At 55.7% G+C, this 57,671-nt stretch carries 47 protein-coding genes (2 of these 47 running past the window's edge); 25 read left to right on the forward strand and 22 right to left on the reverse strand.

What is annotated here, in order from left to right; translation table 11 throughout:
- The 3 genes from AAER43_RS22495 to AAER43_RS22505 all read right to left on the reverse strand — a co-directional run.
- Positions 1 to 1,498, reverse strand: partial view of an alpha-galactosidase gene (locus AAER43_RS22495; protein WP_050862890.1) — the 5' portion only. 626 nt of this gene lie to the left of the window's left edge; the window shows 1,498 of its 2,124 coding nt (coding positions 1-1,498); its start codon is at positions 1,496 to 1,498; its stop codon lies off the left edge, out of view.
- 103 nt (positions 1,499 to 1,601) lie between these two features.
- Positions 1,602 to 2,597, reverse strand: coding sequence for a LacI family DNA-binding transcriptional regulator (locus AAER43_RS22500; protein WP_050862889.1), 996 nt, complete (start codon positions 2,595 to 2,597; stop codon positions 1,602 to 1,604).
- A gap of 17 nt (positions 2,598 to 2,614) precedes the next feature.
- Positions 2,615 to 3,163 (reverse strand): XRE family transcriptional regulator, encoded by a 549-nt coding sequence (locus AAER43_RS22505; protein ID WP_014885730.1) that lies wholly within the window; start codon positions 3,161 to 3,163, stop codon positions 2,615 to 2,617.
- A gap of 104 nt (positions 3,164 to 3,267) precedes the next feature.
- On the opposite strand from AAER43_RS22505, the gene AAER43_RS22510 reads away from it, so the two are divergent.
- Positions 3,268 to 3,927, forward strand: coding sequence for an AzlC family ABC transporter permease (locus AAER43_RS22510; protein WP_014885731.1), 660 nt, complete (start codon positions 3,268 to 3,270; stop codon positions 3,925 to 3,927).
- Complete coding sequence (locus tag AAER43_RS22515) at positions 3,927 to 4,250, forward strand: AzlD domain-containing protein (RefSeq protein WP_050862888.1); 324 nt, start codon at positions 3,927 to 3,929, stop codon at positions 4,248 to 4,250. Before AAER43_RS22510 ends, AAER43_RS22515 begins: the two co-directional genes overlap by 1 nt.
- Positions 4,251 to 4,291: 41 nt before the next feature.
- On the opposite strand, the gene AAER43_RS22520 is transcribed toward AAER43_RS22515, so the two are convergent.
- Both AAER43_RS22520 and fdhD read right to left on the reverse strand, forming a co-directional pair.
- Complete coding sequence (locus tag AAER43_RS22520; RefSeq protein WP_014885733.1) at positions 4,292 to 4,504, reverse strand: DUF1471 domain-containing protein; 213 nt, start codon at positions 4,502 to 4,504, stop codon at positions 4,292 to 4,294.
- 114 nt (positions 4,505 to 4,618) lie between these two features.
- Entirely contained in the window at positions 4,619 to 5,455 is an 837-nt protein-coding gene (gene fdhD, locus AAER43_RS22525) for a formate dehydrogenase accessory sulfurtransferase FdhD (RefSeq protein WP_050862887.1), read from the reverse strand.
- Positions 5,456 to 5,826: 371 nt separating this feature from the next.
- Here fdhD and fdnG point away from each other — a divergent pair, with 371 nt between their 5' ends.
- From fdnG to AAER43_RS22570, 9 genes are all read left to right on the forward strand, one after another.
- On the forward strand, positions 5,827 to 8,877 hold the full coding sequence (gene fdnG, locus AAER43_RS22530) for a formate dehydrogenase-N subunit alpha (protein WP_342702023.1): 3,051 nt from the start codon (positions 5,827 to 5,829) through the stop codon (positions 8,875 to 8,877).
- A gap of 12 nt (positions 8,878 to 8,889) precedes the next feature.
- A complete protein-coding gene (gene fdxH / locus AAER43_RS22535; protein ID WP_008501831.1) occupies positions 8,890 to 9,792 on the forward strand; it encodes a formate dehydrogenase subunit beta in 903 nt (300 codons plus the stop codon).
- The gene (fdoI, locus tag AAER43_RS22540; RefSeq protein ID WP_008501832.1) at positions 9,789 to 10,424 is read left to right on the forward strand and encodes a formate dehydrogenase cytochrome b556 subunit; all 636 of its coding nucleotides are present in this window, start codon (positions 9,789 to 9,791) and stop codon (positions 10,422 to 10,424) included. Before fdxH ends, fdoI begins: the two co-directional genes overlap by 4 nt.
- Positions 10,421 to 11,350: a formate dehydrogenase accessory protein FdhE gene (fdhE, locus tag AAER43_RS22545; RefSeq protein ID WP_045281578.1), complete on the forward strand. Its 930-nt coding sequence runs from the start codon at positions 10,421 to 10,423 to the stop codon at positions 11,348 to 11,350. The genes fdoI and fdhE overlap by 4 nt, the downstream gene beginning before the upstream one ends.
- Before the next feature lie 171 nt (positions 11,351 to 11,521).
- Positions 11,522 to 13,216, forward strand: a complete 1,695-nt coding sequence (locus AAER43_RS22550) for a ShlB/FhaC/HecB family hemolysin secretion/activation protein (RefSeq protein WP_050862886.1) — start codon at positions 11,522 to 11,524, stop codon at positions 13,214 to 13,216.
- A 2-nt stretch (positions 13,217 to 13,218) separates the two neighbouring features.
- On the forward strand, positions 13,219 to 13,737 hold the full coding sequence (locus AAER43_RS22555; protein ID WP_023331620.1) for a toxin-activating lysine-acyltransferase: 519 nt from the start codon (positions 13,219 to 13,221) through the stop codon (positions 13,735 to 13,737).
- Between the two features lie 13 nt (positions 13,738 to 13,750).
- On the forward strand, positions 13,751 to 22,480 hold the full coding sequence (locus tag AAER43_RS22560) for a hemagglutinin repeat-containing protein (RefSeq protein WP_231069902.1): 8,730 nt from the start codon (positions 13,751 to 13,753) through the stop codon (positions 22,478 to 22,480).
- Positions 22,481 to 22,482: 2 nt separating this feature from the next.
- A complete protein-coding gene (locus AAER43_RS22565) occupies positions 22,483 to 23,028 on the forward strand; it encodes an immunity 42 family protein (protein ID WP_023338886.1) in 546 nt (181 codons plus the stop codon).
- Positions 23,029 to 23,183: 155 nt separating this feature from the next.
- A complete protein-coding gene (locus AAER43_RS22570; RefSeq protein ID WP_231069901.1) occupies positions 23,184 to 24,692 on the forward strand; it encodes a VENN motif pre-toxin domain-containing protein in 1,509 nt (502 codons plus the stop codon).
- Positions 24,693 to 24,987: 295 nt separating this feature from the next.
- Here the strand turns inward: AAER43_RS22570 and AAER43_RS22575 are convergent, their stop codons facing one another.
- From AAER43_RS22575 to AAER43_RS22610, 8 genes are all read right to left on the reverse strand, one after another.
- Positions 24,988 to 25,149, reverse strand: coding sequence for a SymE family type I addiction module toxin (locus tag AAER43_RS22575; RefSeq protein ID WP_307857210.1), 162 nt, complete (start codon positions 25,147 to 25,149; stop codon positions 24,988 to 24,990).
- A gap of 41 nt (positions 25,150 to 25,190) precedes the next feature.
- Positions 25,191 to 25,637, reverse strand: a complete 447-nt coding sequence (locus AAER43_RS22580; RefSeq protein ID WP_196480535.1) for a hypothetical protein — start codon at positions 25,635 to 25,637, stop codon at positions 25,191 to 25,193.
- 422 nt (positions 25,638 to 26,059) lie between these two features.
- Positions 26,060 to 27,001 (reverse strand): fatty acid biosynthesis protein FabY, encoded by a 942-nt coding sequence (gene fabY / locus AAER43_RS22585; RefSeq protein WP_023331628.1) that lies wholly within the window; start codon positions 26,999 to 27,001, stop codon positions 26,060 to 26,062.
- Positions 27,002 to 27,045: 44 nt separating this feature from the next.
- Positions 27,046 to 27,483, reverse strand: coding sequence for a D-aminoacyl-tRNA deacylase (dtd, locus tag AAER43_RS22590; RefSeq protein ID WP_014885747.1), 438 nt, complete (start codon positions 27,481 to 27,483; stop codon positions 27,046 to 27,048).
- Positions 27,480 to 28,361: a virulence factor BrkB family protein gene (locus AAER43_RS22595; RefSeq protein ID WP_014885748.1), complete on the reverse strand. Its 882-nt coding sequence runs from the start codon at positions 28,359 to 28,361 to the stop codon at positions 27,480 to 27,482. Before AAER43_RS22595 ends, dtd begins: the two co-directional genes overlap by 4 nt.
- Positions 28,355 to 28,954: a glucose-1-phosphatase gene (yihX, locus tag AAER43_RS22600; protein ID WP_045268693.1), complete on the reverse strand. Its 600-nt coding sequence runs from the start codon at positions 28,952 to 28,954 to the stop codon at positions 28,355 to 28,357. The genes AAER43_RS22595 and yihX overlap by 7 nt, the downstream gene beginning before the upstream one ends.
- A 119-nt stretch (positions 28,955 to 29,073) precedes the next feature.
- Positions 29,074 to 29,874: a DeoR/GlpR family DNA-binding transcription regulator gene (locus tag AAER43_RS22605; protein ID WP_014885750.1), complete on the reverse strand. Its 801-nt coding sequence runs from the start codon at positions 29,872 to 29,874 to the stop codon at positions 29,074 to 29,076.
- A gap of 34 nt (positions 29,875 to 29,908) precedes the next feature.
- On the reverse strand, positions 29,909 to 30,805 hold the full coding sequence (locus AAER43_RS22610) for a sugar kinase (protein ID WP_045268692.1): 897 nt from the start codon (positions 30,803 to 30,805) through the stop codon (positions 29,909 to 29,911).
- Positions 30,806 to 30,960: 155 nt separating this feature from the next.
- On the opposite strand from AAER43_RS22610, the gene yihU reads away from it, so the two are divergent.
- Genes yihU through AAER43_RS22640 form a run of 6 tightly spaced genes read left to right on the forward strand, consistent with a single transcriptional unit; the run spans position 30,961 to position 38,911 of the window.
- The gene (gene yihU, locus AAER43_RS22615) at positions 30,961 to 31,851 is read left to right on the forward strand and encodes a sulfolactaldehyde 3-reductase (protein WP_050863114.1); all 891 of its coding nucleotides are present in this window, start codon (positions 30,961 to 30,963) and stop codon (positions 31,849 to 31,851) included.
- A 17-nt stretch (positions 31,852 to 31,868) separates the two neighbouring features.
- Positions 31,869 to 32,744 carry a sulfofructosephosphate aldolase gene (gene yihT / locus AAER43_RS22620; RefSeq protein ID WP_014885753.1) on the forward strand — a complete coding sequence of 292 codons (876 nt, stop codon included), beginning with the start codon at positions 31,869 to 31,871 and terminating at the stop codon, positions 32,742 to 32,744.
- A 14-nt stretch (positions 32,745 to 32,758) separates the two neighbouring features.
- Positions 32,759 to 34,000: a sulfoquinovose isomerase gene (gene yihS / locus AAER43_RS22625; protein ID WP_014885754.1), complete on the forward strand. Its 1,242-nt coding sequence runs from the start codon at positions 32,759 to 32,761 to the stop codon at positions 33,998 to 34,000.
- A gap of 17 nt (positions 34,001 to 34,017) precedes the next feature.
- On the forward strand, positions 34,018 to 36,042 hold the full coding sequence (locus AAER43_RS22630; protein WP_050863113.1) for an alpha-glucosidase: 2,025 nt from the start codon (positions 34,018 to 34,020) through the stop codon (positions 36,040 to 36,042).
- A gap of 45 nt (positions 36,043 to 36,087) precedes the next feature.
- Positions 36,088 to 37,470, forward strand: coding sequence for an MFS transporter (locus AAER43_RS22635; RefSeq protein WP_014885756.1), 1,383 nt, complete (start codon positions 36,088 to 36,090; stop codon positions 37,468 to 37,470).
- A 43-nt stretch (positions 37,471 to 37,513) separates the two neighbouring features.
- Entirely contained in the window at positions 37,514 to 38,911 is a 1,398-nt protein-coding gene (locus AAER43_RS22640) for an MFS transporter (protein WP_057057731.1), read from the forward strand.
- A 218-nt stretch (positions 38,912 to 39,129) separates the two neighbouring features.
- Here AAER43_RS22640 and AAER43_RS22645 read toward each other — a convergent pair whose 3' ends face one another.
- On the reverse strand, positions 39,130 to 40,134 hold the full coding sequence (locus AAER43_RS22645; protein ID WP_000427620.1) for an IS110-like element IS4321 family transposase: 1,005 nt from the start codon (positions 40,132 to 40,134) through the stop codon (positions 39,130 to 39,132).
- A gap of 205 nt (positions 40,135 to 40,339) precedes the next feature.
- Here AAER43_RS22645 and ompL point away from each other — a divergent pair, with 205 nt between their 5' ends.
- Positions 40,340 to 41,026: a porin OmpL gene (gene ompL / locus AAER43_RS22650; RefSeq protein ID WP_014885758.1), complete on the forward strand. Its 687-nt coding sequence runs from the start codon at positions 40,340 to 40,342 to the stop codon at positions 41,024 to 41,026.
- A gap of 50 nt (positions 41,027 to 41,076) precedes the next feature.
- Here the strand turns inward: ompL and typA are convergent, their stop codons facing one another.
- Positions 41,077 to 42,900: a ribosome-dependent GTPase TypA gene (typA, locus tag AAER43_RS22655; RefSeq protein ID WP_014885759.1), complete on the reverse strand. Its 1,824-nt coding sequence runs from the start codon at positions 42,898 to 42,900 to the stop codon at positions 41,077 to 41,079.
- 378 nt (positions 42,901 to 43,278) lie between these two features.
- On the opposite strand from typA, the gene glnA reads away from it, so the two are divergent.
- From glnA to AAER43_RS22675, 4 genes are all read left to right on the forward strand, one after another.
- Positions 43,279 to 44,688, forward strand: a complete 1,410-nt coding sequence (gene glnA, locus AAER43_RS22660) for a glutamate--ammonia ligase (RefSeq protein WP_008501856.1) — start codon at positions 43,279 to 43,281, stop codon at positions 44,686 to 44,688.
- Between the two features lie 169 nt (positions 44,689 to 44,857).
- Complete coding sequence (gene glnL, locus AAER43_RS22665) at positions 44,858 to 45,907, forward strand: nitrogen regulation protein NR(II) (RefSeq protein ID WP_050863112.1); 1,050 nt, start codon at positions 44,858 to 44,860, stop codon at positions 45,905 to 45,907.
- An 11-nt stretch (positions 45,908 to 45,918) separates the two neighbouring features.
- Positions 45,919 to 47,331: a nitrogen regulation protein NR(I) gene (gene glnG, locus AAER43_RS22670; RefSeq protein ID WP_014885761.1), complete on the forward strand. Its 1,413-nt coding sequence runs from the start codon at positions 45,919 to 45,921 to the stop codon at positions 47,329 to 47,331.
- 110 nt (positions 47,332 to 47,441) lie between these two features.
- Positions 47,442 to 47,552, forward strand: a complete 111-nt coding sequence (locus AAER43_RS22675; RefSeq protein WP_023331639.1) for a YshB family small membrane protein — start codon at positions 47,442 to 47,444, stop codon at positions 47,550 to 47,552.
- A gap of 65 nt (positions 47,553 to 47,617) precedes the next feature.
- Here the strand turns inward: AAER43_RS22675 and hemN are convergent, their stop codons facing one another.
- Both hemN and yihI read right to left on the reverse strand, forming a co-directional pair.
- The gene (gene hemN, locus AAER43_RS22680) at positions 47,618 to 48,991 is read right to left on the reverse strand and encodes an oxygen-independent coproporphyrinogen III oxidase (protein WP_050863111.1); all 1,374 of its coding nucleotides are present in this window, start codon (positions 48,989 to 48,991) and stop codon (positions 47,618 to 47,620) included.
- 188 nt (positions 48,992 to 49,179) lie between these two features.
- A complete protein-coding gene (yihI, locus tag AAER43_RS22685) occupies positions 49,180 to 49,695 on the reverse strand; it encodes a Der GTPase-activating protein YihI (RefSeq protein WP_014885763.1) in 516 nt (171 codons plus the stop codon).
- A gap of 577 nt (positions 49,696 to 50,272) precedes the next feature.
- Between yihI and yihA the strand changes: the two genes are divergently transcribed.
- Entirely contained in the window at positions 50,273 to 50,902 is a 630-nt protein-coding gene (gene yihA, locus AAER43_RS22690; RefSeq protein WP_014885764.1) for a ribosome biogenesis GTP-binding protein YihA/YsxC, read from the forward strand.
- Positions 50,903 to 51,214: 312 nt separating this feature from the next.
- Here yihA and polA read toward each other — a convergent pair whose 3' ends face one another.
- Positions 51,215 to 54,007: a DNA polymerase I gene (gene polA / locus AAER43_RS22695; RefSeq protein WP_032635200.1), complete on the reverse strand. Its 2,793-nt coding sequence runs from the start codon at positions 54,005 to 54,007 to the stop codon at positions 51,215 to 51,217.
- A gap of 283 nt (positions 54,008 to 54,290) precedes the next feature.
- Complete coding sequence (locus AAER43_RS22700) at positions 54,291 to 54,608, reverse strand: hypothetical protein (protein WP_224955194.1); 318 nt, start codon at positions 54,606 to 54,608, stop codon at positions 54,291 to 54,293.
- On the opposite strand from AAER43_RS22700, the gene AAER43_RS22705 reads away from it, so the two are divergent.
- The gene (locus AAER43_RS22705; RefSeq protein WP_230622100.1) at positions 54,505 to 55,356 is read left to right on the forward strand and encodes an acyltransferase; all 852 of its coding nucleotides are present in this window, start codon (positions 54,505 to 54,507) and stop codon (positions 55,354 to 55,356) included. The two genes, AAER43_RS22700 and AAER43_RS22705, sit on opposite strands and share 104 nt — an antisense overlap.
- Positions 55,357 to 55,379: 23 nt before the next feature.
- Here the strand turns inward: AAER43_RS22705 and dsbA are convergent, their stop codons facing one another.
- The 3 genes from dsbA to AAER43_RS22720 form a co-directional block, all read right to left on the reverse strand.
- A complete protein-coding gene (gene dsbA / locus AAER43_RS22710; RefSeq protein WP_014885768.1) occupies positions 55,380 to 56,003 on the reverse strand; it encodes a thiol:disulfide interchange protein DsbA in 624 nt (207 codons plus the stop codon).
- Positions 56,004 to 56,030: 27 nt separating this feature from the next.
- Complete coding sequence (locus tag AAER43_RS22715; RefSeq protein ID WP_014885769.1) at positions 56,031 to 57,017, reverse strand: serine/threonine protein kinase; 987 nt, start codon at positions 57,015 to 57,017, stop codon at positions 56,031 to 56,033.
- 75 nt (positions 57,018 to 57,092) lie between these two features.
- The gene (locus AAER43_RS22720) at positions 57,093 to 57,362 is read right to left on the reverse strand and encodes a YihD family protein (RefSeq protein ID WP_003861904.1); all 270 of its coding nucleotides are present in this window, start codon (positions 57,360 to 57,362) and stop codon (positions 57,093 to 57,095) included.
- A 68-nt stretch (positions 57,363 to 57,430) separates the two neighbouring features.
- Here AAER43_RS22720 and mobA point away from each other — a divergent pair, with 68 nt between their 5' ends.
- A protein-coding gene (mobA, locus tag AAER43_RS22725) for a molybdenum cofactor guanylyltransferase MobA (RefSeq protein ID WP_023331643.1) crosses the window boundary here: on the forward strand, positions 57,431 to 57,671 show its 5' portion. 344 nt of this gene lie beyond the right edge of the window; the window shows 241 of its 585 coding nt (coding positions 1-241); its start codon is at positions 57,431 to 57,433; its stop codon lies off the right edge, out of view.

Genomic DNA, 57,671 nt, shown 5'->3' on the forward strand with positions numbered 1-57,671 from the left:
GATGGCTCCGGCTCAGCACTTCGTAATCAATGCGCCCGCCGCCGGAAGAGCAGGATTCGAATTCAATATGCGGGAAGCGCTCGCCCAGCACGTCCAGCAGCCGGTAAAACTGACGGGTCTGGGCGTCGGCGGCGGCTTTACCGTTGTGTCCCGGCTGCACCAGCTCGCGGTTCATGTCCCATTTCACGTAGTCGATCGCATGCTCGCCCAGCAGCCAGCTCATGCGTTCCACAAGATAATCAAAAGCCTGCGGAATGTTGAGGTTGAGCACCAGCTGATGACGCCCGGTCGCCTGGGCATAGCCCGGCAGCGCCAGCACCCAGTCAGGATGCGCGCGATACAGATCGGAGTCCGGGTTGATCATCTCCGGCTCAACCCAGATGCCAAACTCCATGCCGAGCCGTTTGACGTGGTCAATCACCGGCGTCAGGCCATTCGGATATTTTTTCTCATCCAGATACCAGTCGCCCAGCGCGGCGTGGTCGTCATTGCGGCCTTTGAACCAGCCGTCGTCAATAATAAAGCGCTCCACGCCCAGCGTGGCGGCCTCGTCGGCCATGCGCATGATGTAATCCGGATCGTGGTTGAAGTAGATCCCCTCCCAGGTATTGAGGTGTACCGGACGCGGTTTATTTTCCGGGAAGCGGATGACGTTGTCGCGCAGGTAGCGATGGAAAGACTGGCTCATGCCGTTCAGGCCCCGCGGGGAGTAGCTGGCATACAGGCGCGGTGTCCAGAGCGTATCGCCCTCTTCTATCGCCATTTCCCCCGACAGGTAGAGCGCTTCGGCCTGAATATAACGGCGACCGTCGGTTTTCGCTTCCGCGCGCAGGCGATGGTTCCCGCTCCAGCCCAGATGCACGCCCCAGACGTCACCCTGCATTTCGCTGAACGATGGCGTACCGGCTATCAGTGCAGGAAAGTGTTCGTGGGAGGTTTTACCCCGGCGGTTTTCAATCACAACGCTGTCGTGCTCAAGGTTTACGCGGTGCGGCTGGAACTCTCTGATCCAGCGTCCGTGGAAGGCCATCACCTCCCGGGCGCGCTCGGCCACCGGCAGCGTGACGGCAAAGCGGTCAACCTGCCAGGGACGTGCTTTCAGGTTCGTTAAACCGTGACGAACCACCAGCACGCCGCTGTCGTCCAGCACCAGCTCGCTGATAAGACGTAGGCCCGCATAGTCATCTTCAGCGGTAATCGTCAGGGTGTTTAATTCCTGCTGTACCCGCGTAGTTCTGAATACCGGGGAACCGTCCAGCCCCTCTCGGTGCCCCTCAATACCCGGCGAGCCAAACAGGCCGTGCCCGAGTTCAGCCATCAGCGTAACCGGAGAATCGACATCCAGCCTGCCGTTAGCAACGGGCCGGGAAAGGGTTTCAGCATTTTGCGGCGAAAAGTACTGAAGATGCGGCCCCCAGTAAATAATTTCGGCGAACGGGCGCGTTTTTATCACCACATCTACCGTCGCGCTTTCAAGTCGTAAAATAGAATCTTGCATCAGACATCTCCTGTCATGGGATGCCTTGAGTTTTGATCCGAAACGTTTCGGATACAAACCAAAACGTTTCGGATTTGTGATCGGGTTTAGAAAATGGAGATATTCAGGCCGTCTGGCCGGGGGAGAATTCCGGTTGCCAGAGCACCTGAAGCTGCGCAATATCGTCGCCGTTAATAAGCCGGCGGACCATGTCGGCAATCTGTTTTCCGACACCCTGACGGGTGGACTGGATCACCGACGCCACGTCGGTATCGACGATACTGTCCTGCGGCAATCCGTCGTAGACCACCAGCGACACGGGGTTGTCGCCGGATAAACGCCCCAGCTGTTCAAGCGCCATCGCCGCCCCGTCGCCGTGGGTGTTGCAGTCAGTAATGATCGCCGTGGGCGGTTGCGGCAGGGCAAGCAGTTCTTTCGTGGTGGCATATCCCACGCGGCGCGACGGCGGCATGGCGCGCAGCCATTCGCTGGAAAGCCCGGCTTCCCGCAGAGCGTCCAGATAGCCCTGACGGCGCTGGGTGATAAATGCCTGATTATTGCTTTCGCCGAGCAGCGAAATACGCTGATGGCCTTTCTCAATCAGCCAGCGGGTAGCATTGTACGTACCGGCATAGTTATCGAAATCAAACCACGCGTAAGGCTGCGGCAGCTGGCTGCGCCCAAGCGCCAGGAAAGGGAACCCGGCGGCCTGCAGCTGCTCAAGCCGCGGATCGCGATCCAGCGTATGCGCCACAATCAGCGCGTCGACGCGCCGGCTCTGTACCATGCGCATATAGCTGTGCTTATCCGCCAGATCGTCATCGGCAATGAGCAGTAAGTCGATTTCATGTCGCGCCAGTTCGTGGCTAATTTCGCCGACCATGTCCATAAATACGCTGTTATTGAGCGGAACAGGATGGACGGGAAACACCAGCCCGACCGCGTCAATTTTGCCCATCTTCAGGCGGCGGGCGAAGGTGTTAGGTCGGTAACCACGGCGCTGAGCCTCGGCTTCCACGCGGGCGCGCGTCTCAGCAGAGACGTCGTCATAGCCGTTGAGGGCGCGGCTGACGGTCGTAATGGAGAGTCCCAGCTCTTTGGCAATGGCTTTAAGCGACATGATTTTCCGTATCTACGTTAATTTTGTTCCGCCACCAGCAACGCATGCGTGTCTGGCTCCAGCGCCTTAAAAATGTGCGGCTGGTCGGCGGGGTAACAGATGTAATCCCCGGCGGCGAGCTCTTCTGCCGCATCGAGCAGGCCGACCAGGGCCCTTCCCTGCATGACGATAATATGTTCTACCGAGCCAGGCGAATGCGGCTGAGAAATGCGGTCTGCACCCGGCTGGGTCATCAGGAGATAGACATCCCGTCGCGCGCCTGGCGGGCACGCCGCCAGCAGTATGGCTTCATAGTTTGCCTGTCCGGCAACCACTTTCGTTCCTTCACCACGGCGGATCACCTGCGTGCTCGGCAACTGCGGCTCCAGCAAACGGGCGAAGGGAATATCCAGCGCCACGCAGAGCGACCACAGCGTCTCCAGGCTGGGGTTGCCGTTGCCGGATTCCAGCTGGGAAAGCGTGGATTTAGCGATCCCGGCACGGCGGGCAATTTCCGCCAGTGAAAGCCCGGTTCGCAGGCGCTCTCGCACCAGGCTTTTGGCGATTACGCTAATTGGCTGCGTCATATAACGGCCCTTTTTGTTCTATAAATCGAACGAATCGTTCGCCTTGAAAAACAGTTCTGTTGCGTTCATTATAATGGATACACGTTCGATATGGCTAAAATTGTATGAAGCATCATCTCTCCTGCCTTAAAGGCGACACGATAAAAGCAATCATCCTGGTTTGCCTCGCGGTCGGCGTGGTCGGGATGTCTTACGGCTCACTGGCGATGGCCTACGGTTTCCCGCTTTGGGTGCCGTTTGTTCTCTCGCTCACCGTCCTCGCGGGCGCATCGGAATTTATGTTTATCGGCATTGTGGCCAGCGGCGGTAACCCTCTGGCGGCGGCGGCAGCCGGTTTGCTGGTCAACGCACGCCATGTGCCGTTTGGCGTGACGGTGCGTGAACTGGTAGGCAAGCGCGGCCTTAGCCTGTTGGGCTGCCACATTATGAATGACGAAAGCGTGGTGTTTGGCCTGTCGCAAAAAACACCCGAGCAGCGTAAGGCGGCGTACTGGTTATGTGGTTTAGGCGTGGCAATTATCTGGCCGGTGGGCGCCTTGCTGGGTGCCATGGTCGGTAAGCTGCTCCCGGCCCCGGAAACCATCGGGCTGGATGCGGTCTTTCCGGCCATTCTGCTGGCATTAGTGGTTCCCGCGTTTAAAAACCGTACCACGCTAATCCGCGCCTGTAGCGGTGCCGTGCTATCCCTGGCTGCAGTACCGTTTGCCCCGGTGGGATTACCGGTGCTGCTCTCTTTACTCGGTCTCGCTGCGAGGAAGAAATAATGGAAAATATGACGATTTTTATTCTCGGCATCGCCATTTTGTCTGCGGGAACCTATTTGATGCGTCTCGGCGGAGCAAAACTCGGCAACCGACTGGCACTCTCTGAACGATCTCAGGCGCTGCTGTCAGATGCGGCAACGGTGTTGCTGTTTTCTGTGGCGCTGGCGTCCACATTTTATGAAGGGGAACATTTCGCCGGGATGGCGCGCGTGCTGGGCGTGGCGTTTGCGGTATTTCTGGCGTGGCGAAAAATGCCATTGATTGTGGTGATCATCGCGGCGGCAGTAGTGACGGCGCTACTGCGCGTGGCGGGTATAAACTAAAAAAAGCGCCCCGGGGGCGCTCTTTCGACGGTGTGACTGGCTTATTTATTCAGTTCAGCAGTCATGTGTACGCGGTTACCCGTGAATGCCTGGGTAATTTTGTAGGATGATGCACCCGCTTCCTGAGCCTGCGCCGCGATTTTAGCTTCTGCCCCGTCAATGGTAGAGGCGGTTGCGGTCACAGTCTGTGCAGCGAAAGAACCGAAAGAAGCAGCCAGAGCGATTACAGCGACAAAAGTTTTGATGCTTTTCATGATATAAACCCTTTCGTTAAGTTGTTTTGATAAGGCACCGTGCCTTGATGAGATAAATACTAGACCTCATCCTGAACAACTAAAAGCGGAAGGTTTTGCCTGAAACATTCAAAATTATTGATCAACTATTAATCGCTGTGGATGGGTATAGATTGTTGCCCTTCCCGGCTTGCAGAACCCGACCAGCGTCAGGTTGCAGCGCTCCGCCACTTCCACCGCCAGCGTTGTGGCCGCCGATACCGCAAACAGGATTTCCACACCGCACATTGCGGACTTTTGCACCATCTCATAACTTGCACGGCTGGAAACGAGCGCCGCGCCCTGTTGCCAGACCTCGCTTTCTCGCGCCCGGCGTCCCAGCAGCTTATCCAGCGCGACATGGCGGCCCACGTCTTCATGCCCTCCGGCAATATCGCCCGACGGCAACACCCACGCCGCCGCATGCGTACAACCGCTCAACTGGCCGATGGGCTGTACGTCATTGAGATGCTCAAGCGCATGATCAAGGTGTGCCAGATTGAAGGTCTGGATAAACGGCAATGGCGCAACGGGCTTGCCGATATCATTGAGCTGCTCAACGCCACACACGCCGCAGCCGGTGCGTCCGGCCAGCGCGCGGCGGCGCTCTTTCAACCCCATAAAGCGACGGCTGGAGAGTTCGATTTGCACTTCAAGACCGTTACACGCCTTCACCACGTCCATCCCGTAGATCTCCTGCGGATGCGCAATAATGCCTTCCGAGAGAGAAAAGCCAATGGCGAACAGGTCGAGATCTTTCGGCGAAGCCATCATCACCACATGCGAAATACCGTTGTAAACAAGCGCAACAGGCACTTCTTCCGCCAGCAAATCGGGCGTGGCGTGGGTAATGTGGGGCGGTCTGCGTACCGACAGTTCCACAATGCCTGCAGGCAGTGGCGACGAGTGGGTAGCACGGTTTTGTTTAGACACAGCGGTATTCCTGAACAACCACGGAGGTGAGCCTGCTATTGCAGCATAAACAACAGGCCTTACGCATAGTATGGATCAACTTTTCGACAATCATTCTCCTACTCATTTAGAAGGGGTGCAACCCGGCCAGCGCTACACCGCTTTAACATGCAGAAGCAATAGTGTGATCTGTATCACACTTTATAATCAACATGGTGATAATACGTTCACTTTGTATTAACGCCATTAGAACAGGTGTACCGACATTGTGGTATTCTGATGATATCCCTCGGAGAAATGAGGGATTAACGCAAATTTTTTCCTTTGCGGTCATTCTTCAACCGCGAAGTCAAAACTACATATGTAAGCAATGTCGAAACAAGGAGTGACCCATGCAGGTCAGCAGAAGGCAGTTCTTTAAGATCTGCGCTGGCGGTATGGCAGGCACAACGGCAGCAGCACTGGGCTTTGCGCCCGGCGTCGCGCTGGCGGAAACACGGCAGTATAAACTGCTGCGCACCCGTGAAACCCGTAATACCTGTACGTACTGCTCTGTCGGTTGCGGGCTGTTAATGTATAGCCTCGGCGACGGTGCTAAAAACGCCAAAGCGTCTATTTTCCATATCGAAGGTGACCCGGATCACCCGGTCAACCGCGGCGCGCTGTGTCCGAAAGGGGCCGGTCTGGTGGACTTTATCCACTCTGAAAGCCGCCTGAAGTTCCCTGAATATCGTGCGCCTGGCTCCGACAAATGGCAGCAAATCAGCTGGGAAGAGGCGTTTGACCGCATCGCTAAACATATTAAAGAAGACCGTGATGCGAACTTCATTGAGAAGAACGCCGACGGCGTGACGGTCAACCGCTGGCTCTCCACCGGGATGCTGTGTGCTTCAGCGTCCAGTAATGAAACCGGCTATTTAACCCAGAAATTTACGCGCGCACTCGGTATGCTCGCGGTCGACAACCAGGCGCGTGTCTGACACGGACCAACGGTAGCAAGTCTTGCTCCAACATTTGGTCGCGGTGCGATGACCAACCACTGGGTCGACATCAAGAACGCCAACCTTATTGTGGTGATGGGCGGTAACGCCGCTGAAGCGCACCCTGTCGGGTTCCGCTGGGCGATGGAAGCCAAAATCCACAACGGTGCGAAACTGATTGTGATCGATCCCCGCTTCACGCGTACAGCGTCAGTGGCGGATTTCTACACCCCTATTCGTTCAGGTACTGACATCACTTTCCTGTCAGGCGTATTGCTGTACCTGATGACCAACGAAAAATACAACCGCGAATACACCGAAGCCTATACCAACGCCAGCCTGATCGTGCGTGAGGATTACCACTTCGAAGATGGCCTGTTCAGCGGTTACGACGCCGAAAAACGCAAGTACGACAAAACCAGCTGGAACTACGAGCTGGATGAGAAAGGCTTTGCGAAACGCGATACCACCCTGCAACACCCGCGCTGCGTGTGGAACCTGCTGAAAGAGCACGTCTCCCGCTACACGCCGGAGGTGGTCGAAAACATCTGTGGTACGCCGAAGGCGGACTTCCTGAAGGTCTGCGAGCTGATCGCCGAAACCAGCGCGAAAGATAAAACCGCGTCGTTCCTCTACGCCCTCGGCTGGACGCAACACTCCATCGGTGCGCAGAACATCCGTACCATGGCGATGGTTCAGCTCCTGCTCGGCAACATGGGCATGGCAGGCGGCGGCGTGAACGCCCTGCGCGGTCACTCCAACATTCAGGGTCTGACCGACCTCGGCCTGCTGTCTCAAAGCCTGACAGGTTATATGAACCTGCCAAGCGAGAAACAAACCGACCTGCAAACCTACCTGACGGCCAGCACGCCAAAACCGCTGCTCGAAGGCCAGGTGAACTACTGGGGCAACTATCCGAAGTTCTTCGTCTCGCTGATGAAAGCCTTCTACGGCGACAAGGCGACGGCGGAAAACAGCTGGGGCTTTGACTGGCTGCCGAAGTGGGACAAAGGCTACGACGTGCTTCAGTACTTCGAGATGATGCATCAGGGCCAGGTCAACGGCTATATCTGCCAGGGCTTTAACCCGGTGGCCTCGTTCCCGAACAAGAACAAGGTTGTTGAGTCCCTGTCGAAACTGAAGTTCCTGGTGACGATTGACCCGCTCAATACTGAAACCTCGACCTTCTGGCAGAACCACGGCGAATCGAACGACGTCGATCCGTCGAAGATTCAGACCGAAGTGTTCCGTCTGCCATCCACCTGCTTCGCGGAAGAGAACGGGTCTATTGTCAACTCCGGCCGCTGGCTGCAGTGGCACTGGAAAGGTGCGGACGCCCCGGGCATCGCCATGAACGACGGCGAGATCCTGGCCGGTATTTTCTTACGCCTGCGCAAGATGTACGCGGCTGAAGGTGGCGCGAACCCGGAACCGGTGTTGAACATGACCTGGAACTACTCGACGCCTGAAAATCCTGCGCCGGAAGAAGTGGCGATGGAGAGCAACGGCAAGGCACTGGCGGATGTTATCGACCCGGCCACCGGCACCGTGCTGGCGAAGAAAGGCGATCAGCTCAGTACCTTCGCCCATCTGCGCGATGACGGTACAACGTCAAGCGGCTGTTGGATCTTCGCTGGTAGCTGGACGCCGAAAGGCAACCAGATGGCCAACCGCGACAACGCCGACCCGTCGGGCCTCGGCAATACGCTGGGCTGGGCGTGGGCGTGGCCGCTTAACCGTCGCATCCTCTATAACCGTGCCTCCGCTGACCCGCAGGGCAACCCGTGGGATCCGAAGCGTCAGCTTCTGAAGTGGGACGGCGCGAAATGGGGCGGCGTAGATATTCCGGACTACAGCACTGCCGCACCAGGCAGCGATGTCGGACCGTTTATCATGCAGCCTGAAGGGATGGGACGTCTGTTTGCCATTGATAAGATGGCAGAAGGGCCGTTCCCGGAACACTACGAGCCGTTTGAGACGCCGCTGGGCACTAACCCGCTGCACCCGAACGTGGTCTCTAACCCGGCAGCGCGTATCTTCAAGGGCGACTTTGAAGCGCTGGGTAAAAAAGACAAGTTCTCGTACGTGGGCACCACCTATCGTCTGACCGAGCACTTCCACTACTGGACCAAGCACGCGCTGCTTAACGCCATCGCGCAGCCGGAGCAGTTTGTGGAGATCGGCGAGAAGCTGGCGAACAAGCTCGGCATCGCTCATGGCGATACCGTGAAGGTCTCCTCTAACCGCGGCTACATTAAAGCCAAGGCGGTGGTGACCAAGCGTATTCGCACGCTGAACGTTCATGGTCAGCAGGTGGATACCATCGGTATCCCAATTCACTGGGGCTATGAGGGCGTGGCGAAAAAAGGGTTCATTGCGAACACCCTGACGCCGTTCGTCGGTGATGCGAACACGCAGACGCCGGAATTTAAGGCCTTCCTCGTGAACGTGGAAAAGGTGTAACGGAGACGACTTATGGCTTATCAATCTCAAGACATTATCCGTCGTTCCGCGACTAACGGTTTCACGCCCGCGCCTCAGGCGCGGGACCACCAGCAGGAAGTGGCGAAACTTATCGACGTGACCACCTGTATCGGCTGTAAAGCCTGTCAGGTGGCCTGCTCTGAGTGGAACGATCTGCGTGACGAAGTGGGTCACAACGTTGGGGTGTACGACAACCCTGCGGACCTGACCGCCAAGTCCTGGACGGTGATGCGTTTCTCGGAAGTGGAGCAGAACGACAAACTGGAATGGCTTATCCGCAAAGATGGCTGTATGCACTGCGCGGATCCGGGCTGCCTGAAGGCATGTCCGTCAGAAGGGGCTATCATTCAGTATGCCAACGGCATCGTCGACTTCCAGTCCGAGCAGTGCATCGGCTGCGGCTACTGCATTGCGGGCTGTCCGTTCGACGTACCGCGCCTGAACCCGGAAGACAACCGCGTCTACAAATGCACGCTGTGCGTTGACCGCGTCACTGTCGGCCAGGAGCCCGCGTGCGTGAAGACCTGCCCAACCGGCGCTATCCACTTTGGCTCTAAAGAGGATATGAAAACGCTGGCGGCAGAGCGCGTGGGCGAGCTGAAAACCCGTGGTTACGACAATGCGGGCCTGTACGATCCGGCCGGTGTTGGTGGTACGCATGTGATGTATGTGCTGCACCATGCCGACAAGCCGAATCTGTATCACGGCCTGCCGGAGAACCCGGAAATCAGCGCCACCGTTAAGTTCTGGAAAGGCATCTGGAAACCGCTGGCCGCGGTAGGTTTTGCTGCCACCTTCGCAGCGAGCATCTTCCACTACGTCGGCGTCGGTCCGAACCGTGCGGAAGAGGAAGACGACAACCTGCATGAAGAGAAAGACGAGGTGCGCAAATGAGAAAACGTGACACCATCGTGCGCTACACCGCGCCGGAACGCATCAACCACTGGGTCACCGCCTTCTGCTTCATGCTGGCGGCGATAAGCGGGCTGGGGTTCTTCTTCCCCTCCTTCAACTGGCTGATGCAGATAATGGGGACACCACAACTGGCGCGTATACTGCACCCGTTTGTTGGCGTCATCATGTTCGCGTCGTTCATCATCATGTTTTTCCGCTACTGGCACCATAACCTAATCAATCGGGATGATATCTTTTGGGCGAAGAATATTCGTAAGATCGTCGTCAACGAGGAAGTAGGTGATACCGGGCGTTATAACTTCGGTCAGAAATGCGTATTCTGGGCGGCGATTATCTTCCTGGTCCTGTTGCTGGTCAGCGGCGTGATCATCTGGCGTCCGTATTTTGCGCCTGCTTTCTCAATCCCGGTGATCCGATTCGCGCTGATGCTGCATTCATTTGCCGCAGTGGCGCTAATTGTGGTTATCATGGTGCATATTTACGCCGCCCTCTGGGTGAAAGGCACCATTACCGCGATGGTGGAAGGCTGGGTAACCAGTACGTGGGCGAAGAAACATCACCCGCGCTGGTACCGTGAAGTCCGCCAGAAACAGGAAAAGTCATCTGAATGAGTATTCGCATAATCCCGCAAGATGAGCTGGGGTCGAGCGAGAAACGTACGGCGGAGTATATTCCGCCGTTGTTATTCCCCAGACTCAAGAACCTCTACAACCGCCGCGCAGAGCGTCTGCGCGAGCTGGCAGAGAACAACCCGCTGGGCGATTTTCTGCGTTTTGCTGCGCTTGTCGCCCACGCGCAGGAAGTGGTGCTGTACGACCACCCACTGCAAATGGACCTGACTGCGCGCATCAAAGAAGCCAATGAGCAGGGCAAGCCGCCGCTGGATATTCACGTCCTGCCGCGCGACAAGCACTGGCACAAGCTGCTGCATTCGCTGATTGCCGAGCTGAAGCCCGAAATGAGCGGTACTGCGCTAGCGGTCATTGAGAACCTGGAAAAAGCGTCCGAACAGGAGCTGGAAGAGATGGCGAGTGCGCTGTTTGCTTCCGACTTCTCGCAGGTCAGCAGTGATAAAGCGCCGTTTATCTGGGCGGCACTGTCGCTCTACTGGGCGCAGATGGCAAGCCTGATCCCCGGCAAAGCCCGCGCCGAGTACGGTGAAGCGCGCCAGTTCTGCCCGGTGTGCGGTTCCATGCCGGTCTCCAGCATGGTACAGATTGGCACCACCCAGGGGCTGCGCTACCTGCACTGCAACCTGTGCGAAACCGAATGGCACGTCGTGCGCGTGAAGTGCAGCAACTGCGAGCAGACCCGCGATCTCAACTACTGGTCGCTGGAAAATGAAGAAGCGGCAGTGAAAGCTGAAAGCTGCGGCGACTGTGGGACCTACCTGAAGATTCTGTATCAGGAAAAAGACCCGAAAGTCGAAGCGGTAGCCGACGATCTCGCCTCGCTGATTCTGGATGCCAAAATGGAGCAGGAGGGCTTCGCCCGCAGCTCAATCAACCCGTTCCTGTTCCCGGGTGAAGGGGAGTAATCTCCCGCAACCGTGCCGGGCGGCGCAAGCTTGCCCGGCCAGTCATACCCGCTTTAATCCGCTTTCGTACTTTCCCCCACTTTCAGATTTTATTTAGCCGCTACGCGTAGAAAAGTCGCTGTGACTTCGTCACGATCCCTTGCAAGAAAACATTACATTTTGTAAGGGAAAATGTTGAAAAGGGAATTTCGACCAGTCGCAACGAAGCGCACCGGCTTTTTTATCTGTGCTGTTCTCAGCCTTTCATCGGGTGCCAGCGCCGCACCGGGTGATGAACCGTTTATCCTGCAACAGCAGCGTCAGCAGGCGCTGGAAACCCAACTGACGCCCCAGGCGCCTAACGTTCGGCTGCAATCTCCGGCAACACGTAACGAAAGCGGCGAATTTGCCGCCGAAACGCCCTGCTTCACCATCCATGACGTGACGCTGACGGGGCATAACGCCCTCCCGCACTGGGTACCGCTGCAGCGCATCGCGAATCAGGCCGTCGGGAAGTGCCTCGGCGCACGGGGTATCAACCACGTGATGAGCCTGCTGCAAAACCGGCTGATCGCCCACGGCTGGACAACCGCACGCGTGCTGGCTCCCGCTCAGGATTTAAAAAGCGGCCATTTAACACTGGCCGTTATTCCGGGGAAAATACGCCACGTCACATTGACCGATAACAGCCGTCGCGGGTTATGGCTTTACAGCGCCTTCCCGGCACATGACGGTAATCTGCTCGACCTGCGGGATATCGAGCAGGGTCTGGAGAACCTCCAGCGCCTGCCCACCGTCCAGGTTGAGATGGATATCGTTCCGGCTGAACAGCCGGGTGAGAGCGATATCGTGATAACCCGCCAGCAGAGCAAATTCTGGCGGCTTGGCCTGTCGCTTGATGATTCTGGCTCGTCGTCAACGGGCCGCTATCAGGGTGGGCTAACGCTGTCGCTGGATAACCCGCTGGCGCTGAGCGATCTCTTCTGGTTTTCCATGAACCATGACCTGCAAACCGGGCCGGAAAAAGGCAACCAAAACCTCAGCGCCCACTGGTCTGTTCCCGTGGGCTGGTGGGCATTTTCCGTTACCGGCAGCGATTACCACTATCACCAGACCGTGGCGGGGCTAAACGGCGACATTCGTTACAGCGGCAAAAGCCAGAGTCTGGTGGCGCAGGCCAGCCGGGTTCTGCATCGCAGCAGCGCCCAAAAAACCACGTTCACCTGGGACGTGGAGAGCCGGACAACGAAAAACTACATCAACGACACGGAAGTGGAAGTTCAACGCCGCCACGTCTCCTCCTGGAAGGCCGGGCTTCAGCATCGCCACTATATCGGCCCGGCAACGCTTGATGCAGGCATCAACTATCAGCGCGGCACGCGATGGTTTGGCGCCCAGCCAGCCCCCGAAGAAACGTTCGATGAAGCCACGGCGCTGGGCCGAATTCTTCGCACCAACGCACGCCTGAGCCTGCCGTTCGCACTCAGCACGCAGCACTTGCGTTATGACGTGGCCTGGCAGCGTCAGACCAGCAACACGCCACTCACTTCACAGGATCAGTTCGCCATCGGCGGGCGCTGGACGGTGCGCGGCTTCGACGGTGAACGCACGCTCAACGCCAATCGCGGCTGGCTGGTTCGAAACGATCTCTCCTGGCAGACCCCGCTTGCCGGAACCGAGCTCTATCTGGCTGCCGACTATGGCGAGGTCGCTGGCAACGGTACGGAATACCTGGCGGGCAACCATCTTGCGGGTGGCGCGGCGGGCTTGCGCGGTGCGCTCTGGAAAGTGGGATACGACGCCTTCGCGGGCGTGCCGTTCTCCCACCCGGACGGTTTTAAAACCAGCCCGGCAACCTTCGGCTTCAACCTCAACATGGATTTCTGAGTATGCGCTATGGCGAATTGACGGTTCATTGTCCGCAGCTCGAGGACGTCGCGCTAAGTGAAGCCGAAGTGCTGGGCGCGTCGGTCTGGCTCTGGATGCATTCCCTCAACCACCGTGACGCGCCGCTGCACGTCCTGCCCGTGGTGCTCTTGCCCATCATTAAACGCCAGCAGTACGTGCTGATAGAGGAGAAAGGACGCCCGATCTTTTTCCTGAGCTGGGCATGGATGAGCGAAGAAGCCGAACGCCGCTATCTCACCCAGGAGACGGTCGTCCTGCCGGAAGAAGACTGGTGTAACGGCGATCGGATGTGGTTTCGCGATTTTATTGCCCCCTTTGGGCACGCGGAAGCCCTGTTTCGCCTGGTACGCGAGGAGATTTTTCCGCATCACGTTGCGCGCTTTCTGTGGCATCGCGGCAATGAGAAAGGCCGTCGTATCAAAACGTTTTATGGCAGGCAGGTCACGCGCGAAGCGCTGCTGAACTGGAAACACACGCACCCGTTGCACGGACAAAAATAAAAAGGATTTCACCATGAATAAACGTCTGTACCGTATCGTCTTTAATAAAGCCCGCGGCATGCTGATGGTCGTTTCCGAGCTGGCGCGCGGCTGTTCGGGCGGATCGTCTTCCTCCGGGATCGGGCACGCGCTTCAGCGTCTTGTCTGCCGCGTCGGCGCACTCAGCCTTGCGCTGTGGCTGGCCTCTGGTGCCGTCACGGTGCAGGCCGCCGGGATTGTGGCGGACGCCTCCGCACCCGGTAAACAGCAGCCCACCGTGATCAGCACCGCTAACGGCACGACGCAGGTGAATATCCAGACCCCGTCTGCAGGCGGCGTGTCCCGCAACACCTACAGCCAGTTCGACGTTGGCCGGGACGGGGCCATCCTCAATAACGCCCATAAAAATACCTCAACCGAACTCGGCGGAATGGTGACAGCCAACCCGTGGCTGGCGAAAGGCGAGGCTAAAGTCATCCTCAACGAGGTGAACGCACGCAACCCGAGCCAGCTCAACGGCTACATTGAGGTGGCTGGACAAAAGGCCGACGTGATCATTGCCAGCCCGTCGGGCATTACCTGTGACGGCTGCGGCTTTATCAACGCCGGGCGCGCCACGCTGACGACCGGTACCGCGCAGATGCAGGATGGCCGGATAACCGGGTATCAGGTGGAGCGCGGTGAGATTACCGTGAACGGCAACGGGCTGGATACCTCCGGGCAGGCGCACACCGATATCATCGCCCGGGCGGTTCAGGTGAATGCGGCGATTCACGCGCAGGATTTACGCGTCACTACCGGGCGCAACACGGTGGATGCGGCGCATGAAAAGGTGACCGCCCTTGCGGATAACGGTGCGGCAAAACCCGTCATGGCGCTGGATGTCTCCCAGGTCGGCGGCATGTACGCCGGGAAAATCCGTCTGATCGGGACGGAAAAAGGCGTCGGCGTGCGCAACGCGGGCAATATTGGCGCAGAAGCCGGAACAGTCACCCTCTCCGCCGACGGGCGTATTGAGAATAGCGGCACGGTCTGGTCTTCCGCTGACGTCGCCCTTTCTGGCACCGACGCCATACAAAACAGCGGCTCCCTCGCTGCACAGCGCAACGTCAGCCTGACGGGCAAAACGATTGCCAGCACCGGCACGCTGGCAGCAGGCGTGCAGCCCGATGGCACCACAGGCCGCGACGGCGATCTGACGCTCAACGCCAGCGGCAAACTTGAGATGCATGGACTGAATGTGGCGGGTGGCAACATCAGGTCCACGGGACAGGGGGTGGATGCATCAGGCAGCGTGACGCAGGCCAACACCATTACCCTTAACGCCGGACAAGGCGACCTCAGCACCGCCGGTGCGGAAGTCATCGCGAATGACGCCCTCAGCGTCACGGCAACCGGCACGCTGGATAACAGCAGCGGCCTGCTCGCCGCCGACCAGCTCACGCTCACGGCAAAACGCCTGCAAAATCATAAAGGCCAGATAAGCCAGAGCGGCACGCGGGGTCTGACGCTGAACCATCAGGACGGCATCGATAACCGCGAAGGCGTGATTGCCGCCAACGCCACGGTAAACGTCAACGCCGCGTCGCTGGATAACCGTAAAGGCCAGATCGTTGCCGCCGATACCGACAGCGCCCTGACGATAAAAACGGCTGGCCTGACGGACAACCGCGAGGGTGAACTGGCAGCAGCAGGCAGCATCAGCATGAGCGCCGACACTCTCAACAACAGCAGCGGCTTTATCAGCGCGGAACACGGCCGCGTCGCGCTAACCAGCCGCAACGCGCTGGCTAACGTCGGCGGGACAATAGCCGCCCACGATAACCTGACGCTCGACAGCGCCGGGTTGAACAACGACGAAGGGTTAATTCAGTCCGGGGCGGACATGATCGTCGACACTCACGGGAACCGCCTGTCAAACAACACGACCCTGACGACCGGCGGCATCGTCAGCTTCGGCACCCTGAACGTCAACGCCGGCAGCATCAGCAATCAGCACGGCATGCTGGCCAGCGCGAAAGAAACCGTCGTAACGGCCGCGGACGTGGACAACCGCAACGGTACCCTGAGCGCCACAGGTTCGCTGAATCTGCATGTGGGGTCGCTGGAGAATACGCAAGGCACGCTGGTATCCGGCGGCGATGCGCGGATAGACGCATCCCGGATAGACAACCAGAAAGGGATGATTGTCGCCCAGGGCGATCTTGCCGTCACGGCACAGCGTCTGGATAACGACAGCAGCGGGCTGGTCCAGAGCGGAGGGGATCTCACGCTGGCCGTTGACGGTATCAGCAACCGCTACAGCGGGGACAAGGGCGGCATCGTTAGCCAGGGAAACCTGAGCATAACCACGACCGATCTGCAAAATGATGCGGGCGTACTGCTCGCCGAAAAACGGGCCACGCTGGACGCCGCGCGCTTTAGCAACATCGCCGGGACGCTGTATGCACTGGATACGCTGACGCTTGCCACGCGCAGCGATACCGACAACCGTCAGGGGGTCATTCAGGGAAGCGGGCTCGTTCTTGATACGCACGGCTGGCAGCTGGATAACCGCGAGGGGACGATTTACAGCCTGGCGGAAATGCAGCTCGCCACCGCCGCGCTGAACAACCAGAACGGCACGCTGGGCGCAAAAGGGGAGATCACGCTGCGGGCAACCTCGCTGGATAACCGTTCCGGCGGGCGTCTGGTGGGTGAGCAGGAGATGACCCTCAACCTCGAGCGTCTTGATAACCAGGACGGGCAGATCCAGTCTCTCGGTGAACTGGCGGTGAACGCCGTAACGGGGGCGATCGACAACACGCTGGGCCTGATACGCAGTGGCGCAACGGTGACGCTCAACGCAGCCTCGCTGATCAATCGCAATACGCAGGCTGAAGATAAGGGCATTGAAGGGCTGGATGTGAAAATCAACAGCCAGCAGTTCGATAATGCTCTGGGAACAACGCGAGCAGGCAATACGTTATCGGTCGCCAATGCCGGAACCCTGGATAACACGCAGGGTGAGCTGTCCGCCGAGGGGGCGCTGTCGCTGAGCGGCGCGGCTTTGTGGCTTCTCAACGCTGACGGGGTCGTTATTGGCGGGGAGAACGTCACGCTTGAAGCCGACGCGCTAACCGGAGACGGTCAGCTTCTGTCGCTCGGCGATATGACGATTCACACGCAGCAGAGTTTTAACAACGCGGGTGATGTGATTGCCAACGGCAGCATGACCTTCACCACGCCGGGCGGCGTGACCAATAGCGGTAACCTGCTGGCGGGTGCAAAACTGGATCTCAGCGCCGCCAGCCTGTTCAACGCCGCGTCCGGCGAGATTGCCGCCGGCGCGACCTGCCTGACCCTCTCCTCAAGCCTGAGTAATTACGGTCTTATCGACGGCAGCCAGACGTGGCTGCGTGCCGAAACCTTAACGAACGCGGGTACCGGCCGCATCTACGGCGATCATCTGTCGATTCAGGCGACAACGCTCAATAACCTCGCCCAGGACGGAACGGCAGCGACCCTCGCCGGACGCCAGCGCGTGGACATCGGGGCACAGACAATCAACAACCGCGACCACGCGCTGATCTACAGCGACGGGGCGATGGCCATCGGCGGGCGCGTGGACGACAACGGCTTTGCCATCGGGCAGGCGCAAACCCTCAACAACCACAGCGCGACCATTGAATCCGCGGGCGACATGGCGCTCTCCGTCGGCCAGCTCAACAACATCAACGACCATTTCAGCACCGAAGTGGCGCTCATCTCCACGGAGCAGATCCACGAGTATCAGCAAAAGGGATCGCCCACCCGCTGGGATGCGGATGCTGACGGCGTGTTCGTCGACCACAACTCGGCCGACCACCTGCTTAACCTCAACACCCCGGACGATACCGGGGCCAACAACGACAACTTTTACGAGTACACCTACACCCGCACCATTGAAGAAGAGGTGATTGCCGAAAGTGACCCGGGCAAAATCCTCGCCGGCGGCAATATGCTGATTACGGCAAATCAGGTTCTGAACGATAAAAGCCAGATTGTGGCGGGGGGAACGCTCGGGATCTTCGCCGATTCGGTGGATAACGTGATGCCGGAAGGCAGCCGATGGATCACCGATGCAGGCTCGGTCACACACTACAGCCGTAAATCCAGAAAGGGTGGCGACTCGCAGGGAAAAAGCACCTCGGACTACGCCCCGCCTGTGGTTATCCAGTCGATCACCCTGTCGCCGGGCAAAATGGAAGGCAACAGCCAGGCCGATGGCAGCGGCATGACCCTTTCCCCCGCCAGCGCCCACAAAACAGATACCACGCTTAGCGGGACGGGTAGCCTGGCGGTAGGTGTGGACACCACCTCACCGGGTTCCGCTGCCCTGCCCTCCGGCAATGCGCCTGGCAAATGGATTGAAACGCCCGCCAGCGATGCGCAGGGCGTGGTGGTACGTGCCGCAGGGCCGGACATCCGTCTGCCGGACAGCAGCCTGTTTAACACCCTGCCCGATCCGAATGCGCACTACCTGATCGAAACCGATCCACGCTTCACCAACAACAAGACGTGGCTCGGCAGTGATTATATGCAGAATGCGTTCATGACGGATCCGGATAACGTGCACAAGCGCCTTGGCGACGGCTATTACGAGCAGCGCCTGGTACGCGAGCAGATCATCGCGCTCACCGGCGGCCGCTACCTGGGCGACTACCGCGACGATGAGACCCAGTTCAGGGCATTGATGGATGCGGGCATTGCTTTCGGGCAGACGCATCAGCTTGTCCCTGGCGTGGCGCTCACCGCCGAACAGATGAGCCTGCTGACGGAGGACATGGTCTGGCTGGTCAACACCCGCGTTCAGCTTGCCGACGGCAGCTGGCAGACGGTGATGGTGCCGCAGGTGTATGTGCGCGTACAGCCTGGCGACATCGACGGCTCCGGCGCGCTGATGGGGGGCCAGAATCTGGTGATGAACCTGAACCGCGACCTGGTCAACAGCGGCACCCTGCACGGGCGTGACGCGGTGCAGCTCAGTGCCGACAACATCACCAACAAAGCAGGAACGATACAGGGGGCTGACGTCAGCCTGTTCGCCCGCACGGACATCAACAACACCGGCGGCACGATTTCCGGCAAAAATGCCGTGCTGGCCACGGCCGGGCGCGACATCAGCCTCACCACCACCACCCGCAGCGCACAGAGCAGCAGCGGGAAAAACAGTTTTGAGCGCACCACCGTAGAGCGCGTGGCGGGGATCTACGTCCAGGGCGATGACGGTAAGCTGGTGCTGAACGCCGGGCGCGATCTCACCCTGACCGGCGCGCAGGTCGTTAACAGCGGCAGTGGAAGCCAGACGGTGCTCAGTGCCGGGCGGGATCTGAACCTCACCACCGTCACTACCTCCGCCAGCGATAACCTGACGTGGGATAAAAATAACTGGCTGAAGCAGTCCACCACTCAACAGGTTGGCAGTGAGGTGGCCAGCGGAGGCGATATCCTGATGATGGCCGGACGCGACGTGAATACGCAGGCCGCAACAGTGGAGGCGGACAGCAGCCTCGCCGTCAGCGCGGGACGCGACATCTCCGTCACCGCCGCCACCGACAGCAGCACATTTGAGTCGCACCATCAGTCCACCGGCAGCAGCGGCGCGTTGTCGAAAAAAACCGTGACCACGCACGATGTGGTGAACCGCGAGACCGCCCAGGGCGCCCTGTTCAGCGGCGACAGCGTCACCCTGCAGGCGGGCAATAACCTGCGGGTGCAGGGCAGCGATATCGTGGGCGATAACGATGTCCGGCTGGCGGCAGGCAACAGCCTGACCGTGACCACGGCGGAGGAGCACAGCCAGGAGAGCCATCAGCGCCAGGAGAAAAAATCCGGCTTCTCCGGCACGGGCGGCATCGGCGTCAGCTACGGCAGCCAGAGTCTGAAGGTCACCGACACCGCGCAGGACACCACCCATCGCGGCAGCACCATTGGCTCCGTGAACGGCAGCGTCACGCTGAGCGCGGGCAATGACCTGAGCGTCCACGGTTCGGATCTGATTGCCGCGCAGGACATGACGCTCGCCGGGAAAAACGTCAGCATCACCGCCGCCACGGAGAGCGGCACACAGACCCACACCGTGGAGCAAAAATCTTCCGGCCTGACCCTTGCGCTCTCCGGCGCGGCGGGTGGTGCTCTCGACAGCAGCGTCCACACCCTGAAGCAGGCCAGAGAGACCGATAACGACCGCCTCGCCGCGCTGCAGGCGGTGAAAGGCGCACTGACCCTCGGACAGGGCGCGCAGTCCGTCATGCTCGACCAGGCCACCGGCAACCAGAAGGGCAACGACAACACCGTCGGCATCAGCCTCTCTTACGGCAGCCAGTCGTCAAAATCCACCCAGACCAGCACGCAGGCCACCGCAAAAGGCAGCAGCCTCACCGCCGGGAATAACCTCACCGTGGTGGCAACCGACGGCGACCTGCTGGTTCACGGCAGCCAGCTTGATGCGCAGAACGACCTGTGGCTACAGGCCAGCCGGGACGTGAACCTGATTTCCGCACTGAACACCTCCACGCTCGACGGCCAAAACGAGAGCCACGGCGGCAGCGCGGGCGTCGGTATCGGCTACGGCTCCGGTGGCGCGGGCATCTCCGTCTCCGCCAGCGTGAACAGCGGCAAAGGAACCGAGCGCGGCAACGGCACCACCCGCACCGAAACCACGGTTAACGCAGGGGATACGCTCACAATCGTCAGCGGCCGCGATGCGAATCTAACCGGGGCGCAGGTCAGCGGGGAGAGCGTGCTGGCCGATATCGGGCGTAACCTGACCATTACCAGTGAACAGGACACCGACCGTTACGACAGCAAACAGCAAAACGCCAGCGCGGGCGGCAGCTTTACCTTCGGCACCATGAGCGGCTCGGCCAGCGTTAACTACAGCCGCGACAGCATGAACAGCGACTACGTCTCCGTGAAGGAGCAGAGCGGTATCTTCGCAGGCTCCGGCGGGTTCGACATCAACGTCGGCGGCCACACGCAGCTCGACGGCGCGGTTATCGCCTCCACCGCCACGGCGGATAACAACCGCCTCGACACCGGGACGCTCGGCTGGCGGGATATCCATAACACCGCTGAATACGACGTGGAGCACCAGAGCGCGGGCATCAGCACCGGGGGCAGCACCGGCGGCAGCATCGCGGGGCAGTTCGCCGGGAATATGGCGAGCAACCTGCTGGTCGGGGCGGACAGCAGCGGCAGCGCGGAGGGCACCACGCGTGCGGCCATTGAAAACGGCACGGTGGTGGTTCGCGATAAGGAGCATCAGACGCAGGACGTGGCGGACCTGAGCCGCGACACGGCGAATGCCAACGGCAGCATCGACGCCATCTTCGATAAGGAGAAAGAGCAGCGCAGGATGGAGGAGGCGCAGCTTATCGGGGAAATCGGCAGCAAGGTGGCGGATATCGCCCGCACGCAGGGTGAAATCGCGAAACAGGAGGCCATGAACGACCCGGCAGCGCTCCGCGCCGCAGAGGAGAAGCTGAGGGCTGAAGGCAAGAGCAACCCTACCCCTCAGGAGATAGCCGACCAGGCCGGACGCACGGCAATTGAACAGTACGGCACGGGCAGCGACATGCAGCGCGCCATCCAGGCGGCTACCGCTGCCGCTCAGGGTCTGGCGGGCGGCGACATGACCGCCGCACTGGCCGGAGCCGCCGCACCGTACGTGGCGGAGGTTATCGGGCACCGGATGGGGCTGGACGACGGGATGGAAAAAGCCGCCGCCCACGCGGTGGCGAATGCGGTGCTGGCCGCGATGCAGGGGAAAGACGCGCTTGCGGGTGCAGCGGGTGCCGCCGCCGGGGAGCTGGCAGGTGGTATTGCGCTGGAGATGTATGATAAAGACCTCAGCGACCTGAGTGAAACGGAGAGGCAGACCATCAGCGCACTGGCAACCCTTGCCGCAGGGATAGCGGGCGGTGTCGCGGGCGACGGCACGGCATCCGCCATCGCCGGGGCGCAGTCCGGGAAGACGGTGGTTGAGAATAACTATCTGAGCAGTAAGCATATAGATGCCTGGTCCGCCGAAATGAAGTCCTGTCAGGCCAGCGGTGGCGACTGCAGCGGCATTATCAAAAAGTACGAAGAGTTGAGTACGGCACAGCAGAAGCAACTGATAAGTGACTGTGCAGCCCACCCGTCGACCTGCCAGCAGAAATACGGTGATGTACTGACTGACAGTCTGGCGGTGAAACAGGCAATAGATCGTGCTCTGGGTGAAGATATCCCGATCAAGATGGTCTACGATCTGACGGCGACTTTTGCGCAGCAAATGCAGGCGGAAGGGGTTGTCGCGACCAACAAAGTCTCGGAAGCACTCCAGAAAGAATACGGTCTGGATGAAGTTCAGGCGGGAATAGTCGCGAGCGCTGCGGCATCAGCATTTGGTGGAATTAGTAAAGCAGGTAAAAGTAGCCCGCTACCAACGCCCTCGGCAACTTCAGCAAAAAATGGTTTGAGTTATCAGTCCAACCCTAAACATACTCCGGGGCAACAAGGCTATAGTTTCAATGCCGGGACTGAACCTAAAAATTCTATAGATCTATTTGGAGTATCTATAGTTGGTGGTAAAAAACGGTATGCAATGGATGCCGAAGGAAATGTTCATCAATTTACTAATACAAATGATGGGACATGGCATTGGTCTGGTAGTACAGGAGACAAAACCGTTCCAATGAAAAAAAGCGATGTACCGAACAGTGTAAAAAAAGAATTCGGCCTACCAGGAAAATGGAGATAAATATGATTTTTGGTAACCCATATCGATTTGCCATTTGGACGGACTATATCCCTCAGTGGGGAGAATCCTATAAGAATGGTTTGTTTCATCTAATAATTAATGGGAATTTATACCCACATAATATTAGAACATCAACGTTGTCTTCTGATCTCTTAGAGATTACAGATAATGACTGTGCTCTGATATCACATCCTCAAAACGAGGATATATTCTCCTTATCTACTGAACATGCTTTTAAGGAACTGCTAAATTTAGCCTATCCAGAACCATCTCAAGAGGACGAATACCCGGAGCAAACATTTGATTATATTATCACTTCATCAAACATCAGTGAATCAGGCGGACGTTTTTTTGCTATCGCAGATGGTAAATCATTGAGAATCATTGGGGGCGTAACAGAACGCCTAGTAGAAGATAGATCTGGCAATGGAAATAGATGGGAGTATATTAACAAACCATTTATAGAAGATATCACGCTATCTAAAAAAGAGGTTGATATTATTATGGCTGATGTTAAAAAATATGCCGAGGCTTTTTTAAATGAATAAGTATACATGTTGACGACCGGGATTTAAAATTTTAACTATCACCTACTGCGTATCAGCATTAGGAATATATACATTCTAGCAACCTGCTGGTCGGGGCGGACAGCAGCGGCAGCGCAGAGGGCACCACGCGTGCGGCCATTGAAAACGGCACGGTGGTGGTTCGCGATAAGGAGCATCAGACGCAGGACGTGGCGGACCTGAGCCGCGACACGGCGAATGCAAACGGCAGCATCGACGCCATCTTCGATAAGGAGAAAGAGCAGCGCAGGATGGAGGAGGCGCAGCTCATCGGGGAAATCGGCAGCCAGGTGGCGGATATCGCCCGCACGCAGGGTGAAATCGCGAAACAGGAGGCCATGAACGACCCGGCAGCGCTCCGCGCCGCAGAGGAGAAGCTGAGGGCTGAAGGCAAGAGCAACCCTACCCCTCAGGAGATAGCCGACCAGGCCGGACGCACGGCAATTGAACAGTACGGCACGGGCAGCGACATGCAGCGCGCCATCCAGGCGGCTACCGCTGCCGCTCAGGGTCTGGCGGGCGGTGACATGACCGCCGCACTGGCCGGAGCCGCCGCACCGTACGTGGCGGAGATTATCGGCCACCGTTCCGGGCTGAACGACGGGATGGAAAAAGCCGCCGCCCACGCGGTGGCGAATGCGGTGCTGGCGGCAATGCAGGGGAAAGACGCGCTTGCGGGTGCGGCTGGAGCGGCGGTCGGGGAGCTGGCGGGCGGAATTGCGCTGGAGATGTACGGGAAGGATGTTGCTGCGCTGAGCGAAAGTGAAAAGCAGACCATCAGCGCCCTGGCAACTCTTGCCGCAGGGATAGCGGGCGGCGTTGCGGGAGACGGCACGGCAAGTGCCATTGCGGGGGCGCAGTCCGGGAAGACAACGGTGGAGAATAACACGCTGAGTCTGCCGAAAGGGATGATGGACTATGGCATGGCAGCAACGTCCTGGAATCAGTATGCAGAGGACAACGGGCTATCAGCAGAAGAGAAACAGGCGGGGCTGGATAAACTGTCGAAAGGGGATTTACCTGAAGAGGCTAATATCACTAAAGCGATAGTGGAAGGTTATCAGGATGGGGTATTTATGGCTGGAGCCATTTATCTTGGCCCGACAGTCGCAGTGGGAAAAGGTGTTACCGGTGCGGTTATTGGTGGTGGTGCTAACTCTTTATTCCAATACATGAGTATGTCGCCAGGCAGTGAGTTTAGTTACTACAGCGCTGCCGTAGCGGCAGGTGCTGGTTATCTGGCGCCAGGATATAAGATTGGTGGTAACACTCTTATTAATATGGGTGGTGCATTTATGACTGATGGACCCAGCTTAACTGGTCAGGGTGGCGCCATTGCGGGGTCGCTGGCCGGGGGTTATTTTGGGAAGTATGCTCCAAAGCTGATTGCGCCATACGTGGGGGCGTTTTCCGGTGTGATAGGAGATATTGGTTCTGCTTCTGTCTTTGAAATATCCAATGATACAGTTAAAGAATTAATAAAAACAAGGATAAAAAACAATGAAAAAGAAAATGACACTTCATATATTTATTCTTATTTTTATCTATATGACTACCGCTTTTTTTGCACTGGGTGTAGTTACCAGGATTGTAACGGCAGTTATTTATACTGGGGAGGTTTATTTATCGTTATCCGGTGTTATTAAAGTCGTCAAGATGAGTGTTGTTGCAGGAATATTTATTGCAGTGGGATGTTTAATATTCAACAAAATAGACGAGTACAATGCTCGTAAAAAGCTACCCACCGACCCCGATAAGTGATCCTCAGCGACTAAAATCCCCGCCTTCTAAAGCGGGGAATTTTGCTATTTAGTCATCTTCACAGCGGATCAGGCAGTCGTAGCGATCACGCCTGATCGTCGGAATATCGCCGGTATCGTTAACCCCATCAGAAAACCCTTGATCGGCTGGGCATCTTCTTTTTATTGAAGTGGACGACGCTTAAACCTTCGGCACAACCCCACAGCTCGCGGGTGCTCTGGGGGGGATCACAATGCAATCCTTCATCACGCGGATTTTAACCAGCATACAATCAATAAAACCTGCATTCGACAACCATTTCCCGTTGAGAGATGTTTTTCTCTCCTTTAATTTAACGTGGATTTATTATTTCAGAGTGAATATATGGAGTTGTGGTTTCTTAATTAACTCTTGGATTTTATGAAGTTGTAATCAATTATATAAGACCCTATTTCATTTGAATGAGCACTAACCCTTACAGCATCTGCTCCTGGTTCACCCGCTGCTTGAAGTGCTTTTTTATTTGTACACAATTGAATCCAACGCTTTGTGTTATAGTCCTTAAACCACAACCCTGCTTCACAATGACCAAACCGCCCCTTTCTTGGGCCAGGATATGTTATTTCATAAGCCGCTTCGTATGTAATAACGTTTCCCTTCGACATAAACACGAAAACATCATAAATCCCTAATGAAAGAATAAAGCCACAACTAAACCCCACCCAAAAACGTTCAATGACATAATTTGATGTTTTACCAATAGGTCTATAATAGGTAGCTCTCCCGGAGAATATGAGACCAAAAATAGAGCCTATCGTTATATACGTTAACCATTCTGGAACAGAGTTCATTAGAACAGTTCTCATTGAAATCATGCTCACCCAAATGATATAGGCAAGAAAACAACCCAAAAGCAAAAAACTCAATAATAATATAATTACGAGCCCGGATTTGTTTCGTTCAAAGCTGTAGTATTTATTCATTTTATTATAAATTCATAACGAGTCATTTGTACATAAATGTTGCAATAATAATTGATGCAATAGCTAAACACCATTTAGCTTTCCTTAATTACAATTTGGGTTTTATTTGAAAAGTAGAGAATTAAAAATGCAATTGGCAACACATCTTTTATTACGACAACAAGGATTAACTATACGCTCGTCTATGAAGGTTCGAACGCCGATCTGGATGGCAATTACGCCATCAATAGATTTATTTTTAATACAACATGAGAGTTATCTTCTAAAAAGATAACTCTCTTTTAACTGCGCTACTCCTCTTCATTTCCCCCCTCTTCATACGCGCCATACGGCTTCGCAGGGAGAACGATGTAAGTTCCTTCAAACACCGCGCCCGGGGTTTCATCACCAAACAGCTCAACCTGCATCTGCACGCGCGCTTTGCGGCCACGCGCCAGACGATCAAGGTCGCCGCCCAGTGCGCCAAGGTCAGCCACCGCGCTCGGTTTGCCGCTGATCGGCGCGCTGTAACGGATATGGGCATCGGCCAGAATGATGGTGCCGCCAAGATGGCGCTCGCGCAGCATCAGCCAGATCAGCCCCCAGCCGGTGAGCGTTGCCAGAGAAAACAGGCTGCCAGCAAACAGGGTGTGGTGAGGGTTCTGGTTGCCGATTTCCGGCATGGTGGTAATGAATTTTTGCCCGGTGTACTGCTGGATGCGCACGCCCATCTTTTCACTCAGAGGGATATGTTCATACCAGGCTTGCTGTAACTGACCGCACCAGTCTGCGCGATGCAGAATGTCGTCCAGAGTGGCAATGGGTTTGATCATCAAAAAATGACGAATCGGCGTGGTTTGCGGGGCGGTGATTTCCCCCTGATTTACAAAACCGAGTTTGGCAAAGAACTCCACGGCATCTTCGCGGGCGCTACAGGTGACGCGCTTAACGCCCTCCTGCCGGGCGACGGACTCCAGGGTCATTGCCATTAGCGTCCCCAGCCCTTTGTCCTGTACGGAAGGGTGAACCGCCATAAAGCGAATAGATGCTTCGTTATCGGCATTGATATACAGACGCCCGACGGCGACGAGATTGCCCTCCTCGTCCATCACCATCTGGTGATGGGCCATTGCGTCCCAGGCGTCGCGCTCAGAGCCTTTCGGTTGATGTAATGGCTTGCGCAGCATTTCCCAGCGGAACTGGTAATAGGCTTCTAACTCTTCTTCCGTTTGCGGTACTCGAAGGTGATACATAGCTGTACTCTCTCTTGTTACCCGCGGCCACGCCGCCAGTTGGCTCATACCTGGAGCCAGAATGTGACGGGGCCATCGTTCACCAGCGAAACCTGCATATCTGCAGCGAATCGTCCGGTTTGCGTATGCATTTCCTGCTGGCGACAACGCTCAACAAAGTATTCGTAAAGTGCTTCTGCACGATCGGGCGCGGCGCCTTTCGAGAAACTCGGGCGCATGCCGCGCTCGGTATCCGCTGCCAGCGTAAACTGGGACACCACCAGCACGCTGCCGCCCGCCTGCTGGACGTTCAGGTTCATCTTGCCTTCCGCATCGCTGAAAATGCGGTAACCCAGCACCCGCTCGCATAAGCGGTTAGCTTTTTGTTCGTCATCATCCTTTTCGACACCTAACAACACCAAAAGTCCTGGGCCAATTTCACCCGTCACCTCTCCCTCCACGGTGACGCTGGCACGGGTTACGCGCTGTATCAATGCAATCATGGTTGGTCTGCTTCTTGTTGTTTTTCAGCTGCTGCTGCTTTTTTAAGTTCGCGGTATACGCCGAGAGTGACAGTTATTTCGGCACCAAGCAAGACGATACACCAGGTCCAGTAGACCCAGACAAACAAAATGGGGATCACCGCCAGCACGCCGTAAATCAGCTGATAGGACGGAAACATGGTGATGTAAAGGGCAAACCCTTTTTTACCCAGCTCAAAAAGCACGGCCGCCACCAGCGCCCCCACTACCGCATCGCGGTTTGGTACGCGCGTGGTCGGTACGACGCTATAGAGCAGCCAGAACGAAAGCCATGACAGGATCAGCGGAAAGATGCGAAGCACATTATCAATAACGCCGTTTAAATCACTCGCCCAGCGCAATGACAGAAGGTAAGAGCTGATGGCAAGGCTCGCCCCGGCCAGCAGCGGGCCGAGCGTGAGGATCATCCAGTACACGGCAAAAGAGTAGACTTTTGGCCGCGCTTTTTTACTCCGCCAGATTGTGTTCAGTGCGCTATCAATGGCATACATCAGCAGCAGCGCAGTGACAATCAGCCCGCATGCCCCCACCGCCGTCATCTTGTTGGAGTTGGCAACGAACTGCTCGATGTAGTTCTGGATAACATCCCCGGTGGCAGGAATGAAATTCGCAAACACGAAATGGCGAAGCTGCAGGCTGACGTCCGCAAACATCGGAAAGGCGGAAAATAGCGCAAAGATCACCGCCACCAGCGGCACTAATGAGAGCAACGACACGTACGCGAGGTTTCCCGCCAGCGTGGTCATGTTGTCCTCATCAATGCGGTGCCAGAGCAGTTTTAGCCAGGCTCTCAGCGGGCGCGTATGATGCGTGGCTTTTTGATGAACGGTTTTTAACATAACTGCTTCGCAAAGTAGTTGGGTATCGTCTCTTTTCCGGTCACCAGAATTGACGTGATACCTAACTGGTTAGCTCCCTCTATATTATCGGCATTGTCGTCGAAAAAGACGGCATCGGCGGCAGTGAAACCTTCTGCCTGCAAAACGGCCTGATATATCCGCGCTTCGGGCTTGCGCATACCCATCTCCTGCGAGAGATAGATTTTATCTGCCGCTGCCTTAACTTCAGGGTATTCTTCAGGCCAGAACGTGGTGTGCAGGCGGTTAGTATTCGACAGGACAACCACACGGTGCCCCTGCTCACGCAGTTTGTGCATGATGTCGATCACTTCCGGGCGGATGGCGACAAATACCGCCTGCCAGCCGTGCGAAAACTGCTCATAGCTTAATGACAGCCCCATGTCCTGGCAGAAACGCTCTGCGAATTCTTCGTCACTTATTTCACCGCGCTCATGCTGATGAAAGGTTTCGCCCATCGCGAAATTCTGCTTTAACGTCGCCAGCGGAACACGGCTAAAGTCGCTCCATGCGCCCAGCACGCGATTAAAATCGATATCGACGATTACATTTCCTAAATCAAAGATATAAAGCATTTTTATCTCCTGCTCGCCGTGGAAAAATAACTGTAGCGGGAAAGAGAAGGTTTGGCTATGTGCGAGATTCAGCTTAAAGAAAGGAATGGCCCGAAGAGAGATATCGGGCCAAAAAAAGGTCAGCCAGCCTGCTGTTCTTCTCCTGAACTGACTTCGACCACTTCCACTTTGCTGGATTTGAGGAGATTTTGCAGCGCCGAGCCGGGAAGCTCATCCGTGAATAGCGCCGTGGCCTGCGCCACGTTGCCAATTTCTACGGCGGCGGAAGCGCTGTATTTCGTATGATCGGCTGCCAGTAAAATATGGCGCGAGTGAGCCATCATGGTTTTCACCACGCTGGCTTCATTGACGTCAAACTCCATCATCGCACCGTCGTGCTCAATCGCCCCTACGCTGGTCACGAGATAGTCCGCCCGGAAGCCAGACACAAACGCCGTCGCCGCCGGGCCGATAATGCCGCCGTTATGCGGGCGCAGCGTGCCGCCGGGGACCATCACTTCAAAGCGCGGGTTTTTATAGAGAATGTGCGCCACCCGCAGGCTGTTGGTGATAATGCGCAAATGGTTGTGATTGAGCAGCGCCCGGGCAACATGCTCCACCGTCGTCCCGATGGTGATAAAGATGGTTGAGCCATCGGGAATGTAGTCCGCAATCGCCTCGGCAATCGCCCGCTTCTCTTCGGTGAGCGAAACTTCACGCTGCTCGAACGCCGTGTTCACCACGCTGGACGCCCTGCCCGCACCGCCATGATGACGCGTTATGAGTCCCTGCTCGCTGAGCTTACGGATATCCCGTCGTACCGTTTGTGTGGACACATCCAGCAGCTGCGCCAGTTCATCAATATTCATATAGCCGCGATCGGCAATCAGCGTCAGCAGCTGATCGTGACGCGGGTTGCCGGTCAGTTCGGTAAGACTCATGGGCTGTCCTCTGAAAACCATCACGCCCCGCATTTTATACAAAAAGTGACAAAAAAGAGCGGGTTTGATCACAGTCGGGTATACCCGCACGCCCGCCGGGCCTGGTGCATTTCAGGGCGGCGACGGCGCTGGCAAAACGCACGGCGTCAGCGGCGGACGCTTGCTGCGCCAGACTGACCGCCAGCGCACCGTGGAAAACGTCGCCCGCCCCCGTGGTATCAACCACCTCGACCTCAAAGCCAGGCTGATGACATAACCTGCCGCTTTCCAGCCAGAAGCAACCGTCTCGCCCCTGCGTAACGTACACATGTCCATTTGTGAGCATTTGTGCTTTTTTCAGCGCGTCTTCAGCTCCATCCAGCTGCGTTAAACGCCGCAGTCCCGGCGCGGAGAAGGCGGCATGATCGCTTAGGGCGATCAGTTCCGCGATGTCCTGCGGAGTGACATCCGCATCAAGTAAGGTGGGTACGCCCTGCTGGCGAGCACGGATAAACGCCTGTTTTGCCCCGTCATGCCAGCGCACGTCTGCTAATACGATATCCCATTGTGAGAAGTCGACGTCTTGCAGCCAGTCAGCCTCAGCGGGAAGATCGGGGCTGGGGTAGTTCGCAATCACGCGCTCCCCGCTGGCGTCCACCAGCACTGCGGATTGTGACGATCGGGCCCCTTTAAACACGCGCGTGTAGCGGGTATTCACCCCCAGGGATTCCAGCTCCGCGAGCAGGCGTCTTCCGGTCTCGTCGTCACCCACGCGGCCAATAAAGTCCACCTCAGCCCCCAGTTTCGCTGCCGCCACCGCCGCAGTTGCCGCCGGGCCACCGCCCACTTCCGTATAATCTTTTGCGACATATTTCCCACCTTCCCTTGGTAAATCATCGAGATACCAGATGCGATCCAGCACGGTAATGCCGACACAAACGATGCGAGTCATGGTGATTCCTTGTGCGATTTCTGATGCTGCCATTTTAATTTCATCAAATGTTTAAAAAGTGACCCCTGTCAATTTTTTGACTATAAATTACAAATACGATCAAAAACAGACAACACAAACGCGCAAAAATTGACACGATGTGACAGGAGAAAGGCATGTCAGCAATCGCATTTATCGGTTTAGGGCAGATGGGCGCGCCAATGGCGAAGAATCTGCTGAAACAAGGTCACCGGCTTCAGGTCTTTGATGTGAACCCGCAGGCCGTTCAGACGCTGGTGGAGAGCGGCGCACAGGCAGTGGCGACGCCAGCGCAGGCCGCTGCGGATGCCGAATTCGTCATTACCATGCTGCCCAACGGCGACCTGGTGCGCAGCGTACTGTTTGGTGAGCACGGCGTTTGCGAAGGGTTATCCCGCGACGCGCTGGTGATCGATATGTCCACCATTCATCCACTGCAAACTGACGCGCTGATCCGTGACATGGCGGAGCGCGGCTTCAGCCTGATGGACGTCCCCGTCGGACGAACGTCTGACCATGCCATCGCCGGTACGTTACTTCTGCTGGCAGGCGGCACGGCGCAGCAGGTTGAGTGCGCCACGCCGGTATTAATGGCGATGGGCAATGAGCTGATCAACGCTGGCGGGCCGGGCATGGGCATCCGCGTGAAGCTTATCAATAACTACATGAGCATCGCCCTGAACGCGCTTTCAGCAGAGGCGGCCGTACTGTGCGAAGCGCTCGGCCTCTCCTTCGACGTGGCGCTCAAGGTCATGAGCGGCACGCCGGCAGGCAAAGGCCACTTCACGACCTCATGGCCGAACAAGGTGCTGAAAGGGGATCTTTCACCCGCCTTCATGATCGACCTTGCGCATAAAGATCTGGGGATCGCCCTGGACGTGGCCAACCAGCTCCACGTTCCCATGCCGCTCGGCGCGGCTTCCCGTGAAGTTTACAACCAGGCTCGCGCCGCCGGGCGCGGGCGCGAAGACTGGACGGCCATTCTTGAACAGGTTCGCGCATCTGCCGGGCTGAAAAAATCACACTGATACGAAAGGACTGAGGAATGACGATGTACACCCTGAAAGATATCACCCGACCTTCCGGCGGTTTTGCCATGCTGGCCGTGGACCAGCGAGAAGCGATGCGCCTGATGTTTGCTGCGGCAGGCGCGCCGGTGCCGGTAACCGACCAGCACCTCACGGATTTTAAGGTTAACGCGGCCAAAATCCTGTCGCCGTATGCCTCCGCTATTCTGGTTGACCAGCAGTTCTGCTATCGCCAGATCGTCGAGCAGCAGGCCGTCGCCAAAAGCTGCGCGATGATTGTGGCCGCCGACGAGTTTATACCGGGCAACGGTATTCCGGTCGATAGCGTGGTGATCGACAAGAACATCGACGCGCAGGCAGTAAAACGCGATGGCGGCAAGGCGCTGAAGCTGCTGGTGCTGTGGCGCAGCGATGAAGATCCGCAGCAACGTCTGGAGATGGTGAAGGCGTTCAATACGCTGTGCCATAGCAACGGACTGCTTAGCATTATCGAACCGGTGGTGCGTCCGCCGCGTCGCGGTGCCGCGTTCAACCGCGAGCAGGCGATTATCGACGCCGCCAGAGAGCTGGGCGATAGCGGTGCCGACCTCTACAAAGTGGAGATGCCGCTGTTCGGTAAAGGTACGCAGCAGGAACTGCTGGCCGCCTCGCAAAAGCTGAACGCGGAAATCAATATGCCGTGGGTGATCCTCTCTTCCGGCGTGGATGACAAGCTCTTCCCGCGCGCGGTGCAGGTTGCCATGCAGGCGGGGGCTTCAGGCTTTTTAGCCGGTCGCGCCGTGTGGTCCTCCGTGGTGGGGCTGCCGGATACTGAAATGATGCTGCGCGATGTCTCTGTGCCAAAACTGCAGCGTTTGGGTGAGATCGTCGACGAAATGATGGCTCGCCGCTAAGAAAGGACCCGAACATGAAATGGTTTAACACCCTGAGCCATAACCGCTGGCTCGAACAAGAGACCGACCGTATTTTCGATTTCGGTAAAAACGCCGCCGTGCCGACCGGCTTTGGCTGGCTGGGCAATAACGGCCAAGTGCGAAGCGATATGGGCACGCATCTGTGGATCACCGCCCGCATGCTGCACGTGTATGCGGTGGCCGCCAATATGGGGCGTCCCGGGGCGTATGCCCTGGTTGAGCACGGCATTAATGCCCTCAACGGCCCGCTGCGCGACAAACAGCACGGCGGCTGGTACGCCTGTGTGAACGATGAAGGCGTGATCGACGCCTCCAAGCAGGGCTATCAGCATTTCTTCGTGCTGCTGGGCGCGGCGAGCGCCGTGACCACCGGCCATCCGCAGGCGCGCAAACTGCTGGACGATGCGATTGAGGTGATCGAGCGCTATTTCTGGAGCGAGGAAGAACAAATGTGCCTCGAATCCTGGGACGAGGCCTTTAGCAAAACCGAGGATTATCGCGGCGGCAACGCCAACATGCATGCCGTTGAAGCGTTCCTGATCGTCTATGACGTCACGCACGACCGCAAGTGGCTCGACCGCGCCCTGCGCATCGCCTCGGTGATTATTCACGACGTGGCGCGCAAGGGTGAGTACCGCGTTAACGAGCATTTCGACACCGACTGGAACCCGATCCGCGATTACAACATCGACAATCCTGCCCACCGTTTCCGCGCCTACGGCGGCACGCCGGGCCACTGGATCGAGTGGGGCCGCCTGATGTTGCACCTGCGCGCCGCGCTGGAAGCCCGTTTTGAAACCCCGCCGGAGTGGCTGCTGGAAGATGCGAAAGGACTGTTCCATGCCACCATCCGCGACGCCTGGGCACCGGACGGGGCCGATGGTTTCGTCTACTCCGTAGGCTGGGATGGTAAGCCTATTGTCCGTGAACGCGTGCGCTGGCCTATCGTCGAGGCGATGGGCACGGCTTACGCACTCTACACCGTAACCGGCGAAGCACAGTACGAAGCCTGGTATCAGAAGTGGTGGGATTACTGCATTAAGTACCTGATGGATTACGAGAACGGTTCCTGGTGGCAGGAGCTGGATACCCATAACGAAGTGACAACCAAAGTCTGGGACGGCAAGCAGGATATTTACCATCTGCTGCACTGCCTGGTGATCCCACGTTTGCCGCTGGCACCGGGCTTAGCCCCGGCAACGGCCGCCGGTTTGCTGGACTGCCTGGCCAAATAATAAAAGACGGAGTTTTTATGCGTACCCTACACAATATTGACCTGAAAAATAACGAAAGGGGTTTCACCCTGCACTGGGAAAACCGCCTGATTTTGTCCCATACCGCGGATGCGCCCTGCCTGTGGATCGGTGCAGGCGTCGCCGATATTGAGATGTTTCGCGGCAATTTCAGCATCAAGGACAAACTGAACGAAAAGATCGCGCTGACGGACGCAACCGTCACGCAGCAAAGCGCGGGCTGGGCGATCCGCTTTACCCGTGGCGATGCGGTCAGCGCGACGCTGCTGGTGGGCGTGGATGGCGAAGGCCGTCTGGAGATGAAGCTTAAAAACGATGCCATCCGCCATAACCGCATCTGGCTGCGGCTGGCGGCTCAGCCAGAAGATCACATTTACGGCTGCGGCGAGCAGTTCTCTTATTTCGATCTGCGCGGCAAGCCGTTCCCGCTGTGGACCAGTGAACAGGGCGTGGGCCGTAACAAGCAAACCTACGTGACCTGGCAGGCCGACTGCAAAGAGAACGCAGGCGGCGATTACTACTGGACCTTCTTCCCACAGCCAACCTTCGTGAGCACCCAGAAGTACTACTGCCACGTGGACAACAGCTGCTACATGAATTTTGACTTCAGCGCGCCGGACTTCCACGAACTGGCGTTCTGGGAAGATACCGCCACGCTGCGCTTCGACTGTGCGGAAACCTACGTCGACCTGCTGGAAAAACTCACCGGGCTGCTGGGGCGTCAGCCTGAGCTGCCGGACTGGGTTTACGACGGCGTGACGCTGGGTATTCAGGGCGGCACCGAGGTCTGTCAGCAGAAGCTCGACGTCATGCGCAAAGGGGGCGTGAAGGTGAACGGCATCTGGGCGCAGGACTGGTCCGGCATTCGCATGACCTCCTTCGGCAAACGCGTGATGTGGAACTGGAAGTGGAACAGCGAGCTGTACCCACAGCTTGACGAGCGTATTCCACAATGGAAACAGGAAGGCGTGCAGTTCCTCTCCTACATCAACCCGTACGTCGCCAGCGATAAAGATCTCTGCGAAGAAGCAGCGAAACGCGGCTATCTGACTAAAAATGCCGACGGCAAGGACTACCACGTCGAGTTTGGCGAGTTCTATGCGGGCGTCATCGACCTGACCAATCCTAAAGCCTACGACTGGTACAAAGAGGTTATCAAAAAGAACCTGATCGAACTGGGCTGCGGCGGCTGGATGGCCGATTTCGGAGAGTATCTGCCGACTGACACGTTCCTGCACAACGGCGTTAGCGCAGAGATCATGCACAACGCGTGGCCAGCCCTGTGGGCCAAATGTAACTACGAGGCGCTGGAGGAGACCGGCAAACTTGGCGAGATCCTGTTCTTTATGCGCGCAGGCTACACCGGCAGCCAGAAGCACTCGGTGATGATGTGGGCGGGAGATCAGAACGTCGACTGGAGCCTGGACGACGGTCTGGCATCCGTGGTGCCTGCGGCGCTGTCTCTGGCGATGACCGGGCATGGCCTGCACCACAGCGACATCGGCGGCTATACCACCCTGTTCGAGATGAAGCGCAGTAAAGAGTTGCTGCTGCGCTGGTGCGATTTTAACGCCTTCACGCCGATGATGCGCACCCACGAAGGTAACCGTCCTGGCGATAACTGGCAGTTCGACGGCGATGCGGAAACCATCGCGCACTTCGCGCGCATGACCACCGTTTTCACCACCCTGAAGCCGTATATCAAAGCCGCCGTCGCGCAGAACGCGAAAAGCGGCCTGCCGGTGATGCGCCCGCTGTTCCTGCACTACGAGGACGACGCACGCGCCTACACGCTGAAATACCAGTATCTGTTTGGCCGCGATCTGCTGGTGGCGCCCGTTCACGAAGAGGGGCGCACGGACTGGACGCTCTATCTGCCGCAGGACAACTGGGTGAATGCGTGGACCGGGGAATGCTGCCAGGGCGGTGACGTGACCGTTGATGCCCCACTCGGCAAGCCACCGGTCTTCTATCGCCAGCACAGTGAATGGGCAGATCTGTTTAGCACCTTACGTCATATCTGATAAGGCTCGCCCGCAGGGAAACCTGCGGGCAGACGGAGAACAATAATGAGTCAACATACTTCTGATCCGGCAACCCTGCGCCTGCCGTTTAAAGAGAAACTCGCCTACGGGATGGGCGATCTCGGCTCTAACATCCTGCTGGATATCGGCACGCTGTATCTGCTGAAGTTTTACACCGACGTGCTGGGGCTGCCGGGCACCTACGGCGGGATCATCTTCCTGATTGCGAAGTTCTTTACCGCCTTCACCGATATGGGCACCGGGATCATGCTCGACTCCCGGCGCAAGATTGGCCCGAAAGGGAAATTCCGCCCGTTCGTGCTATACGCCGCCTTCCCGGTGACGCTGCTGGCGATTGCCAACTTCGTGGGCACGCCGTTTGAGGTGACCGGTAAAACGGTGATGGCAACCGTGTTGTTTATGCTGTACGGCCTGTTCTTCAGCATGATGAACTGTTCTTACGGCGCGATGGTGCCCGCCATTACCAAAAACCCGGACGAGCGCGCCTCGCTGGCCGCATGGCGTCAGGGCGGTGCCACGCTCGGCCTGCTGCTCTGTACCGTGGGCTTTGTCCCGGTGATGAACCTGATTGAGGGCAACGATCAGCTGGGCTATATCTTTGCCGCCACCCTCTTCTCGCTGTTCGGGCTGTTCTTTATGTGGTGGTGCTATAAGGGCGTGACCGAGCGTTACGTCGAGATGCAGCCTGCCAATCCGGCGCAAAAGCCGGGGCTGTTACAGTCTTTTCGCGCCATCGCCGGGAACCGTCCGCTGTTTATCCTGTGCATCGCTAACCTGTGCACGCTGGGTGCCTTTAACGTCAAGCTCGCCATCCAGGTCTACTACACGCAGTACGTGCTGAACGACCCGATTCTGCTCTCGTACATGGGCTTCTTCAGCATGGGCTGTATTTTTATCGGCGTCTTTATGATGCCCGGCGCAGTGCGGCGCTTCGGTAAGAAAAAGGTCTACATCAGCGGGCTGATGATTTGGGTGGCGGGCGATCTGCTCAACTACTTCTTCGGCGGCGGCTCGGTGAGCTTTGTGGCGTTCTCCTGCCTCGCGTTCTTCGGTTCCGCGTTTGTGAACAGCCTGAACTGGGCGCTGGTCTCCGACACCGTGGAGTACGGCGAGTGGCGCACCGGCGTGCGCTCCGAGGGAACGGTCTATACCGGCTTTACCTTCTTCCGCAAGGTATCTCAGGCGCTGGCGGGCTTCTTCCCGGGGATCATGCTCACGCAGATCGGCTATGTGCCCAACGTAGTGCAATCCGCCGGTACGGTTGAAGGGCTGCGGCAGCTGATATTTATCTATCCAAGCCTGCTGGCGGTCATCACCATCGTGGCGATGGGCTGCTTCTACAACCTCAACGAGAAGATGTATGTGCGCATCGTCGAAGAGATCGAACTGCGCAAGCGTACGGCATAAATGACGTGATAGAGCGCCCTGCGGGGCGCTCTGAGGATCGACCATGAGAGATAATACTGATCCGTTAACCCTGAAATTGAGCCTGCGTGAGAAGTGCGCCTACGGGATGGGCGATTTTGGCTCGAACCTGATGCTGTGTATTGGCACGCTGTATTTGCTGAAGTTTTACACCGATGAACTGGGCATGCCCGCGTTCTATGGCGGCATTATTTTCCTGGTGGCGAAATTCTTCACCGCGTTTACCGACATGCTGACCGGCGTGCTGCTGGACTCCCGGCGGAATATCGGTAAGAAGGGAAAATTCCGGCCGTTCATTCTCTACGCCTCCGTCCCGGTGGCGCTGGTCGCGACGGCGCAGTTTATGGCCAACGACTTTAGCCTGACGGTGAAAACGGCGCTCGCCACGGTGCTCTTTATGCTGTTTGGCCTGTGCTACAGCCTGATGAATTGCTCCTACGGCGCGATGGTTCCGGCCATAACCAAAAACCCGAACGAGCGTGCGCAGCTGGCCGCCTGGCGTCAGGGCGGCGCGACGGTGGGGCTGTTGCTCTGCACCGTGGGCTTTATGCCCATTCAGGCACTGTTCGTCCACCAGCCCTCACTCGGTTATCTGGTGGCCGCGCTGGTGTTTGTGACGGGTGGCCTGTTCTGCATGTGGTGGTGCTACAGCGGTGTGAAAGAACGCTACGTGGAGCTCACGCCCGATCACCATAAGCCCGGCATTCTGAAATCGTTCTGCGCGATTTTCCGCAACCCGCCACTGCTGGTGCTGTGCATCGCCAACCTGTGTACCCTCGCCGCGTTTAACATCAAGCTGGCGATTCAGGTCTATTACACCCAGTACGTGCTGAACGATCTTCATCTGCTGTCGTGGATGGGTTTTTTCAGCATGGGCTGCATTCTGATTGGCGTGTTTCTGGTGCCCGGCGCGGTGAAGCGCTTTGGCAAGAAGCCGGTGTATCTGGGTGGGCTGGCACTGTGGGCAGTGGGTGACGTGCTGAACTTCTTCTGGGGGACCAGCTCCCTGCTGTTTGTGCTGTTTTCCTGCATGGCCTTCTTCGGCACGGCGTTTGTGAACAGCCTGAACTGGGCGCTGGTGCCGGATACCGTCGACTATGGCGAATGGAAAACCGGCATCCGCGCCGAAGGGTCGGTTTACACCGGTTATACCTTCTCGCGCAAAATATCCGCCGCCCTCGCTGGCTTCCTGCCCGGCATCATGCTGACCCAGATTGGCTACGTTCCCCATGCCGTTCAAAGCGCGGGCACGCTGCTGGGATTGCGTCAGCTTATTTTCCTCTGGCCATGCGGTCTGGCAATCATCGCCGCTGTGACCATGGGGCTGTTTTATAAACTCAACGAAGCGCGCTTCGCCTTTATTATCGAGGAGATTGGAAAACGGAATCTATGGTCACTCCCGTTTTTGCAACACCGATTTTGACGATAAATTGGCTTGCTTGAATCTATCCGGCGTCTGAATGGGATTTTATTCCCGCGCCTCGATGAGTTCCGCGCCTGATGAACCTCCAGAAAATATACGGCTTCAATGAGCCTTTCCGTTTTACAGGTTCCTCAACAGGCCGGTGGGCCGTTAGTATCATCAATATCAGTATTCGCAAAACCAGATCAGTGATTCTTTAAACCGGTGTATTTCTGCCGTTATGCTACATAAGTTTGCTGTCGTGCCGTTAGGGCCCAGGCTATTCTGGCCAGCTTGTTTGCCAGAGCACAAGTGACGACAAAGTTGCTTTTCCTACACAGTAGATCCCTGACCCAATCGGCCAATTTGCCAGACTGGTGTTCCAGTTTTTGTATGAATACCCTGGCACATTGAACCAACAAAGTTCGGATCTTTTTGTTACCTCGCTTACTAATTCCCAGCAATGTCGTCCGACCTCCCGTGCTGTACTGTCGAGGCACTAGCCCTGTTGCCGCCGCAAAGTCACGACTGCTGGCGTACTGCTTCCCGTCGCCAATCTCAGTTGAAATAGTACTCGCTGTCAGTGTTCCGACGCAGGGAATGCTCAGCAAGCGCTGTCCAATCTCATCTTCGTCCAACTTTCGTTTCAACTGGGATTCCAAATCTTTAATCTGCTCAACAAGATAGTGATAATGCTGTTGTAATTTCAGCAATAACTGGCTGAGGTATAGAGGCAAACTATTGTCCTCAAGAAGGGTACTCAGTCGGCTAATAACGGCAGCTCCTCGTGGAACGCTGATGCCAAATTCCAGCAGAAAAGCATGCATCTGATTGGTTGTTTTTACCTTATCCTGAACCAGGGATTCACGGACACGATGCAGCGCACGCATTGCCTGCTGAGATTCAGTTCTGGGCTGTACAAAACGCATAGACGGACGCGATGCAGCTTCACAAATAGCTTCGGCGTCGACAAAGTCGTTTTTGTTACTTTTAACGAATGGACGGACAAATTGTGGTGATATCAGCTTAGGAAAATGCCCCAACTCTTCCAACTTGCGTGCCATAAAGTGAGAGCCACCACAGGCTTCCATTGCGATGGTTGTAGCGGGGCATGTCGCCAAAAATTCGATTAACTTTGGCCGTGTAAATTTTTTACGGTAAACAGCCTTGCCGCGACGATCCTGGCAATGAATATGGAAAGAGTTTTTACCCAGATCGATACCAATGAGCGCAATGTTTTCCATGATAGTTCTCCGAATGAAAGCCTGTCCTCAGCATAGTACCGGGAAGGAGGGAGTGACCATCTCATTAAAAACAATCAGCGAATACCCCTGAGATAACCACCAACAATAAAGCGTCAGCAGTCACTTTATAACAATAAATCCGGCCAATATGTCCTTCCTGTTAATCAGGAGGGAGGCCTTTCTGTACCTGATACATGGACAAATTATGAAAAGAATCATCACTGTACTGATCGTGTCGTCTGTGTCCTGCCCGGTATTTGCCGGGGCCTATGTCGAAACCCGCGAAGCTTACAATACGGCCTCTGAACTGCACGAGGTGATCCTGCGTGCGGGATATAACTTTGATATGGGCGCGGGGCTGATGTTCACTAATGCCTATAACGTGGGGAAATGGGATGAGCTGAAGCACAGCTATAACGAAATAGAGGGATGGTATCCGCTCTTTAAACCCACCGACAAACTCACCTTCCAGCCCGGCGGATTGATTAATGACAGCAGCGCCGGTTCGGGTGGTGCCGTCTATCTGGACACCAACTATAAATTCATCGACTGGTTTAACCTGACCTTCCGCTATCGCTATAACCATAACAATTACGATACGCCGGACTATAACGGTCAGATGGATAAGAACGACACGCACGAGTTTGCCAACTACTGGAATTTCAAAGTAACGGATGCGTTTTTCTACACGTTTGAACCGCACTTTTTCCAGCGGGTGAATGATTATCACAGCAAAAATGGCAAAGACCATCACTGGGAAATCACCAATAAATTCAGCTATAAGATCGACAGAAACTGGCTGCCGTACCTCGAACTTCAGTGGCTGGACAGATGGAATGATTACAACCGCGAACAGTACCGGATTCGCCTGGGGTTACGGTATTCGTTCTAACAAAAAAGCCGCTGATTTCTCAGCGGCTTTTTTACTACGGATTGACCGTATTAGTCTTCTTTCGCACCGCGCATAGCACGTTTACGATCGTTCTCGGTCAGGTGACGTTTACGGATACGAATTGACAGAGGCGTCACTTCGACCAGTTCGTCGTCATCGATGAATTCCAGAGCCTGCTCCAGAGTCATCTTGATCGGTGGAACCAGAACCGTTGCTTCGTCAGTACCGGACGCACGCATGTTGGTCAGTTTCTTACCGGTCAGGCAGTTTACGGTCAGGTCGTTAGAACGACTGTGAATACCGATGATCTGGCCTTCGTAAACTTCTGCACCGTGACCCAGGAACAGCTTACCGCGATCCTGCAGACCGAACAGCGCGAACGCAACCGCTTTACCCTGACCGTTGGAGATCAGCACGCCGTTGTTACGCTGGCCCACTTCGCCCGGACGCACGTCGTCGTAGTGGCTGAAGGTGGAGTACAGCAGACCGGTACCGGAGGTCATGGTCATGAACTCAGAACGGAAGCCGATCAGGCCACGGCTTGGGATCACGTAGTCGAGACGTACGCGGCCTTTGCCATCTGGATTCATGTTTTTCAGGTCGCCTTTACGCTCGCCCAGTGCCTGCATAACAGAACCCTGGTGCTGCTCTTCAACGTCCAGCGTTACGTTCTCAAACGGCTCTTGTTTACGGCCGTCGATTTCGCGGAAGATAACTTTCGGACGGGAAACCGCCATCTCGAAACCTTCACGACGCATGTTTTCGATCAGGACTGACAGGTGCAGCTCGCCACGACCCGAAACGCGGAATGCGTCAGCATCCTGAGTTTCTTCAACGCGCAGCGCAACGTTGTGCACCAGCTCTTTGTTCAGGCGGTCAAGGATCTGACGAGAGGTAACGAATTTACCTTCTTTACCACAGAACGGAGAGGTGTTGACGTTGAAGAACATGGATACGGTTGGTTCATCAACGGACAGAGCAGGCAGCGCTTCGACGTTCTGCGGATCGCAGATGGTGTCGGAGATGTTCAGCTCGCCCAGACCGGTGATCGCGATGATGTCGCCCGCTTCCGCGATGTCGCTCTCGATACGCTCAAGACCCAGGTGAGTCAGGACTTTACCGACTTTACCGTTACGGGTTTTGCCTTCGCTATCAATGATAGTGACCTGCTGGTTAGGCTTCACTTTACCGCGCTTGATACGACCAATGCCGATAACGCCAACATAGTTGTTGTAGTCGAGCTGGGAGATCTGCATCTGCAGGGTGCCGTCCAGGTCAACGTTTGGCGCAGGAACACGGTCAACAATCGCCTGATACAGCGGGGTCATGTCTTCAGCCATGTCTTCATGGTCCAGACCAGCGATACCGTTCAGCGCAGACGCGTAAACGATAGGGAAGTCCAGCTGCTCGTCGGTCGCGTCGAGGTTAACGAACAGGTCGAAGACCTGGTCAACAACCCAGTCAGGACGCGCGCCAGGACGGTCAACTTTGTTGATAACAACGATTGGCTTCAGACCATGGGCAAAAGCTTTTTTGGTCACGAAGCGCGTCTGTGGCATTGGGCCATCCATTGCGTCAACGACCAGCAGAACGGAGTCTACCATGGACATTACACGTTCAACTTCACCACCGAAGTCGGCGTGCCCTGGGGTATCAACGATGTTGATACGGTAGTCATTCCATTTAATCGCGGTGTTTTTCGCGAGGATGGTAATCCCACGCTCTTTCTCCAAATCGTTGGAGTCCATCACGCGTTCTTGGGTTTCGGCACGCGCATCAAACGTACCGGATTGCTGCAGCAGCTTGTCAACCAGGGTAGTTTTACCATGGTCAACGTGCGCGATGATGGCGATGTTACGCAAATTTTCGATCACAACTTTGCCTCAGGCATTTAGAAATAGCGCGTTATTGTACACGGATTAATCGCACTACAAAACAGGATCACAAACATCCCCCGCAAACAAGTATTGCAGAGATGCTTTGTGATCGCTTTCACGGAGCGGTAAAAGGGCACTTTAACGTAAATTGCACCAATATGGTGCTCAATGTTCACATTGAAGCACTATACTGGTGCAACAAATCCATTGTGGTGCAGCCCTTTTGCACTATGGTGCGCATGATAACGCCTTTTTGGGGTGTTTTAAAAGTTGGCACAGATTTCGCTTTATAAAAATACATGGCACACGGCCAGTACAAACAGAAATTGAAGACCTCGTTACCACGACGACAATGACCAATCTGGAGAGTTAAGTATGTCCGCTGAACACGTTTTGACGATGCTGAACGAACATGAAGTGAAGTTTGTTGATCTGCGCTTCACTGATACCAAAGGTAAAGAACAGCACGTCACAATCCCTGCTCATCAGGTGAACGCCGAATTCTTTGAAGAAGGCAAAATGTTTGACGGCTCCTCCATTGGTGGCTGGAAAGGCATTAACGAATCCGACATGGTTCTGATGCCAGATGCGACCACCGCGGTCATTGATCCGTTCTTCGAAGAACCAACCCTGATCATCCGTTGCGACATCCTCGAGCCAGGCACGCTGCAGGGCTACGACCGCGACCCACGTTCTATCGCTAAACGCGCTGAAGAGTACCTGCGTTCTACCGGCATCGCGGACACCGTGCTGTTCGGGCCAGAGCCAGAGTTCTTCCTGTTCGATGACATCCGATTCGGTGCCTCTATTTCTGGCTCCCACGTAGCAATCGACGACATCGAAGGTGCATGGAACTCCTCCACCAAATACGAAGGTGGTAACAAAGGTCACCGTCCAGGCGTGAAAGGCGGTTACTTCCCGGTTCCACCGGTCGACTCTGCACAGGACATCCGTTCCACCATGTGTCTGGTGATGGAAGAAATGGGCCTGGTGGTTGAAGCTCACCACCACGAAGTCGCGACTGCGGGTCAGAACGAAGTGGCTACCCGCTTCAACACCATGACCAAAAAAGCGGACGAAATTCAGATCTACAAATACGTTGTGCATAACGTTGCGCACCGTTTCGGTAAAACCGCGACCTTCATGCCAAAACCGATGTTTGGCGATAACGGTTCCGGTATGCACTGCCACATGTCTCTGTCCAAGAACGGCACCAACCTGTTCTCTGGCGACAAATATGCTGGTCTGTCTGAGCAGGCGCTGTACTACATTGGCGGCGTTATCAAACACGCTAAAGCGATCAACGCCCTGGCGAACCCAACCACGAACTCCTACAAGCGTCTGGTCCCGGGCTACGAAGCACCAGTCATGCTGGCTTACTCTGCGCGTAACCGTTCTGCTTCTATCCGTATCCCGGTGGTGGCGTCTCCTAAAGCGCGTCGTATCGAAGTTCGCTTCCCGGACCCAGCGGCTAACCCATACCTGTGCTTCGCAGCACTGCTGATGGCCGGTCTGGACGGTATCAAGAACAAGATCCACCCAGGCGAAGCGATGGACAAAAACCTGTACGACCTGCCGCCAGAAGAAGCGAAAGAGATCCCACAGGTTGCTGGCTCTCTGGAAGAAGCCCTGCAGGCGCTGGACGCAGACCGTGAGTTCCTGACGGCGGGCGGCGTGTTCACTGACGACGCTATCGATGCTTACATCGCCCTGCGTACCGAAGAGAACGACCGCGTGCGCATGACGCCGCACCCGGTTGAGTTCGAACTGTACTACAGCGTTTAATTAAGTTGTTTTACCCGGCGTGACAAGCGCCGGGAGTAGTTGCCGTGGAAACTTTTAGCCCATCTCCGGATGGGCTTTTTTCTCCACCAACAACCTGATCTCACGCGCTTTTTACGCCGAAAAAGCTATACTGCACTAAAACAGTGCAACGACTCCAGGAGACTGCTGAATGGCAACTGGCACGCTGCCCGATGCTGGGCAGATCCTCAATTCTTTAATTAACAGTATCTTGCTGGTCGACGACGAGCTGGCCGTTCATTACGCCAACCCGGCGGCGCAGCAGCTGCTGGCCCAAAGCGCGCGGAAACTGTTTGGTACCCCGCTTCCGGAACTCCTGAGCTATTTTTCGCTGAATATTGGCCTGATGCAGGAAAGTTTGCAGGCCGGCCAGGGGTTTACCGATAACGAAGTGACGCTGGTGATCGACGGGCGCTCGCATATTCTGTCGCTGACTGCGCAACGACTTCCTGAAGGGATGATCCTGCTTGAAATGGCGCCGATGGATAATCAGCGTCGCCTGAGCCAGGAGCAGCTCCAGCATGCGCAGCAAATTGCCGCCCGTGACCTGGTGCGTGGTCTGGCGCATGAAATCAAAAACCCGCTGGGTGGGTTACGCGGTGCGGCGCAGCTTCTGACCAAGGCGTTACCCGATCCTGCGCTGGCGGAGTACACCAACGTCATCATTGAGCAGGCGGACCGTCTGCGTAATCTGGTTGACCGTCTTCTGGGGCCGCAACAGCCGGGAATGCATGTTACGGAAAGCATTCATAAGGTGGCTGAACGCGTCGTGAAACTCGTCTCGATGGAACTGCCGGAGAACGTCACGCTGGTGCGTGATTACGACCCCAGCCTGCCGGAACTGGCGCATGACCCGGATCAAATTGAGCAGGTCCTGTTGAATATCGTGCGTAATGCCCTGCAGGCGCTGGGACCGGAAGGGGGCGAGATTATTTTACGTACCCGTACCGCCTTCCAGCTCACCTTACATGGCGTGCGCTATCGGCTGGCGGCGCGCATCGACGTCGAGGATAACGGGCCCGGTATTCCCTCCCAGCTTCAGGACACTCTGTTTTATCCGATGGTCAGCGGTCGCGAAGGCGGGACCGGCCTGGGCTTATCTATCGCCCGCAGCTTGATCGATCAGCACTCCGGAAAAATTGAATTTACCAGTTGGCCGGGACATACCGAGTTTTCGGTTTTCCTGCCGATTAAAAAATAAAGGTGACGTTTATGCAACGAGGGATAGTCTGGGTAGTCGATGACGATAGCTCCATCCGTTGGGTGCTTGAACGCGCGCTCACAGGGGCAGGATTAAGCTGCACGACGTTTGAGAGCGGCAGCGACGTGCTCGATGCACTCACCACCAAAACGCCAGACGTTCTGCTTTCGGATATTCGCATGCCGGGCATGGACGGGCTGGCGCTTTTAAAGCAGATTAAACAACGCCACCCTATGCTTCCGGTCATCATAATGACGGCACACTCCGATCTGGATGCCGCTGTGAGTGCCTATCAGCAAGGGGCGTTCGATTATCTGCCCAAACCGTTTGATATCGATGAGGCGGTGGCACTGGTTGAGCGTGCGATTAGCCATTACCAGGAGCAGCAACAGCCGCGCCACGCGCCCGATTTTGGGCCTACCACCGACATCATCGGCGAAGCGCCAGCGATGCAGGATGTGTTTCGCATTATTGGCCGTCTGTCGCGTTCATCCATCAGCGTGCTGATCAACGGTGAGTCGGGAACCGGTAAAGAGCTTGTGGCGCATGCCTTGCATCGCCACAGCCCGCGAGCAAAAGCGCCGTTTATCGCCCTGAATATGGCCGCGATCCCAAAAGATTTGATTGAGTCCGAGCTGTTCGGCCACGAGAAGGGAGCGTTTACCGGCGCGAATACCATTCGCCAGGGGCGCTTCGAACAGGCTGATGGTGGGACGCTTTTCCTGGACGAGATCGGCGATATGCCGCTGGATGTTCAGACCCGCCTGTTGCGTGTGCTGGCCGACGGGCAGTTTTATCGCGTGGGCGGCTACGCGCCGGTGAAGGTGGACGTGCGCATTATCGCCGCGACGCACCAGAACCTGGAGCAACGCGTACAGGAAGGCAAATTCCGTGAGGATTTATTCCATCGCCTGAACGTGATTCGCGTTCATCTGCCGCCGCTGCGTGAGCGCCGGGAAGATATTCCCCGCCTGGCGCGACATTTCCTGCAGGTGGCCGCCCGCGAGCTGGGGGTGGAAGCCAAGCAGCTTCACCCGGAAACCGATGCCGCCCTGACGCGTCTGGCGTGGCCTGGCAACGTGCGTCAGCTGGAGAATACCTGTCGCTGGTTAACCGTGATGGCTGCCGGGCAGGAAGTGTTGATTCAGGATTTACCGGCCGAACTGTTTGAAGCGACCGCGCCTGAGAGCAGTACCGGTCACGCGTTGCCGGACAGCTGGGCGACGCTGCTGGCACAATGGGCCGACCGCGCGCTGCGTTCCGGTCATCAAAACTTGTTGTCTGAAGCCCAGCCAGAGATGGAACGTACGTTGTTGACCACCGCGCTTCGTCATACGCAAGGCCATAAGCAGGAAGCCGCCCGCCTGTTGGGATGGGGGCGTAATACCCTGACGCGCAAGCTTAAAGAGCTGGGAATGGAGTAATCTTACCCAAAGTGTAAAGGTTATTAATTGAGCGCAAATTGCCGTTATTTTGCGCTTTACTGTTCTGATGAGTTTTGTATGATCGTGCCCGGAAATTGAGGGTGTCGATCATGCTGGAAACTTTGGTAAATATGCTCTCTAGCGGAGCCGTTGAAAGCCACACGCCACAAACCGCCGTTGCGGCTGTTTTGTGTGCGGCGCTGGTGGGGCTGTTTAGCTAACGAGCTGTCAATGAAAAGCCGGGTGGCGCTTCGCTTACCCGGCCTACATTTAGTGCTTTTGCTACTTAAATTACCCGCGAGAACTGCTGCATGCGCGCCTTCTGGCGCAGATACGCGTCAAAGCACATACAGATGTTACGAATCAACAGACGCCCCTTCGGCGTGACCTCAACGGCACTCTCCGACACCTCCACCAGCCCATCTTTCGCCAGCGGTGCCAGAAGCTTCAGATCTTCCGCGAAGTAATCCCTGAAGTGCAGATCCCACTGCGCCTCAACATCGCTGAATTCGAGACGGAAGTTGCAGATAAGCGCCTTGATCACATCGCGACGGATACAGTCATCACGGGTTAACGCAATGCCGCGCCACAGGGCGTTGCCGGTTTCATCCACCTGCTGATAATACAGCTTCAGCTCTTTCTGGTTCTGCGCGTAGCAGTCGCCCATCATGCTTATCGCGGAGACGCCCAGACCGAGCAGATCGGTATCGCCCTGCGTGGTGTATCCCTGGAAGTTGCGGTGCAGCACCCCTTCTCGCTGGGCGATCGCCAGTTCGTCATCCGGACGAGCAAAGTGATCCATACCGATAAACTGATAGCCGGTCTCGGTCAGCGAAGTAATGGTTTCCTGCAGGATATCCAGTTTCTGCTGAGCAGAAGGGAGATCCGCATCTTTGATTTTACGCTGGGCGGCAAACAACGTCGGCAGGTGCGCATAGTTAAAGACGCTCAGGCGGTCCGGGTTAAGCTCGGCCACACGCTTCAGCGTGAAGGCGAAGCTCTCTGGCGTCTGTTTTGGCAGGCCGTAAATCAGGTCAATATTGGTCGACGTAAAGCCGATTTCACGCGCATGATTGAGCAAGGCAAAGATAAACTCTTCGTCCTGCTCGCGGTTCACCAGACGCTGGACCTCTTTGTTGAAATCCTGCACGCCCATGCTCAGACGGTTGAAGCCTTCCGCGCGTAAGTGATCCAGGACATCCAGCTCAATTTCACGCGGATCAATCTCGATCGAGATTTCAGCATCATCGTTAAAATTAAAGTGGCTGCGTAAAAGCGTCATCAAACGCGTGATTTGCGCTTTATTCAGGTAGGTTGGCGTGCCGCCGCCCCAGTGAAGCTGGCTGACGTGACGTCCTTTAAACAGCGGTGCGCGGTGAAGAATTTCCTGTTCGAGCGCATCGAGATACTGATCGGCTTTATGCTGCTGACGGGTAACGATTTTATTGCAGCCGCAGAAGTAGCAGAGCTTGTGGCAGAACGGAATATGGACGTAGAGCGACAGCGGGCGCTCAGGATAGCGCGCAACAGCCTGCTGAAAATCCGCCTCGCCGAAGGCATCGGAGAACTCCAGCGCAGTGGGGTATGACGTATAACGCGGCCCGGAATAGTTATATTTCTGGATTAGGGCCAAATCCCAGTCGATAGTTGGTGCTGACATGCTCACTCCTTCCGTTGGTGTCGCGTTCGTATACGGCGGCCCGTTCTGGCCCCGTTGCGGGCCATCATTCGGGTGCGCAGCCACTTCTGTCGCCGCGACAACCGCCGTAGTTTAACGAATAACCACACCAGATAACATATAACCGGAAGGGTTATAAGCAGGACTATCGTACCTGCCGGGTGCAAATGTTAGTTTCCACCCTTCAGAAGACGCATCATATCTTCCTGCTTTTCATCTTCTTCTTCGTCATCTTCGTCGTCATAAGACAGACCCAGCTTCTGCATCAGCTCATCAATGCGGTCCAGTTTGGCATCCACCCATGATTGCTCTTCAGCGGTCAGGGTTTCACCCTCTTCAAGACGTTCCAGCAGCGCGTCCAGGCGCTCATCGTTCTCCAGCAAATCCAGCTCAGCCTGCGGTGAAAGCATAGGTTTCTCGCTCTTTGGTTTGTGCTGCTTAGTGACCGGGGTGTCTGTCACGCCCAGTGGAATGGGAGTTTTACTGCCGATACGAGGATCTTTCTGCTGTTTGCCTTTTGCAGAAGCGCCCGCTGCACCACCGCCGTTCGCACGGCTTCCCGCAGCATGGCCACGATGTTTTTTATCGCGTTTGCGATCGCGCGCTTCCTGGTTCAGTTCTTCGCGCGTTTTGCGGCGTGCTTTCGCAGGGCGTTTAGCACCCGCTGCGGAGGTTGGTTTTTTCATGATGTTTTGTCTTTAAGTCGTTTTCTTCAGTATAGAATTGCGGCGAAATCTAGCAGAAAGCAAGCAAAGAAAAAAGGCGACAGAGCAATCTGTCGCCTTTTTTCCTGACTCACAACCCTTAGCGGGTCAGACATTCCATGTTTACCAACAACAAACCCTGTTTATCCCTTGGCTGATACCGTCCGTGTACGGTTCCCTTTCCTTTTAAAACGCCTCCAGGCGCCGGTCGTCCTGACTGTCCTGCGTCTTCGCCTCCTGGCGCTCCTGACCCTAATCCTTAAGTCGAATTCCTGTTGGCTTCCTCGCCCTGACGCATACTTTACCTTGTTCGCTTAAACTAACAAGCAACGAAACGGTGCAAAAAGAGATTTTCAGACAATTACCCGGTAATAAGCTTATGATTTAAAACAGTTTGACTTTTTTGACACCTGCGAATTCTCTTAAATCTCCCATAGCATGATGAGCCGATCTCTCACACAAGTGCGGGCTTTCCCCTGCAAGCTCTGTGTAATGAGAAAAGCCTTTTGTTGGCATTCGGGTATAATCCCCCCCAGATTACGATTTTGGAGACGACCACGTGACTACCTGGAACTACCAACAGACGCATTTTGTCACCAGTGCGCCCGATATTCGCCACCTGCCATCTGATACCGGTATTGAAGTGGCTTTTGCTGGCCGCTCCAATGCGGGGAAATCCAGCGCCCTGAATACGCTGACCAATCAGAAGAACCTGGCGCGCACCTCAAAAACGCCTGGCCGTACCCAGCTGATCAACCTCTTTGAAGTGGCTGAAGGCAAACGCTTGGTCGACTTGCCGGGATATGGTTATGCGCAGGTGCCTGAAGAGATGAAGATCAAATGGCAACGTGCGCTGGGCGAATACCTGGAAAAACGCATGTGCCTGAAAGGTCTGGTGGTGCTGATGGACATTCGCCATCCGCTGAAAGATCTCGATCAGCAGATGATCGACTGGGCCGTCGCAAGCGATATCGCCGTGCTGGTGCTGCTGACAAAAGCCGATAAGCTGGCAAGCGGTGCGCGTAAAGCGCAGGTGAATATGGTTCGCGAAGCGGTACTGGCCTTCAATGGCGATGTACAGGTGGAGCCTTTCTCTTCGCTGAAAAAACAGGGTGTAGACAAGCTGCGCCAGAAGCTCGATAGCTGGTTTAACGAGCTGGAACCCGCGACAGAAGCGGAAGAAGAGTAATACTGAGCGCGGCAATGCCCGCGCTTTTTTTTACCTGAACTTTTCTTTGCCACAATAAAAAACGCCCCAGTCATTACTGACTGGGGCGGCTAAAATATTCAGCCAAATCCGATTACGTGAAGTAAAAGGTCTGAAAGATAGAACATCTTACCTCTGTACCCTACGTCGATAACTCTACCCCTTTTTTTGCTGCAGAAAAAGCACTTTTTGTAGTTTTTTTTCATTCTTTACATAGGGAATTCTAATGATCGTCACAAAACGCACGTAGTTATGTTGCTAACTTACATAAAAAGCGCGTTATTCACAGAACCGTTAGTGAGCCTGATCCCAGTTTTCACCACTCCCCACTTCCACCAGCAACGGCACGTCAAGCGTCATGCTGCTTTCCATCAGTTCGTGGATCTTTTTCGACACGGTGTCGAGATCGTCTTTATGCACTTCAAACACCAGTTCATCGTGTACCTGCATGATCATTTTCACGCGCGGCTTCTCTTTCTCCAGCCAGGCATCCACGGCAATCATTGCACGCTTGATGATGTCTGCTGCAGTTCCCTGCATCGGGGCGTTGATCGCGGCACGTTCTGCGCCAGCGCGGCGCGCCGCGTTGCTGGATTTGATGTCCGGAAGATAAAGACGGCGGCCATCCAGGGTTTCAACGTAACCTTTCTCTTTCGCCTGAGCGCGAGTGCGTTCCATGTACTCCAGCACGCCCGGGTAACGTTCGAAGTAGAGATCCATATACTTCTGCGACTCTTTACGCGGGATGTTGAGCTGGCGTGAAAGGCCGAAAGCGCTCATACCGTAGATCAGACCGAAGTTGATCGCTTTTGCGCTGCGGCGCTGCTCGTTTGTCACGCTGTCCAGCGGCAAACCGAACACTTCCGCTGCGGTCGCCCGGTGAATATCTTTCCCTTCCGCAAATGCCGTCAGCAGGCCTTTGTCACGGGACAGGTGCGCCATAATGCGCAACTCAATTTGCGAGTAGTCAGCCGAGACAATCAGGTAGTCATCAGGTGCAATAAAGGCCTGGCGAATGCGACGCCCCTCTTCATTACGCACCGGGATGTTCTGCAGGTTTGGATCGGTTGACGAGAGTCGACCGGTTGCCGCAACCGCCTGATGATATGACGTATGCACCCGGCCCGTTTTCGGGTTGATCATCAGCGGGAGCTTGTCGGTATAAGTAGACTTCAGCTTCGCGAGACCACGGTACTGCAGGATCACTTTTGGCAGCGGGTAATCCAGTGCCAGTTCTTCCAGCACCTCTTCAGAGGTGGATGGCGCACCGCCAGGGGTTTTCTTCAGCGGCTTGATGCCCTGTTTTTCAAACAGGATGGTTTGCAACTGTTTCGGTGAAGAGAGGTTAAACGGTTCGCCTGCAAGCTCATGGGCTTTCTGCTCAAGCTCGGTCAGACGCTGTGCCAACTCTCCGGAGTGGTTATGCAGCACCGTAGGGTCGATTTTTACGCCGTTGCGTTCAATACGCGACAACACGGGAACCAGCGGCATTTCGATATGCTGGAACACGTTGAGCGGACCTTCATGCTTCTGCAGTTTCGGCCACATTTTCAGATGCAGCTGCAGCGTAACGTCGGCATCTTCCGCCGCGTAGCGCCCTGCTTCTTCGAGAGCTATCTGGTTAAAGGTGAGCTGATTTTTTCCTTTACCGGCAATCTCTTCAAAGGTGATGGTTTTGTGCTTGAGCCAGCGGTCAGATAAGGAATCCATATCATGACGACCCGCGACGCTGTCCAGAATATAGGATTCGAGCATGGTGTCGAAGGCAATCCCGCGCAGTTCAATGCCGTAGTTTTGCAGAATACCGCGGTCATACTTGAGGTTTTGCCCGACCTTCAGCGCCTTTTCGTCTTCCAGAATCGGCTTCAGCAGCTCAAGCACGCGTTCGCGAGAGATCTGCTCTGGTGCATCCAGATAATCGTGCGCCACAGGCACATAGGCTGCCATACCCGGCTCTGTTGCAAAGGACAGACCCACCATGTTGGCAGAGATATTATCGAGGCTGTCAGTTTCGGTATCAAAGGCAAACACCGGTGCCTTTTTCAGTTTCTCGATCCAGGCGATCAGCTGCGACTCTTCAAGAATGGTTTCGTAGTTATCGAAGGAGAGGACTGTGGCTTCTTCTTCTGCCTGCTCTTCGGCATCAACGACAATCGTCTCTTTTGGCTTTGCAGCAGGTTTGGCCCCTTTCGCCTGCAGCCATTTACCCGCTTCCACGTCAGTGGTCCAGCGCTTGAATTCGTATTTCTTAAACAGGCTCAGCAATTCGTCAGCAGAAGGCTGTTGCACTTCCAGCTGCTCACAGCCCAGTTCCAGTTCGACATCGGTTTTGATTGTTGCCAGCTTATAAGAGAGATAAGCCACCTCTTTGTTCTCTTCCAGTTTGCCGGCCATGGTTTTTGCGCCACGGAAGGAGAGGCCTGCAATTTTGTCTGATTCGGCGTAAAGCGTATCCAACCCACCCAGACCCTGAAGCAACGCCTGCGCGGTTTTTTCACCGACACCGGGCACACCAGGAATGTTATCCGAGGAGTCGCCCATCAAGGCAAGGAAGTCGATAATCAGTTCCGGCGGCACGCCATACTTAGTAACCACCTCTTCTGGCCCCAGAATGGTATTGGTCATAGTGTTAATCAGGGTGATGCCTGGCGTCACCAACTGTGCCATATCTTTATCACCGGTGCTGATCAGTACCGGACGACCCATTTTTTCTGCTTCTCGCGCCAGCGTACCGATGACGTCGTCGGCTTCCACGCCAGAGACAGCCAGCAGCGGCAGGCCCATCGCTTTCACCATGGCGTGCAGCGGCTCAATTTGCGCACGTAGATCGTCAGGCATAGGCGGACGGTGGGATTTGTAATGCTCGAACAACTCATCGCGGAAGGTTTTGCCTTTCGCATCAAAAACGACTGCCGCATGGGTTGGCTGATACTGAAGGATAAGGCTGCGCAGCATATTCAGCACGCCGTACATTGCGCCGGTAGGTTCCCCTGCGCTATTGGTCAGAGGAGGAAACGCATGGTATGCCCGATACAGGTAAGATGAGCCATCGACGAGAATAAGTGGGTTTTCTGGGATCTGAACCATAATGTCCGTGCCTTTAATCAATTTATGCGTAAAGGATGCCACATAAGGATGAAAACATCAGTTATTCAGTCCCGATACAGAAAAAGATTTTGCGATCGTGAGGATCGCTCGCAAAAATCAAACTGTGGATAAGTTTGTGAATATTTTCACTTCAAATGAAAAACAGACAGCCATTGCAGATCAAGACTGATAATAAATCATTAAATATCATGTTGTTAATTAAGCGCATCACATAAAAACAGCTTACTGATGGCAATTTAGTCTATGTGGATATAAGTCCTGATTAGTGCGCAATATTAGAGAAATCTTCTGCATCAGGGTAAAAGCGGTCAAATGACGGCGTGAAAGCGCCAATACTTTGTCGTTTTTCTGGTAAAATCAGCGCCCAGCGCCGACGTGTCGGCCGCGCTCTTACCGCTAACCACCTGAAAAAACTCATCATGTCGAGATTGCTCGCTGCAATAACCTTACTGTTAAGCATCATTTTAACTATTCTGGTGACGATCGCCTGTTCCGTGCCGATCATCATCGCCGGGATCATTAAACTGCTGCTGCCTGTGCCCTCGGTGTGGCGAGCCGTGTCAGCGTTTTGTAACTTCATGATGTACTGTTGGTGTGAAGGGCTGGCGATCCTGTTGTGTCTGAACCCGCATCTGAAGTGGGATGTCGAAGGACTGGAGAACCTCAATAAAAAGAACTGGTATCTGCTGATTTGTAATCATCACAGCTGGGCCGACATCGTGGTGTTATGCGTGCTTTTCCGCAAACACATCCCGATGAATAAATACTTCCTCAAGCAACAACTTGCCTGGGTACCTTTTATTGGGCTGGCCTGCTGGGCGCTCGATATGCCGTTTATGAAACGCTATTCGCGCAGCTATTTGCTTCGTCATCCGGAGCGTCGTGGTAAGGATGTAGAGACCACCCGCCGTTCCTGCGAAAAGTTTCGCGCGCATCCAACAACCATTGTGAACTTTGTGGAAGGCTCCCGGTTTACGGAAGAGAAACGTCAGCAAACACGCTCCCCGTATCAAAACCTGCTGCCGCCAAAGGCGGCGGGCATTGCGATGGCGCTTAATGTACTGGGTGCTCAGTTCGATAAGTTACTCAACGTCACGCTCTGCTACCCGAAGAACGATAACACCCCGTTCTTCGATATGCTCAGCGGCAAGCTGACACACATTGTTGTGCGGGTGAATTTAGTTCCCGTCGATGCCGAACTGCATGGCGACTACGTTAACGATAAAAATTTCAAACGTCGTTTCCAGCAGTGGCTTAATACACTCTGGAAAGAAAAAGACGAGCAGATAGACAGCATTAAATCTTCATACAAAAACGCCGGTCAGTGACCGGCGTTTTCATCTCTAAGAACTTACTTTTTCTCAACCAGGTATTTCACGGTGTCAGCATACTGCTGAACGAAAATATCCATGCTGCTGGTGTCCATGCCCTGCATGTTCAGCTGATATTTACCGTTAACGAACATCGCCGGAACGCCCTGAAGCTGCAGGTCAGACGCCGCTTTTTCCTGCTGAGCAACCAGAGATTTCACCACAAAGCTATTCCACGCGGCGTCATACTCTTCCCCTTTCACACCAGCATCAACGAACACTTTACGGATATCCGCTGTGGTCTGAACGGTCTGGGTTTTCTGCACGGCTTCAAACATTGGGGCGGTGATCTTATCTTCCACGCCCAGTGCCATCGCAACCGCCCACGCCTGAGTCAGGTCTTTACCCAATGGGCCCAGGAACTCAACGTGGTACTTGGTCATTTTGGTGCCTTCCGGCAGTTTTTTCTTCACGTTGTCAGAAACATGCAGCACTTCTTCGAACTGGTAGCAGTGCGGGCAGTAGAACGAGAAGAACTCGAGAACCTGTGGCTCGCCAGCAACCGGCTTCTCCAGCGTAGTGTACTGTTTGCCGTCGGTAAATTGTGCAGCAGAAGCGCTAAATGCCAGAATCATACCTGCCAGCGCCAGCCAAATTTTTTTCATGATTAACTCTCTCCTGGGTGTGTCCTATTAATACATCGGCGTTAATTGCAGCGGGGGTTCCTGAAGAACCTTAACCTGCTCAGTGAATGTAGATATCTGGCTGCGCCAGTAATCTTCCCCGGTAAGCCACGGGAAATTACGGGGAAATGCGGGATCGTCCCAACGCCTGATTAACCACGCGAGATAATATACAAAACGCATCGCACGTAAAGGTTCAATCAGGGCAATTTCGTCTGAATTAAACGGGCTAAATTCTTCATAGGCTTCAATAATGGTTTCAAGCTGCATGCGTTGCTCGGCTTTGTCGCCATTCATCAGCATCCACAGGTCCTGAACCGCGGGCCCCATGCGCGCATCATCAAGATCGACAAACAGCGGGCCATCGCGCCAGAGTATATTTCCGGCGTGACAATCGCCGTGCAGGCGCAGGACGGAAATATCATCGCGCCAGCAGGTTTTTACCGCAGCAATAAGTTTATCGGTGGCGCTGAGGAAATCAGCCTTTAGCCCAGTGGGGATCAGTGCAGAGGTTTCGAATACCTGGCGCGGCTCGATAAGATATTCCTGAATACCGATCGTCGGTCGGGCTGTGAATGCCGTTTTTCTTCCCGTCTGGTGAATGCGACCCAGATAGCGGGCAACCCACTCCATTTGATCGATATTATCCGCTTCAAACTGGCGGCCACCCAGGCTTGGGAATACAGCGTAATAAAAGCCTTCATGCGTCAGCAGCGTTTGGTTGTTGAATTTTATCGGTGCGGCAACCGGGACATCGTCATCCAGCAGATCGTGAGCAAACTGATGCTCTTCCTGAATTTGTTCTGCGGTCCAACGTTCAGGCCGGTAGAACTTCACGACAAAGCGCTGACGATCCTCATCCTGAAATTGATAGACACGGTTTTCGTAGCTATTTAAAGGCGTTAACCCCGAATCCACACGAATGCCCTGTTCAAACAGGGCATCCATAATGGTATCCGGGTGTAATGTCTGGAAAGTAAAAGCCTGGTCGTTCATCCGTTCATCCGGAAATTATACGAATGATTCAGGATATCATCTTGTGGCGATTTCGGTGGCTCCGCTTACAAGCTTTTACTCTTTAATTACGCCACGGGCGCGCAGCAGCGCCGTTTTAAAATCTTCCTCATAATCCTTCTGAATACCAGGAATAACAGCATCTTTGGCAGAATCGCGCATTTTGAGGTGGTAGATCAGGATGTCATCAGAAAGGTCTGCCAGTTCGCCGTCAAAACCTGACTCTTTTGCCAGTTTCTGCAAGAATTGCATCAGATTAAGCTCTGGCTCTTTTTGCCAGGCTGGCTGGAGGAGTTCAATAACTTCATTCAGACGTTTACATTTCATGGTGGTGCTCCTTTCATTTAGAGTGACACGTTAGCAGGGTCAATCCCACAATAAAAGAGGCGATATTCGTGAATCTTAGCCAGGAAATCATTGGGGTCGTTCTGGCAGGTGGCAGAGCAACGCGGATGGGAGGGAAAGATAAGGGGCTCCAGCTCCTGAATGGCAAACCCTTATGGCAATGTGTCGCTGATACGCTCGCCGGCCAGGTGACAACCCTTGCCATCAGCGCGAACAGGCATATCGACACGTATCAGCACAGCGGGTATGCCGTGTATCAGGATAATATTGAGGATTACCCGGGGCCGCTGG

The organism is Enterobacter sp. FUJ80071, from assembly GCF_038739915.1.
In the GTDB taxonomy this organism is placed as follows: Bacteria; Pseudomonadota; Gammaproteobacteria; order Enterobacterales; family Enterobacteriaceae; genus Enterobacter; species Enterobacter kobei.

Coding starts and splice junctions, on each gene's coding strand:
- AAER43_RS22700 (WP_224955194.1), bottom strand. CDS start 54,608: ATGAAGTTACAAAACGCTGACACGGCTCGCCACACCGAGGGCACAGGC.
- yihX (WP_045268693.1), bottom strand. CDS start 28,954: ATGCTTTATATCTTTGATTTAGGAAATGTAATCGTCGATATCGATTTT.
- glnG (WP_014885761.1), top strand. CDS start 45,919: ATGCAACGAGGGATAGTCTGGGTAGTCGATGACGATAGCTCCATCCGT.
- AAER43_RS22520 (WP_014885733.1), bottom strand. CDS start 4,504: ATGAAAAGCATCAAAACTTTTGTCGCTGTAATCGCTCTGGCTGCTTCT.
- AAER43_RS22635 (WP_014885756.1), top strand. CDS start 36,088: ATGAGTCAACATACTTCTGATCCGGCAACCCTGCGCCTGCCGTTTAAA.
- AAER43_RS22715 (WP_014885769.1), bottom strand. CDS start 57,017: ATGAACGACCAGGCTTTTACTTTCCAGACATTACACCCGGATACCATT.
- polA (WP_032635200.1), bottom strand. CDS start 54,007: ATGGTTCAGATCCCAGAAAACCCACTTATTCTCGTCGATGGCTCATCT.
- glnL (WP_050863112.1), top strand. CDS start 44,858: ATGGCAACTGGCACGCTGCCCGATGCTGGGCAGATCCTCAATTCTTTA.
- dsbA (WP_014885768.1), bottom strand. CDS start 56,003: ATGAAAAAAATTTGGCTGGCGCTGGCAGGTATGATTCTGGCATTTAGC.
- AAER43_RS22505 (WP_014885730.1), bottom strand. CDS start 3,163: ATGACGCAGCCAATTAGCGTAATCGCCAAAAGCCTGGTGCGAGAGCGC.
- AAER43_RS22580 (WP_196480535.1), bottom strand. CDS start 25,637: ATGAACTCTGTTCCAGAATGGTTAACGTATATAACGATAGGCTCTATT.
- AAER43_RS22675 (WP_023331639.1), top strand. CDS start 47,442: ATGCTGGAAACTTTGGTAAATATGCTCTCTAGCGGAGCCGTTGAAAGC.
- AAER43_RS22720 (WP_003861904.1), bottom strand. CDS start 57,362: ATGAAATGTAAACGTCTGAATGAAGTTATTGAACTCCTCCAGCCAGCC.
- AAER43_RS22605 (WP_014885750.1), bottom strand. CDS start 29,874: ATGAGTCTTACCGAACTGACCGGCAACCCGCGTCACGATCAGCTGCTG.
- AAER43_RS22610 (WP_045268692.1), bottom strand. CDS start 30,805: ATGACTCGCATCGTTTGTGTCGGCATTACCGTGCTGGATCGCATCTGG.
- AAER43_RS22565 (WP_023338886.1), top strand. CDS start 22,483: ATGATTTTTGGTAACCCATATCGATTTGCCATTTGGACGGACTATATC.
- AAER43_RS22500 (WP_050862889.1), bottom strand. CDS start 2,597: ATGTCGCTTAAAGCCATTGCCAAAGAGCTGGGACTCTCCATTACGACC.
- dtd (WP_014885747.1), bottom strand. CDS start 27,483: ATGATTGCATTGATACAGCGCGTAACCCGTGCCAGCGTCACCGTGGAG.
- AAER43_RS22645 (WP_000427620.1), bottom strand. CDS start 40,134: ATGGAAAACATTGCGCTCATTGGTATCGATCTGGGTAAAAACTCTTTC.
- AAER43_RS22555 (WP_023331620.1), top strand. CDS start 13,219: ATGCGCTATGGCGAATTGACGGTTCATTGTCCGCAGCTCGAGGACGTC.
- fdxH (WP_008501831.1), top strand. CDS start 8,890: ATGGCTTATCAATCTCAAGACATTATCCGTCGTTCCGCGACTAACGGT.
- AAER43_RS22550 (WP_050862886.1), top strand. CDS start 11,522: ATGTTGAAAAGGGAATTTCGACCAGTCGCAACGAAGCGCACCGGCTTT.
- yihU (WP_050863114.1), top strand. CDS start 30,961: ATGTCAGCAATCGCATTTATCGGTTTAGGGCAGATGGGCGCGCCAATG.
- AAER43_RS22560 (WP_231069902.1), top strand. CDS start 13,751: ATGAATAAACGTCTGTACCGTATCGTCTTTAATAAAGCCCGCGGCATG.
- AAER43_RS22630 (WP_050863113.1), top strand. CDS start 34,018: ATGCGTACCCTACACAATATTGACCTGAAAAATAACGAAAGGGGTTTC.
- AAER43_RS22640 (WP_057057731.1), top strand. CDS start 37,514: ATGAGAGATAATACTGATCCGTTAACCCTGAAATTGAGCCTGCGTGAG.
- yihS (WP_014885754.1), top strand. CDS start 32,759: ATGAAATGGTTTAACACCCTGAGCCATAACCGCTGGCTCGAACAAGAG.
- fdhE (WP_045281578.1), top strand. CDS start 10,421: ATGAGTATTCGCATAATCCCGCAAGATGAGCTGGGGTCGAGCGAGAAA.
- glnA (WP_008501856.1), top strand. CDS start 43,279: ATGTCCGCTGAACACGTTTTGACGATGCTGAACGAACATGAAGTGAAG.
- yihT (WP_014885753.1), top strand. CDS start 31,869: ATGACGATGTACACCCTGAAAGATATCACCCGACCTTCCGGCGGTTTT.
- hemN (WP_050863111.1), bottom strand. CDS start 48,991: ATGTCAGCACCAACTATCGACTGGGATTTGGCCCTAATCCAGAAATAT.
- yihI (WP_014885763.1), bottom strand. CDS start 49,695: ATGAAAAAACCAACCTCCGCAGCGGGTGCTAAACGCCCTGCGAAAGCA.
- AAER43_RS22515 (WP_050862888.1), top strand. CDS start 3,927: ATGGAAAATATGACGATTTTTATTCTCGGCATCGCCATTTTGTCTGCG.
- fabY (WP_023331628.1), bottom strand. CDS start 27,001: ATGTATCACCTTCGAGTACCGCAAACGGAAGAAGAGTTAGAAGCCTAT.
- fdoI (WP_008501832.1), top strand. CDS start 9,789: ATGAGAAAACGTGACACCATCGTGCGCTACACCGCGCCGGAACGCATC.
- AAER43_RS22595 (WP_014885748.1), bottom strand. CDS start 28,361: ATGTTAAAAACCGTTCATCAAAAAGCCACGCATCATACGCGCCCGCTG.
- ompL (WP_014885758.1), top strand. CDS start 40,340: ATGAAAAGAATCATCACTGTACTGATCGTGTCGTCTGTGTCCTGCCCG.
- AAER43_RS22510 (WP_014885731.1), top strand. CDS start 3,268: ATGAAGCATCATCTCTCCTGCCTTAAAGGCGACACGATAAAAGCAATC.